At 72.9% G+C, this 56739-nt stretch carries 50 protein-coding genes and 3 tRNA genes (2 of these 53 running past the window's edge); 29 read left to right on the forward strand and 24 right to left on the reverse strand.

All coding sequences use genetic code 11. The features are described 5' to 3' along the window. From OOK31_RS29945 to OOK31_RS29955, 3 genes are all read right to left on the reverse strand, one after another. Positions 1-469: the 5' portion of an EI24 domain-containing protein gene (locus tag OOK31_RS29945; protein WP_267090512.1), read on the reverse strand. Its footprint begins 446 nt before the window's first position; the window shows 469 of its 915 coding nt (coding positions 1-469); the start codon lies at positions 467-469; its stop codon lies off the left edge, out of view. Between the two features lie 89 nt (positions 470-558). After that, positions 559-981: an organic hydroperoxide resistance protein gene (locus OOK31_RS29950; RefSeq protein ID WP_267090513.1), complete on the reverse strand. Its 423-nt coding sequence runs from the start codon at positions 979-981 to the stop codon at positions 559-561. A gap of 64 nt (positions 982-1045) precedes the next feature. Beyond that, positions 1046-2068, reverse strand: coding sequence for an NADP-dependent oxidoreductase (locus OOK31_RS29955; protein WP_267090514.1), 1023 nt, complete (start codon positions 2066-2068; stop codon positions 1046-1048). A gap of 109 nt (positions 2069-2177) precedes the next feature. On the opposite strand from OOK31_RS29955, the gene OOK31_RS29960 reads away from it, so the two are divergent. Beyond that, entirely contained in the window at positions 2178-2600 is a 423-nt protein-coding gene (locus OOK31_RS29960) for a MarR family winged helix-turn-helix transcriptional regulator (RefSeq protein WP_267090515.1), read from the forward strand. Positions 2601-2628: 28 nt separating this feature from the next. Here OOK31_RS29960 and OOK31_RS29965 read toward each other — a convergent pair whose 3' ends face one another. Continuing rightward, a complete protein-coding gene (locus OOK31_RS29965) occupies positions 2629-3345 on the reverse strand; it encodes a hypothetical protein (RefSeq protein WP_267090516.1) in 717 nt (238 codons plus the stop codon). 91 nt (positions 3346-3436) lie between these two features. Between OOK31_RS29965 and OOK31_RS29970 the strand changes: the two genes are divergently transcribed. Beyond that, a complete protein-coding gene (locus OOK31_RS29970) occupies positions 3437-4024 on the forward strand; it encodes a hypothetical protein (protein ID WP_267090517.1) in 588 nt (195 codons plus the stop codon). A gap of 157 nt (positions 4025-4181) precedes the next feature. On the opposite strand, the gene OOK31_RS29975 is transcribed toward OOK31_RS29970, so the two are convergent. Next, positions 4182-4874, reverse strand: a complete 693-nt coding sequence (locus tag OOK31_RS29975; RefSeq protein WP_267090518.1) for a triacylglycerol lipase — start codon at positions 4872-4874, stop codon at positions 4182-4184. A 220-nt stretch (positions 4875-5094) separates the two neighbouring features. On the opposite strand from OOK31_RS29975, the gene OOK31_RS29980 reads away from it, so the two are divergent. The 3 genes from OOK31_RS29980 (at position 5095) to OOK31_RS29990 (ending at position 9274) form a co-directional block, all read left to right on the forward strand. Continuing rightward, positions 5095-6132, forward strand: coding sequence for a rod shape-determining protein (locus OOK31_RS29980; protein ID WP_267090519.1), 1038 nt, complete (start codon positions 5095-5097; stop codon positions 6130-6132). Beyond that, positions 6129-7736 (forward strand): GAF domain-containing protein, encoded by a 1608-nt coding sequence (locus tag OOK31_RS29985; RefSeq protein WP_267090520.1) that lies wholly within the window; start codon positions 6129-6131, stop codon positions 7734-7736. Before OOK31_RS29980 ends, OOK31_RS29985 begins: the two co-directional genes overlap by 4 nt. A gap of 188 nt (positions 7737-7924) precedes the next feature. Next, positions 7925-9274, forward strand: a complete 1350-nt coding sequence (locus OOK31_RS29990) for a carboxyl transferase domain-containing protein (protein WP_267090521.1) — start codon at positions 7925-7927, stop codon at positions 9272-9274. Here OOK31_RS29990 and OOK31_RS29995 read toward each other — a convergent pair. Both OOK31_RS29995 and OOK31_RS30000 read right to left on the reverse strand, forming a co-directional pair. Next, a complete protein-coding gene (locus OOK31_RS29995) occupies positions 9271-10176 on the reverse strand; it encodes an esterase-like activity of phytase family protein (protein ID WP_323188276.1) in 906 nt (301 codons plus the stop codon). The genes OOK31_RS29990 and OOK31_RS29995 overlap by 4 nt on opposite strands. A gap of 15 nt (positions 10177-10191) precedes the next feature. After that, the gene (locus tag OOK31_RS30000; RefSeq protein WP_267090522.1) at positions 10192-11445 is read right to left on the reverse strand and encodes an MFS transporter; all 1254 of its coding nucleotides are present in this window, start codon (positions 11443-11445) and stop codon (positions 10192-10194) included. A 215-nt stretch (positions 11446-11660) separates the two neighbouring features. Between OOK31_RS30000 and OOK31_RS30005 the strand changes: the two genes are divergently transcribed. Next, complete coding sequence (locus tag OOK31_RS30005) at positions 11661-12857, forward strand: glutamate--cysteine ligase (RefSeq protein ID WP_267090523.1); 1197 nt, start codon at positions 11661-11663, stop codon at positions 12855-12857. Between the two features lie 115 nt (positions 12858-12972). Here the strand turns inward: OOK31_RS30005 and OOK31_RS30010 are convergent. From OOK31_RS30010 to OOK31_RS30020, 3 genes are all read right to left on the reverse strand, one after another. Then, positions 12973-13046 (reverse strand) — tRNA-Ile (locus OOK31_RS30010). Positions 13047-13230: 184 nt separating this feature from the next. Further along, positions 13231-13303 (reverse strand) — tRNA-Asn (locus OOK31_RS30015). A gap of 5 nt (positions 13304-13308) precedes the next feature. Continuing rightward, a tRNA-Asn gene (locus OOK31_RS30020) sits at positions 13309-13381 on the reverse strand. A gap of 145 nt (positions 13382-13526) precedes the next feature. Between OOK31_RS30020 and OOK31_RS30025 the strand changes: the two genes are divergently transcribed. The 4 genes from OOK31_RS30025 to OOK31_RS30040 all read left to right on the forward strand — a co-directional run bounded on the left by OOK31_RS30025 (position 13527) and on the right by OOK31_RS30040 (position 19129). After that, the gene (locus OOK31_RS30025; RefSeq protein ID WP_267090524.1) at positions 13527-13835 is read left to right on the forward strand and encodes a YtxH domain-containing protein; all 309 of its coding nucleotides are present in this window, start codon (positions 13527-13529) and stop codon (positions 13833-13835) included. 53 nt (positions 13836-13888) lie between these two features. Then, on the forward strand, positions 13889-15328 hold the full coding sequence (locus tag OOK31_RS30030; RefSeq protein ID WP_267090525.1) for an FGGY family carbohydrate kinase: 1440 nt from the start codon (positions 13889-13891) through the stop codon (positions 15326-15328). A 148-nt stretch (positions 15329-15476) separates the two neighbouring features. After that, on the forward strand, positions 15477-17210 hold the full coding sequence (locus tag OOK31_RS30035; RefSeq protein ID WP_267090526.1) for an ABC transporter ATP-binding protein: 1734 nt from the start codon (positions 15477-15479) through the stop codon (positions 17208-17210). Continuing rightward, the gene (locus OOK31_RS30040) at positions 17207-19129 is read left to right on the forward strand and encodes an ABC transporter ATP-binding protein (RefSeq protein ID WP_267090527.1); all 1923 of its coding nucleotides are present in this window, start codon (positions 17207-17209) and stop codon (positions 19127-19129) included. The genes OOK31_RS30035 and OOK31_RS30040 overlap by 4 nt, the downstream gene beginning before the upstream one ends. Before the next feature lie 76 nt (positions 19130-19205). Here OOK31_RS30040 and OOK31_RS30045 read toward each other — a convergent pair whose 3' ends face one another. Continuing rightward, positions 19206-20333, reverse strand: a complete 1128-nt coding sequence (locus OOK31_RS30045; RefSeq protein ID WP_267090528.1) for an RNA polymerase sigma factor — start codon at positions 20331-20333, stop codon at positions 19206-19208. A gap of 174 nt (positions 20334-20507) precedes the next feature. Between OOK31_RS30045 and OOK31_RS30050 the strand changes: the two genes are divergently transcribed. Further along, positions 20508-21131 (forward strand): hypothetical protein, encoded by a 624-nt coding sequence (locus tag OOK31_RS30050; RefSeq protein WP_267090529.1) that lies wholly within the window; start codon positions 20508-20510, stop codon positions 21129-21131. A gap of 43 nt (positions 21132-21174) precedes the next feature. Here OOK31_RS30050 and OOK31_RS30055 read toward each other — a convergent pair whose 3' ends face one another. The 3 genes from OOK31_RS30055 to OOK31_RS30065 form a co-directional block, all read right to left on the reverse strand. After that, complete coding sequence (locus OOK31_RS30055) at positions 21175-23256, reverse strand: molybdopterin oxidoreductase family protein (protein WP_267090530.1); 2082 nt, start codon at positions 23254-23256, stop codon at positions 21175-21177. A gap of 142 nt (positions 23257-23398) precedes the next feature. Next, positions 23399-24169, reverse strand: a complete 771-nt coding sequence (locus OOK31_RS30060; protein ID WP_267090531.1) for a glucose 1-dehydrogenase — start codon at positions 24167-24169, stop codon at positions 23399-23401. 64 nt (positions 24170-24233) lie between these two features. Then, entirely contained in the window at positions 24234-24848 is a 615-nt protein-coding gene (locus tag OOK31_RS30065; RefSeq protein ID WP_267090859.1) for a vancomycin high temperature exclusion protein, read from the reverse strand. Between the two features lie 437 nt (positions 24849-25285). Here OOK31_RS30065 and OOK31_RS30070 point away from each other — a divergent pair, with 437 nt between their 5' ends. The 4 genes from OOK31_RS30070 to dnaG all read left to right on the forward strand — a co-directional run bounded on the left by OOK31_RS30070 (position 25286) and on the right by dnaG (position 30694). After that, on the forward strand, positions 25286-26017 hold the full coding sequence (locus tag OOK31_RS30070) for a sirohydrochlorin chelatase (RefSeq protein WP_267090532.1): 732 nt from the start codon (positions 25286-25288) through the stop codon (positions 26015-26017). Between the two features lie 56 nt (positions 26018-26073). After that, entirely contained in the window at positions 26074-27390 is a 1317-nt protein-coding gene (locus tag OOK31_RS30075) for a deoxyguanosinetriphosphate triphosphohydrolase (protein WP_267090533.1), read from the forward strand. A 93-nt stretch (positions 27391-27483) separates the two neighbouring features. Then, complete coding sequence (locus OOK31_RS30080) at positions 27484-28758, forward strand: NAD(P)/FAD-dependent oxidoreductase (RefSeq protein WP_267090534.1); 1275 nt, start codon at positions 27484-27486, stop codon at positions 28756-28758. Positions 28759-28792: 34 nt separating this feature from the next. Next, on the forward strand, positions 28793-30694 hold the full coding sequence (gene dnaG, locus OOK31_RS30085; protein ID WP_267090535.1) for a DNA primase: 1902 nt from the start codon (positions 28793-28795) through the stop codon (positions 30692-30694). A gap of 10 nt (positions 30695-30704) precedes the next feature. On the opposite strand, the gene OOK31_RS30090 is transcribed toward dnaG, so the two are convergent. Beyond that, positions 30705-31142, reverse strand: a complete 438-nt coding sequence (locus tag OOK31_RS30090) for a gamma-glutamylcyclotransferase family protein (RefSeq protein ID WP_267090536.1) — start codon at positions 31140-31142, stop codon at positions 30705-30707. Positions 31143-31259: 117 nt separating this feature from the next. Between OOK31_RS30090 and OOK31_RS30095 the strand changes: the two genes are divergently transcribed. The 4 genes from OOK31_RS30095 to OOK31_RS30110 all read left to right on the forward strand — a co-directional run bounded on the left by OOK31_RS30095 (position 31260) and on the right by OOK31_RS30110 (position 35004). Continuing rightward, positions 31260-31958, forward strand: a complete 699-nt coding sequence (locus tag OOK31_RS30095; protein ID WP_267090537.1) for a hypothetical protein — start codon at positions 31260-31262, stop codon at positions 31956-31958. Positions 31959-31969: 11 nt separating this feature from the next. After that, a complete protein-coding gene (locus OOK31_RS30100) occupies positions 31970-33268 on the forward strand; it encodes a HAMP domain-containing sensor histidine kinase (protein ID WP_267090538.1) in 1299 nt (432 codons plus the stop codon). A 347-nt stretch (positions 33269-33615) separates the two neighbouring features. Further along, positions 33616-34197 (forward strand): hypothetical protein, encoded by a 582-nt coding sequence (locus tag OOK31_RS30105; RefSeq protein WP_267090539.1) that lies wholly within the window; start codon positions 33616-33618, stop codon positions 34195-34197. 129 nt (positions 34198-34326) lie between these two features. Then, a complete protein-coding gene (locus tag OOK31_RS30110; RefSeq protein ID WP_267090540.1) occupies positions 34327-35004 on the forward strand; it encodes a class F sortase in 678 nt (225 codons plus the stop codon). Positions 35005-35049: 45 nt separating this feature from the next. Here OOK31_RS30110 and OOK31_RS30115 read toward each other — a convergent pair whose 3' ends face one another. From OOK31_RS30115 to OOK31_RS30125, 3 genes are all read right to left on the reverse strand, one after another. Next, a complete protein-coding gene (locus tag OOK31_RS30115; protein WP_267090541.1) occupies positions 35050-35826 on the reverse strand; it encodes a TSUP family transporter in 777 nt (258 codons plus the stop codon). Between the two features lie 36 nt (positions 35827-35862). Next, on the reverse strand, positions 35863-36165 hold the full coding sequence (locus OOK31_RS30120; protein WP_267090542.1) for a hypothetical protein: 303 nt from the start codon (positions 36163-36165) through the stop codon (positions 35863-35865). 86 nt (positions 36166-36251) lie between these two features. Beyond that, the gene (locus tag OOK31_RS30125; RefSeq protein ID WP_267090543.1) at positions 36252-37547 is read right to left on the reverse strand and encodes a ferredoxin reductase family protein; all 1296 of its coding nucleotides are present in this window, start codon (positions 37545-37547) and stop codon (positions 36252-36254) included. 178 nt (positions 37548-37725) lie between these two features. Between OOK31_RS30125 and OOK31_RS30130 the strand changes: the two genes are divergently transcribed. Genes OOK31_RS30130 through nirD form a run of 3 tightly spaced genes read left to right on the forward strand, consistent with a single transcriptional unit; the run spans position 37726 to position 41832 of the window. Next, on the forward strand, positions 37726-38955 hold the full coding sequence (locus tag OOK31_RS30130; RefSeq protein WP_267090544.1) for an NAD(P)/FAD-dependent oxidoreductase: 1230 nt from the start codon (positions 37726-37728) through the stop codon (positions 38953-38955). 1 nt (position 38956) lies between these two features. Continuing rightward, positions 38957-41488 (forward strand): nitrite reductase large subunit NirB, encoded by a 2532-nt coding sequence (nirB, locus tag OOK31_RS30135; protein ID WP_267090545.1) that lies wholly within the window; start codon positions 38957-38959, stop codon positions 41486-41488. Continuing rightward, the gene (gene nirD, locus OOK31_RS30140) at positions 41485-41832 is read left to right on the forward strand and encodes a nitrite reductase small subunit NirD (RefSeq protein ID WP_267090546.1); all 348 of its coding nucleotides are present in this window, start codon (positions 41485-41487) and stop codon (positions 41830-41832) included. Before nirB ends, nirD begins: the two co-directional genes overlap by 4 nt. A gap of 46 nt (positions 41833-41878) precedes the next feature. On the opposite strand, the gene OOK31_RS30145 is transcribed toward nirD, so the two are convergent. Then, on the reverse strand, positions 41879-42286 hold the full coding sequence (locus OOK31_RS30145) for a VOC family protein (RefSeq protein ID WP_267090547.1): 408 nt from the start codon (positions 42284-42286) through the stop codon (positions 41879-41881). Positions 42287-42622: 336 nt separating this feature from the next. On the opposite strand from OOK31_RS30145, the gene OOK31_RS30150 reads away from it, so the two are divergent. Continuing rightward, positions 42623-43783 (forward strand): alkaline phosphatase PhoX, encoded by a 1161-nt coding sequence (locus OOK31_RS30150; protein ID WP_267090548.1) that lies wholly within the window; start codon positions 42623-42625, stop codon positions 43781-43783. Positions 43784-43810: 27 nt separating this feature from the next. Here the strand turns inward: OOK31_RS30150 and OOK31_RS30155 are convergent, their stop codons facing one another. The 3 genes from OOK31_RS30155 to dusB all read right to left on the reverse strand — a co-directional run bounded on the left by OOK31_RS30155 (position 43811) and on the right by dusB (position 49490). Continuing rightward, entirely contained in the window at positions 43811-44836 is a 1026-nt protein-coding gene (locus OOK31_RS30155; RefSeq protein WP_267090549.1) for a helix-turn-helix transcriptional regulator, read from the reverse strand. Between the two features lie 436 nt (positions 44837-45272). Further along, positions 45273-47981 carry a pyruvate, phosphate dikinase gene (gene ppdK / locus OOK31_RS30160; RefSeq protein ID WP_267090550.1) on the reverse strand — a complete coding sequence of 903 codons (2709 nt, stop codon included), beginning with the start codon at positions 47979-47981 and terminating at the stop codon, positions 45273-45275. Positions 47982-48347: 366 nt separating this feature from the next. Beyond that, entirely contained in the window at positions 48348-49490 is a 1143-nt protein-coding gene (dusB, locus tag OOK31_RS30165) for a tRNA dihydrouridine synthase DusB (protein WP_267090551.1), read from the reverse strand. Between the two features lie 52 nt (positions 49491-49542). On the opposite strand from dusB, the gene OOK31_RS30170 reads away from it, so the two are divergent. Further along, complete coding sequence (locus tag OOK31_RS30170; protein ID WP_267090552.1) at positions 49543-50991, forward strand: MFS transporter; 1449 nt, start codon at positions 49543-49545, stop codon at positions 50989-50991. A gap of 30 nt (positions 50992-51021) precedes the next feature. Here the strand turns inward: OOK31_RS30170 and OOK31_RS30175 are convergent, their stop codons facing one another. Then, positions 51022-51477, reverse strand: coding sequence for a MarR family winged helix-turn-helix transcriptional regulator (locus OOK31_RS30175; protein ID WP_267090553.1), 456 nt, complete (start codon positions 51475-51477; stop codon positions 51022-51024). 91 nt (positions 51478-51568) lie between these two features. Here OOK31_RS30175 and OOK31_RS30180 point away from each other — a divergent pair, with 91 nt between their 5' ends. The 4 genes from OOK31_RS30180 to OOK31_RS30195 all read left to right on the forward strand — a co-directional run bounded on the left by OOK31_RS30180 (position 51569) and on the right by OOK31_RS30195 (position 54528). Beyond that, the gene (locus OOK31_RS30180; protein WP_267090554.1) at positions 51569-51913 is read left to right on the forward strand and encodes a DoxX family protein; all 345 of its coding nucleotides are present in this window, start codon (positions 51569-51571) and stop codon (positions 51911-51913) included. 57 nt (positions 51914-51970) lie between these two features. Next, entirely contained in the window at positions 51971-53020 is a 1050-nt protein-coding gene (locus tag OOK31_RS30185) for an aldo/keto reductase (RefSeq protein ID WP_267090555.1), read from the forward strand. A gap of 21 nt (positions 53021-53041) precedes the next feature. Further along, positions 53042-53635, forward strand: coding sequence for a TetR family transcriptional regulator (locus OOK31_RS30190; protein WP_267090556.1), 594 nt, complete (start codon positions 53042-53044; stop codon positions 53633-53635). 164 nt (positions 53636-53799) lie between these two features. Continuing rightward, entirely contained in the window at positions 53800-54528 is a 729-nt protein-coding gene (locus tag OOK31_RS30195) for a VC0807 family protein (protein ID WP_267090557.1), read from the forward strand. Positions 54529-54625: 97 nt separating this feature from the next. On the opposite strand, the gene OOK31_RS30200 is transcribed toward OOK31_RS30195, so the two are convergent. Continuing rightward, positions 54626-56008: a glycine--tRNA ligase gene (locus OOK31_RS30200; RefSeq protein ID WP_267090558.1), complete on the reverse strand. Its 1383-nt coding sequence runs from the start codon at positions 56006-56008 to the stop codon at positions 54626-54628. A 155-nt stretch (positions 56009-56163) separates the two neighbouring features. Between OOK31_RS30200 and OOK31_RS30205 the strand changes: the two genes are divergently transcribed. Continuing rightward, on the forward strand, positions 56164-56739 hold the 5' portion of the coding sequence (locus OOK31_RS30205; RefSeq protein ID WP_267090559.1) for a metal ABC transporter substrate-binding protein. 420 nt of this gene lie beyond the right edge of the window; 576 of the gene's 996 nt are visible here — the first part of the coding sequence; it begins with the start codon at positions 56164-56166; its stop codon lies off the right edge, out of view.

Consider the following 56739-nt stretch of genomic DNA (forward strand, 5'->3'; position numbering starts at 1 on the left):
TGAACCCGAGGGCGAACAGCAGGATCCCGTAGAACACCACCCGCACCAGCAGCCTCAGGCTGTCCCGGGCGGAGATCCACAGGTCCTCCCACAGCGAGCGTCCCGACTCCGGGACCTCGCCGCCCTCGCTGCGGTCGACCTGCTCCGAGAGGGACTCGTAGAACGGCTGGCCCACCAGCAGGGTCACCGCGGTGAAGGTGATCACCGAGAGGAAGAGCCCGAGGGAGAAGACCAGCGCCGTCAGGAAGCCCCGGAACAGCCCGAGCCAGGGCGAGGACCAGTCCGAGGCGAACGGCGTCGCCCAGGTGGTGAAGTCGTCGGCGCCGTAGAACAGACCGGTCAGTGCCGCGACGTACAGCACCAGTGCGACCAGCCCCGGCAGCAGGCCGAAGCCCAGCCAGCGACCGTTCCCGAACACCCATCTCTGTCCGGCCAGCAAGTACCGGAAGCCCCCCGCAAGATCACGCATGGGGGCAGTTTACGGCGAAGGCCGCACCCCTCGGGAGGGGTGCGGCCTTCGCACGGGCGCGCCCGGGGGCGCGGCCTGGGTCAGTGCGCTCAGACAGCGAGCTCGACCGTGATGTTGCCGCGGGTCGCCTTGGAGTACGGGCAGACCTGGTGGGCCTTCTCGATCAGGTCCTTGGCGGTGGCGGCGTCCACGTTCGGGATCGAGGCGGAGATCTTGACGATCAGGCCGAAGCCCTCGTCGTTCTTGCCGATGCCGACCTCGGCGGTGACGGTGGAGCCGGAGATGTCGGCGTTCTCGTTCTTCGCGACGACACCCAGGGCGCCCTGGAAGCAGGCGCTGTAGCCGGCGGCGAACAGCTGCTCCGGGTTGGTGCCGGCGCCGCTGCCACCGAGCTCCTTCGGCGGGTTCACGACGACGTCGAGCTGACCGTCGTTGGTGGCGACTCGGCCGTCACGGCCGTTCTCGGCGGTGGCGACAGCGGTGTACGCGACGTCGGACTGCGTGATGGACATGAAGAAAATCCTCCAGATGAATCGCCGTGACTCGCGCCCACGATCACGACGGTGTGGAGTGAGCCTAACCGGTGAAAGAAACGATCATCTTTCCGGTGTTCTCGCCGCGCAGCATTCCGAGGAAGGCGTCGGTGGCGTTCTCGACGCCCTCGACGACCGTCTCGTCGTAGCGCAGCTCGCCCGAGGAGAGCCAGCCGGCGACGTCCTCGACGAACTGCTGCTGGAGTCCGGCGTGGTCGCCGACCAGGATGCCCTGGAGGCGCAGGCGCTTGCCGATGACCATCATCAGGTTGCGCGGACCGGGGGCGGCCTCGGTGTCGTTGTAGCCCGCGATGGCCCCGCACAGGGTGGCCCGGCCGTGCACCTTCAGGGAGGAGATGGCGGCTTCGAGGTGGTCCCCGCCGACGTTGTCGAAGTAGACGTCGATGCCCTCGGGGGCGGAGTCCCGCAGCTGCTCGGCGACGGGGCCGTTCTTGTAGTTGAAGGCGGCGTCGAAGCCGTACTTCTCCGTGAGGAGCGTCACCTTCTCGTCCGAACCGGCGGAGCCGATCACCCGGGACGCGCCCTTGATCTTCGCGAACTGCCCGACGAGGCTGCCGACCGCGCCCGCCGCGCCCGAGACGAAGACGGCGTCGCCCTCCTTGAAGGAGGCGACCTCGAAGAGTCCGGCGTAGGCGGTCAGGCCCGGCATGCCGAGGACGCCGAGGTAGGCGGAGAGCGGGGCGAGGGAGGCGTCGACCTTGGTGGCGAACTTCGCGTCGAGGTCCGCGTACTCGCGCCAGCCCAGGTGGTGCAGGACGTGGTCGCCGACCTCGAAGCCCTCGGCGGCGGAGGCGACGACCTCGCCGACCGCACCGCCCTGCATCGGCTCGTCGAGCTGGAAGGGCGGGATGTAGGACTTCGCGTCGTTCATCCGGCCGCGCATGTACGGGTCCACGGACATGTGCAGGTTGCGGACCAGGATCCGGCCGGGGGCGGGCTCGGCGGAGACGGGAACCTCGCGCAGGGCGAAGTCCTCGGCGACGGGCCAGCCCTGCGGGCGGCGGACGAGGTGCCACTCACGGCTGACGGCGGGGATCTGAGACATGCGGTGCTCCTGAGCGGGAAGACGGTGCGCGAGGCAAATTGCTTCACGACATGAAACAACCATGCTCCTGGATATTTCATGTTGTCAAGTAAATGGGTACTCTGGTTCCATGCCCAGTCGCCGCGCAGACCCAGTGACCGCCGAGGTCGTCGAGCTCATCGGCGACGTCGTGGCCCGCTACCACATGGAGTACGAGGACGCCGCCGCCCGGCACCAGCTCACCGGAGCCCAGGCCAGGGTGCTCACCCTGCTGGCGCTGGAGCCGCTGCCCATGCGCCGCATCGCGCGCAAGCTGCGCTGCGAGCCCTCGAACGTGACCGGCATCATCGACCGGCTGGAGGGCCGCGGCCTGGTCGCACGCCACCCGGACCCGGCGGACCGCCGGGTGAAACTGGCCGCGCCGACGGAGGAGGGCCTGCGGACGGCGGAGCGGCTGCGCGAGTCGCTGGACTTCGCGCGCGAACCCCTCGCCGGCCTCACGGGCGAGGAGCGCACGGCCCTGCGGGACCTGCTCAGGCGCATGCTGGCCTGAGCCTCCCGTCAGGAGGGGATCCCGCGCGTCAGCAGAAGATCCAGAACACGCACGTCTCGGTCGGGCTGGGCGTGGGCTTCGGCTTGCCCGGCTTGGCCTTCGTCGGGGTCGGCTGCGGGGTCTGCCCCGGCTTCGCCGTGCCGGTGGGGCCCGGCGCGGGCTGCCCCGACTTCGGGGGCTGTACGGCTCCCCCGCCCGCGGTAGCGCTCTGCGAGGGCCCCGCCTTCCCGGAGGCGGAGGCACTCGCCCCCGGCCCGGCCGTCGCGGTCCCGGTGGCCGCCCCGGGCCCGGCCTTCTTCGCCGCCCCGCCTCCCGCCTTCGCCGACGGCAGCGCGGAGGGCGCCGCGGGCCCGTCGCTGGGCAGCGGGTCCGGCTGCTTCGGGCCGGCGTCGTCGGTCAGCACCACCTCGGCCGCCCGGTCGACGCCCTCGCCGTCACTGACGATCCGGGCCACCGCGATCGAGCCCCCGGCCGCCAGCACCAGCCCGAGGCCGACGGACAGCACGGTCCGGCGGGTCCGGCGCTGCGCGTCGGCGCGTCTTCGGGTCCCGGCGCGGCCGCCCTCGGCGGGGCCGGACAGCACGACGAGGGAGTCGGCGAACACCTCGGCCAGCGGTGGCTGCGGCGCGGGTCCGGGGGACGCGGCGGTGGGAGCGAGCGGCACCAGGTACTCGGCCGCGGTCCCGCAGCCGGCGCACGCGAGCGCTCCGTTGAGGTGTCTCTGGCAGGCGGGGCAGTAGTTCATGGCGCCCGCAGGCTACGTGGTCCCCGGCAACATCCGTATTCCGGGAACGTAAGGATCCTGTGTGGAAACCCCGTGTGGAATCGTGGCCTCCATGACTGCGACCCCGCGTCCCGGTGCCCTCGGAGCCTTCGGGCCGGCCGCCTTCCAGCTGGTGCTGCTGCGCCGGATGGCGGACTTCCAGCCGGACCTCGCCGAGGAGGCCCGGCTGCGTCTGGGCGCCACCCTGGCCGAGCAGCGGGAGGCCAACCGGCGCTGGCAGGCGATGGTCCGCTCCCCCCGCTCCCGGGGCGCCCTGGCCCGCTACCGGTCGGTACTGGGCCCGCCCGCGTCCGCCGCGCGGCGCCGGATCGGGGACCTGGAGTGCGAGGCCCTGCTGTGGCCGGTGCCGCTCTGGCCGGAGCTGCGCTTCGAGGTGCTGGCCGCGCCGGACGGGGCGGTGTGGAACGAGTGGCTGGTGCGGGCCCCGGGCGCGCGGGGCCCCGTACTGGAGACGGCCGCGGACCTGCGGCCCTGGTCGGCGACGGTCGACGAGGTGGCCCGCGCCTTCGCGCCGGCCCGGCCGATGGAGGGCACGGCGCCGACGCGCTGGCGCCTCGCGTTCACGGCCTCGGGGAGCCCGCTGGTGGCGGAGTTCACGTACGGGCTGCTCCAGCGGGTGTCCCCGTACTCGGCTCTCTAGTGCTGTGGCCGGAAAGGTTTGCCGGGTCGCGGTGTCCGGTGCGGTGCCTCGCAAGGCGGAGGGCCGCCGCTCGTACTGGACGTACTCGGGTGGTCCGACAACGCGGCGAGGTGCCGTGCCGGGCGCCGCGACACGGTGAACCTTTCCGGCCACAGCACTAGGAGGCGAGGAAGGCCCGGACTCCGGCCGAGGTGGCCTCGTCGCCGAGCAGGTCGTTGTGGCCCAGGCAGCCGACCGGCGCGTTCGCGGCCCCGGAGAGCGGGACGCTGCTGTCCGGGTTGACCACCTCGTCGCACTCCGACCAGAAGGTCGCGTACTTCACCGCGCCGGGGGTCTCGTCCCCGGAGGCCAGGTTCTTCACCACGTACGAACCGGGGGTCATGTCCCGGCACGCCTGGTCCCACAGGGCGCACGCCCAGGCGGTGGAGGTGCCGTGGTTGGGGCCGGCCAGGGAGACCCAGTGGCCGACGGCCTCCGCCCCGCCGCCGTACTTCACGTACCAGCGGCTGACGAGGGAGCCGAAGGAGTGGCCCACCAGGTCGACGCGGGTGGCGCCGGTCTGCCGGCGGACCTCGTCGACGTAGGCCGCGAGCCGGGCGGAGAGCACCTCGTTGACGGACTGGTGGGTGTCGTAACCCCAGGAGAAGAGCTCCGAGTCGGTGTACCCGCCGGCCCGCAGGTCCTCGCGCAGGGAGCCCCAGACGCCGGGGTCGGCGTTGTAGCCGTGGACGAGGATCACGGGATTGCGGGGTGTCGCCCGCCCGGCGGCCTGGGCATGGGCCGGCAGAGGCGCGAGAAGGGTGAGGCAGAGGGTCAGGAGGGCCAGAAGATTCTGGCGGGGCGTCAGCATCAGGTCCCCTTTACCTTGTTACGCGCGAGTAGCGCGGACGGTGCGCGCATCGTGGTGCCTGTCGGTACAGAAATCCACCCCCGTGCAGCACCCGTGACCCGTGCGGCACACCCCGGCCGGAGCATTTCAACGGGCGATATGGCCCATTTACCCGAGAAGATATGAATTGCGACCGGCAGCCGCCGGTCTTCTTGCGTCAGCGCTCTCGGGAGGATCTGCCGTGACCGTCAGTCTTGAGCAGTTGCGCCGCTGCCACGTCGCCGTCGACCTGGGAGCCGCCAGGACCCGCGTGTACGTCAAGGGAGCCGGGCTCGTCGTCGACGAGCCCAGCGTCGCCGCGGTGAACACCCGCACCGGCGCGCTCATCGCCGTCGGCTCCTTCGCCGAACGGATGACCGGCCGCACGCCCGACTACATCCGGGTCGTACGCCCCGTCTCCGGCGGCACCGTCGTCGACATCGAGATGGCCCAGCGGATGCTGCGTCACCTCCTCGGCGAGAAGCTGCGGCGCGCCCTGCGCCGCAAGCCCCGGCTGCGCGCCGCCGCCTGCACCCCGCACGACGCCGACCCGCTGGCCCAGCGCGCGACGGTGGAGACCCTGGCCGGCCTCGGCGCCCGCCGCGTCGAGCTGGTCGACACCCTGATCGCGGCGGCCGTCGGCTGCGGCCTGCCCGTGGAGCAGCCGACCGCGACGATGATCATGGTGTGCGGGGCGGCGGCGACCCAGGTGGCGGTGCTCTCCCTCGGCTCGATCGTCACCGCCGAGCGGATCCCGATCGGCGGCGAGGCCATCGACCACGCGGTGGTCCAGCACCTGCGCCACGCGCACGAGCTGATGCTGCCCAGCCAGGCCGTCCGCCCCCTCCAGCTGGCCCTGCACGGCAACGGCATCACCGCCGAGGGCCCGGCCTCCACCCTGATCCACGGACGGGACGTGGCCACCGGCCTCGCCCGCTCCGTCCAGGTGAACACCGCCGCCGTACGGGACGCGATCCACACCCCGCTGACCGCCGTCATCGACGGCATCGGCAAGATCCTGCGCGAGTGCCCGCCCGACCTGGTCGCGGACCTCACCGACCGGGGGATCATGATGGTGGGAGGCAGCGCACTGCTGCCGGGGCTGGACCAGATGCTGCGGGACGCGACCGGAATGCCCGTGGCCATCGCGGAACGGCCGGACGTGTGCGCCGTGCTGGGTCTCGGCGCGATGCTCGAAGGGAAGATCGCCCCCATGGTCCTCAACCCGCTGGCCGAATGAGGCGGGACCCCGCGCGGTCCGCGCCGGCTCCGGCGGCCCCTTCGGCTCCTTCGGCTCCGGAGCCGGCCGAGCCGTCGAGCCTGCCCGTGCTGCTGGAGGCCGTCCTCAGCGTCGGCTCCGACCTGGAGCTGCGGACCACCCTCCAGCACATCGTGGAGTCCGCCGCCGAGCTGTGCGCGGCGCGGTACGGAGCGCTCGGGGTCGTCGACCCCGAGCGCGTCCGGCTGACGGAGCTCTTCACCGCCGGGCTGACCGACGCCGAACGGGCCGCGATCGGGCGGCTGCCGGACGGGCGCAGCGGGGTGCTCGGCGCGCTGATCGGCGACCCGCGCCCGCTGCTGCTCGACGACCTCACCCAGGACCCCCGCTCGGTGGGCTTCCCGCCCGGCCACCCGCCGATGCGCAGCTTCCTGGGCGTGCCGATCCGGGTGCACACCGAGGTGTTCGGGAACCTCTACCTCACCGAGAAGCGCGGCGGCGCCGACTTCACGGAGGAGGACCTCGCCCTGGTGCGCGTCCTCGCCTCGCAGGCGGGGATAGCGATCGGCAACGCCCGGCTCTACGAGACCGCGCGCCGCCGGGAGCGCTGGATCGAGGGCGCCGCCGCCGTGACGACCACCCTGCTGGCCGGGAGCCCGGCGGCCGACGCCCTGATGTGCGTGGCCGAACGGGCCCGGCTGCTGGCCGACGCGGCGGCCGGGGTCGTCCTCCAGCCGACCCCGGAGGGCGGCATGGAGATCGTGGCCGCCTCCACGCACGGGGACCCCGGGGACCTGGTCGGGACGGCCATCGCGCCGGGCTCCCCCGTCCTGGAGCAACTCCTCGGCGGCGAGCCGGTCTTCATAGAGGACTCCGCGACCGACCCCCGGATGACCACGCACGTACGGGAACGCTTCGGCCCGAGCATGATGCTCCCCCTCCAGAGCGGCGGGCAGCTCATCGGCACCCTGGCGCTGCCGCGCGCCCGGGGCGGTCCCGCGTACGACGCGGTGGACCGGCTGCTGGCCTCGCAGTTCGCCTCGCAGGCCGCGCTGGCCCTCGTCCTGGCGGACGCGCAGCACGACCGGGAGCAGCTGGCCGTCTACGAGGACCGCGACCGCATCGCCCGCGACCTGCACGACCTGGTGGTCCAGCGGCTGTTCGCGACGGAGATGATGCTGGAGTCCACCCGCCGCCGCTCCTCGAACGCGCCCTCCGGCGACACCGTGGGCGAGGAACTGAGCCGGGCCGTCGACGAGCTGGACTCCACGATCCAGGAGGTCCGCACGGCCATCTTCGCCCTCCAGCAGCCGCCGACGGACGCCCCGACGACGTTCCGCGGGCGGGTCCTGCGCGAGACGGGCGGCGCGGCGGTGCTGCTGGGCTTCCAGCCGTCGGTGCACTTCGCGGGCGCGGTGGACGCCCTGCTCCCGGACCAGGTCACCGCCGACCTGCTCGCGGCCCTGCGCGGCGCCCTGGCGGCGGCCCACCGCCGGAGCGAGGTCACCGCGATCGAGGTCGAGATCGACGCGACGGCCTCCCGGGTCCGCCTCACCGTCTCCGACGACGGCCGCACGGACTCCGGCACCCACGGCACGACCCTGACGTGGGAATCAGCCCTCTAGCCCAGGGGTATCCAGCCCCTCCGGCGTTTGAGGAGCGGGGGTCCGGGGGCTGGCCCCCGGCAACGCACCCGCACCCGAACAACCAGGCCCGCCCTCATCCAGCCCCGCCGGCGTTTGAGGCGCGGGAGCCCGGGGGCCGGCCCCCGGCAGGGGTTCGGCACCCCGGGGTAACACCCTAGGGTGAGGCCGTGACGACCCGCCTCTCGGCCCGCGCGGCCATCGCAACCCTCACCGACCCCGGCAGCTTCGCCGAACTCCCCGCCCCCCGCAGGGAGTCCCCGGACGACGGCCCCATCGGCTGGGCGGGCTACGACGCCTCCCGCGCCCGCGCCACCGCCCGCACCGGTGAGGCGGAGTCCGTCGTCACCGGCACCGCCCTCATCGGTGGCCGCCCGGCCACCGTGATCTCCTTCGAGTTCGGCTTCCTCGGCGGGTCCCTCGGCGAACGCACCGGAGACCGGCTCGAAGCCGCGTACAGCCATGCTCGCGAACACCGCCTGCCCCTGGTGTCCTTGATCGCCACCGGCGGTTCCCGGATGCAGGAGGGGATGCTCGCGCTGACGCAGCTCCAGCGCGTGGCCCGCCAGTGCGTGCTGACCCGGGCCGCCGGGCTCCCGCAGATCGCGGTGCTGCGCGATCCGACGACCGGCGGCGGCTGGGCCACCCTCGGCGCGGGCGCCGACGTGGTGCTGGCGCTGCCCGGGGCGCAGGTCGGCTTCGCGGGGTCCCGGGTGCGGCCCGCCGACGCCGATCCCGCGGCGTACACCGCCGAGGGCCAGTACGCGGCCGGGCACGTCGACGCCGTCGTCCCCGCCCCGGAGCTGCCGGGTGTGCTCGGGGACTGGCTGCGGGTGCTGGCCGCGCCCCGCGCCCGTACCGCCGTCGAGCCCCCGGCCGCACTGGCCGACGTAGCGGCTCCGCGGAGCGGCTGGGACGCGGTCCGGCAGGCCCGGCACCCGGACCGGCCGCGCGCGGAGGCGTACCTGGAGGCGTACTTCTCGCTGCGGCTCCCGCTGCGCGGGGACCGGGCCGGCGCCGCCGACCCGGGGATGCTGTGCGGGTTCGGGCTCCGCGAGGGCCGGGCGGTGGCGTACGCGGCCCAGTGCGGCACCGCCACCCGCCCGGCGGGCTACCGCACGGCCGCCCGCGTGATCCGTCTCGCCGACCGGCTCGGGATCCCGGTGCTCACCCTGGTGGACACCCCCGGCGCGGCCAACGACGCCGCCGCCGAGCACGCCGGCGCGGGCGCGTCCATCGCCGACACCTTCGCGGCGGTCGCGGCGGCCACGGTCCCGGTGACGACCCTGCTGATCGGCGAGGGCGGCTCGGGCGGGGCGCTCGCGCTGGCCGCGCCGGGGAACACCTGGGTGACCCCGGACAGCTACTTCTCCGTCATCGCCCCGGAACTGGCGGCGGCCATCCTCAAGCGCCCCGCCGAGGAGGCCCCCGCCACCGCCGACCAGCTGCGCATCCGCCCCCAGGACCTGGTGGCCCTGGGGGTGGCGCGGGGCGTGGTCGCCCCGGAGCCCAAGGGTTAGTGCTGCGACCGGCGCGGCAGCTTCACGTCGACCGAGTACAGGCGGGTGATCTGCTGCGGGAACTCGTTGTCGTCGCTGGCGAGCAGCAGCCGCACCCGCTCGAGCCCCTCGTGATCGACGGCAACCATCCCTTCCCCGTTGTCGACGAGCGGGTGGTTCTGCGGCAACTTCGAGGGTGCGCCGAGCGTCGGGCAGTCGTTGAGGTCCCCGATGGGCGTCTTGCGGGCGAGCCGCAGCCCCCGGCCCTCGGTCAGCGTCTCCACCTTCGAGGTGTCGTCGGCGCCGAGAGGGTCGGCGACGTAGAGCCGGACCGTGATGGCGAACTCGCGGGTGAAGCCGCGCTCCAGCACGATCAGCCGGCCGTCGCGGGTCGGGGCGAGCTCGACGAGGCCGTGGCCCGCGTCGACGGGGTAGGCGTACTGCTTGCCGAGGACGAACTCGCCGTTCGCGCGCCGCTCCCAGGTCTGAATCCGCTGGAGGGTGCGGCCCTGCGTGTCCTTGCCGTCGCCGGCCAGCACTCCTTCCACGCCCGCGACCAGGGTGTGGCCGCCGGGCAGCAGCGTGAGCGATTCGAAGGTCTGGTTGACGGTGGCCCGGCCTTCGGGGGCGAGCTTGAAGGCGGGCGGGACGGGGAGGGCGGCGAGGACCTGGCCGGTCCGGCTGTAACGGCGGATCGCGGGCGTGGTCTCGTCGGTGACGAGGTAGGTGCCGTCGCGGTCGACGACGACGCCCTCCGAGTCGACGGCCTTCCCCGCGCCGTCCGTCAGGGGCAGCCGCGCGGTGGCCGTGGCGGCCGGGGTGTCCCCGCGGGCCACCTTCAGCTCGTACAGGGCCGACTTGTCGGAGATCGCGGCGACCGTGCCGTCGCGGTCGAGCGCGAGCCCGGAGATGCCGCCGACCAGCGCCTGCGCCTGTGCCTACGCCTGCGGCGTGCGGGCGTCGTACCGGGCGAAGGCCCGCCAGCGCGCGGCCAGCAGCCCCACCACCAGGACGCAGGCGAGCCCCCCGCCCGTGATGGCGACGGCCGGTGACGTGAGGTCGGCGGCGGTCCCGGCGAGGAAGTCCCCGAGCCGGGGCCCGCCCGCGACGACCACGATGAAGACGCCCTGGAGCCGGCCGCGCATCCCGTCCGGGGTCGCGGCCTGGAGCATGGTGGTGCGGAACACCATCGAGACGGTGTCGCTCGCTCCGGCCAGGGCGAGGAAGAACAGGCCGACCCAGAGGTTGCGGGTCAGCCCGAAGACGGCGACGGCCAGCCCCCACGAGGCGACGGAGAGCAGGATCGCCAGCCCGTGCCGCCGGATCCGCCCCTGCCAGCCGGAGAACAGCCCGCCGAGCAGCGCCCCCACGGCGGGCGCGGCGACGAGCAGGCCGACCGTCCGCGCGTCTCCTCCGTACCAGAGCACGGCGACGGCCGGGAACAGCGCCCGCGGCTGGGCCAGCACCATGGCGGCCAGGTCGGAGAAGAAGGTCATCCGGATGTTGGGCCGGGTGCCGAGGAAGCGCAGCCCGTCCAGGACGGAGGCCCGCCCCTGGCGCCCCTCCGGCAGCATCGAGGGCAGCCGCCACATGGCGTAGAGGGCGGCGGCGAAGGTCACCGCGTCGATCAGGTATGCCGCCTGGTAGCCCCACCAGCCGACGATCAGCCCGCCGAGCACCGGGCCGGCCGTGATCCCGGAGGTCATGCTGACCGAGTTCAGCGCGTTGGCGGCGGGCAGCTGCTCGGGCGGCAGCAGGCGCGGGATCATGGCCGACCGGGCGGGCCCGTTCAGCGCCCCGCAGACCGCCTGGAGCGCGACGACCGCGTAGAGCAGCCAGACCCGGTGGTAGTCGAGCAGCGCGGCGGCGGCGAGGACGACGGAGAGGACGGCGAGCCCGACGGAGCTGTGGAGGCCGAGCTTGCGCCGGTCCACGGTGTCGGCGATGGCGCCGCCGTAAAGCCCGAAGGCGACGAGCGGGACCAGGGAGAAGAGTCCGACGAGTCCGACGGCGAAGTTGGAGCCGGTGATCTCGTAGACCTGGAGCGAGATGGCGAGGGCCGTCATCGCCTGACCCATCCAGGAGATGGTGCCGCCCGCCCACAGCCGCCGGTAGTCGGCGGAGGTGCGCAGGGGCGTCAGGTCGGCGAAGACGCGGCGCCGGGCGCTCGGAGGAGTGGTCGTACCAGTCACATCGGATGATAACCGCCGCCTGCCGGAGGGGCCCTGGACCGCGGAACTCTGTTCACGCACCCGCAACGCCGGCCCCACCCGGACCCACGGCCCCAGCGCGGCGGCCCGCTTGCCGGTAACTCGCCACTATCACCGGACATTTGACTGAATCGACGTACCCTCCTCGCCTCCCGTTCAGCTCATGATGAAAAGACTCGTATGTCCAGGGAGGCGTAGTGATCGAACCTGGCAACAGCACCACGAGCACCAGTGACACCGGCCACTCGAGCCACACCGGCCACACAGGCAGCGACCTGCGCACCATGAACGGCGTCACCGCCCCGCTCACGGTCGGGGTCGAGGAGGAGTTCCTGCTCGTCGACGCCGACACCCTGCGGGTGGTCCCGGCCGCGCCGCTCGTCCTCGCCACCGCCGCCGGGCTGCCCCAGCAGCTGCACGCCGAGGGCACCCGGTACCAGGTGGAGATCTCCACCCCGGTCGCCGACTCCTCCGTGACCCTGCGCGAGGAGCTCGCCGCCCTGCGGCGCACCCTGGCCGCGGCGGCGCGCGAGCACGGCTGCCGGCTGCTGGCCGCGCCCTCACCCGTCGTGGCCGTGGAGGGGCCGCTGCACCTGACCGACGACGAGCCGCGCCAGCGCGAGCAGCACCGCCGGTTCGGCGCCCTGACCGACACCCTGGTCAGCTGCGGGCGCCACATCCACATCGGCACCCTCGACGTGGACACGGCGGTGGCCGTCTCCAACCGGGTCCGGCCCTGGCTGCCCACGCTGATCGCACTGGCGGCCAACTCGCCGTTCTGGGGCGGCCGGGACACCGGCCACGCCAGCTGGCGGGCGATGGCCTGGTCGGGCTGGCCCTCCGCGGGGCCGCCCCCGCACTTCACGTCCACGGCCCACTTCCGGCGCTCGGTGCAGACCCTGCTCGGCTCCGGGGCGGCCCTGGACACCAAGATGGTCTACTGGGACCTCCGCCCGTCGGGGAACTGGCCCACGCTCGAGATACGGGCTCCCGACATGTCCCCGGACATCGACACGGCCGTCCTCCAGGCGGAGCTGGCCCGCGCCCTGGTGGCCACGGCCCTGCGCGAGATCGCGGAGCAGCGGCCCGACCCGCCCGTACGGGACGACGTACTGCGCCTCGCGCGCTGGCGGGCGGCCCACGACGGCCTGGAGGGCTTCGGTCTCGACCCGTACACGGGCGCCGAACTCCCGGCGGCCGACCTGGCGGAGGCCCTCCTGGACCTCGTCGCCCCGGCCCTGGCCGCCGCCGGCGACCTCGACCACGCGGCGAAGACCCTGGGCGGCCTCCTGCGCGACGGCTCGGGCGCGGCCGTCCAACGCGCGGCCTTCGCACGCCGCCAGAACCTGACGGACGTACTGCGCCACCTGGTGGAGGAGACGGAGAACTTCTGACCGCCCGCGCCGCCCGCCCTCCGGGGCGGGCGGCGCGGTGCGGCGGGCTCCCCGGGAGCGCCCCAGAAAACGCTGAAGCCGCAGGTGAAAACGATTCTTCACCTGCGGCCCGCGGTGGGGCGGGTGGGACTCGAACCCACGGCCGACGGATTATGAGTCCGCTGCTCTAACCGGCTGAGCTACCGCCCCTTTACGGCGTGGCGCGTACATGTGTGCGCGCCGTCTGCCGCAGCATAGCCGCTCATACGATCTCCTGCCTCGGATGCCTCGCATGATCGGCTTCGCCCTGTTCAGAGAGACCGCGCTGAAGGCTGCCCGGTTCCCGGATCAGGACAAAAAGAAAGAGGACCCGCCCGGGCCCTCTTCTTTCCTGCTCCCCCGACTGGACTCGAACCAGTAACCTGCCGATTAACAGTCGGCTGCTCTGCCAATTGAGCTACAGGGGACCGCGCTCCCCCGACTGGACTCGAACCAGTAACCTGCCGATTAACAGTCGGCTGCTCTGCCAATTGAGCTACAGGGGATTGCTGCGGTGCACCGAACAGCCCACCTCCGGCCTTGCCGGGGGGCGACTGCCCGTTGCGAGTCATAGATTAGCGCAAGCAGGGGGGTGCTCCGCCAATCGGTATCGCCAGCAGGCCGGGCACCACACGACGAAGGGTGGCAGGCATGCGGTACAAGGTGGCTTTCGTGGCCGGACTGGCCCTCGGCTACGTCATCGGGACGCGGGCAGGACGCGAGCGCTACGAGGAGATGAAGAAGTCCGCGCGGCGGATCGCGCAGAACCCCGCCGTGCGCAACGCCGCCGAGACCGCCGGCCAGACCGGACGGCAGTTCGCGGGCAAGGCCTTCGCCGCTGTGAGCAACAAGGTGGGCGACGCGGTGCCCGCCTCCCTGTCCGGCCGGGTACGCGGACTGCGGGCGCGGGCGGGCGGCGGCAGCGGCGCCGAGGACGAGTGGGGCACGAGCAACACCTGAGACCGGCTTCCGGACGGGTCGAGTCCGGCCCGGCGTGCGGCAGAATTCTCCGCATGGGGATAGTCGCCGGGCTGGACAGCTCTTCCACCTTCACTCGCATCGTCGTCTGTGACGCGGACACGGGCGCCGTGCTGCGCCAGGGCTACGCGCCCCATCCGCAGCCGGCCGGTGAACCCGTCCCCCACGAGACCGATCCACAGGGCTGGCTGCTCTCCCTCGGCGAAGCCGCCGGCGGCGGGCTGCTGGAGGGCGTCCAGGCCATCGGCGTCTCCGGGCAGCAGCACGGCCTGCTGCCGCTGGACACGCAGGGCGCCCTGGTCCGGCCCGCCCTGGTCGGCAACGACAAGCGCGGCCAGGTCGCCGCGGCCGACCTGATCGAGGCCCTCGGCGGCCGGGAGGCCTGGGTCGCGGCCGTGGGCTCCGTCCCGCACGCCGCCCAGCCGGTCGCGAAGCTCGCCTGGCTGGCCCGTACCGAGCCCGAGGCCGCGCGCCGGGTCGCGGTGGTGATGTCCCCGCACGACTGGCTCGTCTGGCAGTTGCTCGGCCGCCCCGCCCGCCGCACCACCGACCGGGCCGGTGCCTCCGGGACCGGGTTCTGGTCGGCGGCCACCGGTTCCTGGCGCCCCGACCTGGTCGAGCTGGCGCTCGGGCACCAGGCGCTGCTGCCCGAGGTGCTCGGCCCCTGCGACGCCGCCGGGATGACCCCCGAGGGGCTGCTGATCTCCGCCGGGACCGGCGAGACCATGGCCGCCGCGCTCGGGCTGGGCCTGGGTCCGGGGGACGCGGTGGTCTCGCTGGGCGCCTCCGGCTCGGTGATGGCCGTGCACCACGAGGCCGTACAGGAGCCGGGCGGCCTGGTCACCTCGCTCGCCGACGCCGGCGGCATGCACCTGCCGGTGGTGAACACCTCCAACGCCGTACGGGCCCTGCGCGGCACCGCCGAGCTGCTGGGCACCGACTTGGAGGGGCTGAGCGCGCTCGCGCTGAAGTCGACGCCGGGCGCGCACGGCCTCGTACTCCTGCCGTACCTGGAGGGTGAGCGGACCCCGAACCTGCCGCACACCGCCGGGACCCTGTCCGGGCTGCGCCGGGACTCGATGAAGCCCGAGCACCTGGCGCGGGCCGCGTTCGAGGGCATGCTGTGCGGGCTCGTCGACGCCCTGGACGTGCTGCGGCACCGGGGGGTGCCGATCCGCCGGGTGTTCCTGCTGGGCGCGGCGGCCGAGCTGCCCGCCGTACAGGCCGCCGCCCCCGGGCTGTTCGGCACGCAGGTCGTCGTACCGGCGCCGGCGGACTACGCGGCGCTGGGCGCGGCCCGTCAGGCGGCGTGGGCGCTCGGGGTGCAGCAGGGCACGCTGGCCCCGCACACCCCGCCGGTGTGGTCCGCCCCAGCGGCGCAGGTGTTCGAGCCGGGCGAGGAGTTCGCGGCGTGGCAGGCGGTGCGCCAGCAGTACGTCACGACCCGGGAGCAGCTGCACCCCGGCGCGTTCTAGCCCGCGCGCTCCGGCGAGGCGGGGTCCAGGGCTTCCGTCCGGCGGTCTACTCCTTTTGACCGGCCTTTGCGAAAAGCGGTGGGAGCGGGCCCCCCGATTGGCACAAGATGGACTGAACCCCCTCGATCATGCCGACCGGAGCCTGCGCGTGCTCATACGACTTCTGCGGACGTACCTGCGTCCGTACCGGAAACCGATCGCCGTGCTGGTGCTGCTGCAACTGCTGCAGACCAGTGCGAGCCTCTACCTGCCCACCCTCAACGCGGACATCATCGACAAGGGTGTCGTCAACGGCGACACCGGCTACATCCTGCGCTTCGGCGCCCTGATGCTCGGCGTCTCGCTCGTCCAGCTCGTCTGCAACGTCGGCGCCGTCTACTACGGCGCCCACACCGCCGCGGCGCTCGGCCGGGACGTCCGCGCCGCCGTCTTCGACCGGGTGCAGAGCTTCTCCGCCAGGGAGCTCGGCCAGTTCGGCGCCCCCTCCCTGATCACCCGGACGACCAACGACGTCCAGCAGGTCCAGATGCTGACGCTGATGACCTTCACGATGATGGTCTCGGCGCCGATCATGTGCGTCGGCGGCATCGCCATGGCGCTCTCCCTCGACGTGAAGCTGTCGGGCGTGCTGCTCGCGGTGGTGCCGGTGCTGGGCCTCGCGGTCGGCGCGATCGTGTTCAGGACGCGGCCGCTGTTCCGGCTGATGCAGGAGCGCCTGGACATCGTCAACCGGGTGCTGCGCGAGCAGATCACCGGCAACCGGGTGATCCGCGCCTTCGTCCGCGACGGCTACGAGAAGGAACGCTTCCGCGGGGCGAACTCCGAACTGACCGCCGTCTCACTGGCCTCGGGCAAGCTGCTGGCGCTGATGTTCCCCGTCGTCATCGTGGTCGTGAACATCTCCAGCGTGGCCGTCATCTGGTTCGGCGCGATGCGCGTCGACAGCGGCGACATGGAGATCGGCCAGCTGACGGCCTTCCTCGCCTACCTGATGCAGATCGTCATGTCCGTGATGATGGCCACCTTCATGTTCATGATGGTGCCGCGCGCCGAGGTCTGCGCGGAGCGCATCCAGGAGGTCCTGGACACCGAGTCCAGCGTGGTCCCGCCCGCCGACCCGGTCCGCGAGCTCGTGCGCACCGGACAGCTGGAGCTGCGCGGCGCCGACTTCCGCTACCCGGGCGCCGAGGCGCCGGTGCTGCGCGGGGTGGACCTGGTGGCCCGCCCCGGCGAGACCACCGCGGTGATCGGCTCCACCGGCAGCGGCAAGTCCACGCTGCTCGGCCTCGTACCCCGGCTGTTCGACGCGACGGGCGGCCATGTGCTGGTCGACGGGGAGGACGTGCGCCGGCTCGACCCGGAGCTGCTGGCCAGGACGGTCGGCATGGTCCCGCAGAAGCCGTACCTGTTCTCCGGGACCGTCGCCTCCAACCTCCGCTACGGGCGCCCCGACGCCAGTGACGAGGAGCTGTGGCACGCCCTGGAGGTGGCGCAGGCCAAGGAGTTCGTCTCGGCGCTGGAGGGCGGACTCGACGCGCCCGTCACCCAGGGCGGTACGAACGTCTCCGGCGGCCAGCGCCAGCGCCTCGCGATCGCCCGCACCCTCGTGCAGCGGCCGGAGATCTACCTCTTCGACGACTCCTTCTCCGCCCTGGACTACGCGACGGACGCGGCGCTGCGCGCGGCGCTCGCCCGCGAGACCGAGGACGCGACGGTGGTGATCGTGGCCCAGCGGGTGTCCACGATCCGTGACGCCGACCGGATCATCGTGCTCGACGAGGGTCAGGTCGTGGGCGAGGGACGCCACCACGAGCTGATGGCCGGCAACGAGACCTATCGGGAGATCGTGCTCTCCCAGCTGACGGAGGCGGAGGCCGCATGAGCGGGCCCGGAGGACGGATGATGACGGGGCCGGCCCAGCGGTCCATGGACTTCAAGGGATCGGGCAAGCGGCTGCTGGGACAGCTGGCCCAGGACCGCGCCAAGCTGTGGGGCATGATCGCGGCCGTGGTCGGCAGCGTGGGCTGCGCGGTCGTCGGCCCGAAGATCCTGGGCGAGGCCACCGACCTGGTGTTCGCGGGGATCGTCGGACGGCAGATGCCGGCGGGCCTGACCAAGCAGCAGGCGCTGGACGGGCTGCGGGCCAGGGGCGAGGGCGGGATGGCGGACATGCTGTCCGGCACCGACTTCACCCCGGGCGAGGGCATCGACTTCGGCGCCGTCGGCGTCGTGGCGCTCTGGGCGCTGGTGGTGTTCACGCTGGCGGGCCTGCTGATGCTGGTCGCGACGAGGCTGTCGAACCACGTCATGAACGGCACCGTGTACCGGATGCGCGAGGAGCTCCAGGCGAAGCTGTCGCGGCTGCCGCTGTCGTACTTCGACCAGCAGAAGCGCGGCGAGGTGCTGAGCCGGGCGACGAACGACATCGACAACATCGGCCAGACGATCCAGCAGACGATGGGGCAGCTGATCAACTCGCTGCTGACGATCGTCGGCGTGCTGGTGATGATGTTCTGGATCTCGCCGCTGCTGGCGCTGGTCGCGCTGGTGACCGTACCGGTCTCGATCGTCGTCGCGGCGAAGATCGGCAAGAAGTCCCAGCCGCAGTTCGTGGAGCAGTGGAAGACCACGGGCGCGCTCAACGCCCACATCGAGGAGATGTACTCCGGCCACACGCTGGTGAAGGTCTTCGGGCGGCAGAAGGAGTCGGCGGCGCTGTTCGCCGAGCAGAACGAGGCGCTCTTCCGGGCCTCCTTCAAGGCGCAGCTGGTCAGCGGGATCATGCAGCCGGTGATGTTCTTCATCTCGAACATCAACTACGTGCTGATCGCGGTGGTCGGCGGTCTGCGGGTGGCCTCGGGCACCCTGTCGATCGGTGACGTGCAGGCCTTCATCCAGTACTCGCGCCAGTTCTCGATGCCGCTGACCCAGGTGGCGTCGATGGCGAACCTGGTGCAGTCCGGTGTCGCCTCGGCGGAGCGGGTGTACGAGCTGCTGGACGCCGAGGAGCAGGAGCCGGACGTGGCGGTGGCGGAGCGTCCCGAGGAGCTGCGCGGCCAGGTCACGCTCGACAAGGTGGCCTTCCGGTACGAGCCGGACAAGCCGCTGATCGAGAACCTCTCGCTGGACGTGCAGCCGGGGCAGACGGTCGCGATCGTCGGCCCGACGGGCGCCGGCAAGACCACGCTGGTCAATCTGCTGATGCGGTTCTACGAGGTCACGGGCGGGGAGATCGCCCTCGACGGCGTGGACATCGCGAAGATGACCCGCGAGGAGCTGCGCGGCGGGATCGGCATGGTCCTCCAGGACACCTGGCTGTTCGGCGGCACCATCGCGGAGAACATCGCCTACGGCGCCTCGCGCGAGGTGACGCGCGCCGAGATCGAGGAGGCCGCGCGGGCGGCGCACGCGGACCGTTTCGTCCGCACCCTGCCGGACGGCTACGACACGGTGCTGGACGACGAGGGCGCGGGTGTCAGCGCGGGCGAGAAGCAGCTGATCACCATCGCGCGGGCGTTCCTCTCGGATCCGGTGATCCTGGTCCTCGACGAGGCGACCAGCTCGGTCGACACCCGTACCGAGGTGCTGATCCAGAAGGCGATGGCGCGCCTGGCGCACGGCCGTACGTCCTTCGTGATCGCGCACCGGCTCTCCACGATCCGGGACGCGGACGTGATCCTGGTGATGGAGAGCGGCTCGATCGTGGAGCAGGGCACGCACGAGGAGCTGCTGTCCTCGGGCGGCGCGTACGCGCGGCTGTACGCGGCGCAGTTCGCGCAGGCGGTGGCCGAGGTCGACTGACGCCGGCCGGGGCCGGACGGGGTGGGGGCGTCCTTCGGGGCGCCCCCTGCCCGTTCCCGGCCTCGCCGCCGCGGTCTCAGTCCAGGTAGCCGCGCAGCTGGTCGGCGAAGGCGTGGTCGCGCAGCTTGTTGAGGGTCTTGGACTCGATCTGGCGGATCCGCTCGCGGGTCACGCCGAAGATCCGGCCGATCTCCTCCAGGGTGCGGGGCCGCCCGTCGGCGAGGCCGTAGCGCAGCTGGACGACCTTGCGCTCGCGCTCCCCGAGGGTGGAGAGGACGGCTTCGAGGTGCTCGCGGAGCAGGAAGAACGCGGCGGACTCGACGGGTGAGGCGGCGTCGCCGTCCTCGATGAGGTCGCCGAGGGCCACGTCGTCCTCCTCGCCGACCGGTGCGTGCAGGGAGACCGGCTCCTGCGCGAGGCGGAGCACCTCCAGCACCCGCTCGGGGGTCAGTTCCAGGTGGACGGCGACCTCTTCGGCGGTGGGCTCGTAGCCGCGTTCCTGGAGCATGCGGCGCTGGACGCGCACGACGCGGTTGATCAGTTCGACGACGTGGACGGGGACGCGGATGGTGCGGGCCTGGTCGGCCAGCGCCCGTGACATCGCCTGGCGGATCCACCAGGTGGCGTACGTGGAGAACTTGTAGCCGCGGGCGTAGTCGAACTTCTCGACGGCCCGGATGAGTCCGAGGTTCCCCTCCTGGACCAGGTCGAGCATGGTGAGGCCGCGGCCCACGTAGCGCTTCGCGACGGAGACGACGAGCCGCAGGTTCGACTCGATGAGCCGCCGCTTGGCCATCCGGCCCATGACGACGAGCTTGTCGAGGTCGAGGGCGAGGCGGGAGTCGAGGTCGGTGGCGCCGGCGAGCTTCTCCTCGGCGAAGAGTCCCGCTTCCACGCGGCGCGCGAGGTCGACCTCCTCGGCGGCGGTGAGCAGCGGGATCCTGCCTATCTCGCGCAGGTACTGGCGGAACAGATCGGCGGAGGGGCCTGCTCCGCCGGTCGTGTCCCGGGCGCGGGCGCGGGGCGCGGGGACCTTCTCGATCAGTTCGAGGACCTCGGGCTCTTCGGGCCCGGCCTCGACCGCCGGCTCGTCTGCGGCTTCGTCCACGGCCTCGACCACCGCTTCGACCTCGGGGATTGCGACGGCGGCGGGCCCGTCGTCGGCGGGGCGGCTCACGTTCACGGTCAGGGTCTGGGTCTGCACGGGGGCGACCTCCAGGGCTCCGAGGACGGGGGCACCGCACCTCAGTGTGGGGTACGACACATCGCCGCCACGAGGGGTGTGCGAGCACTTTCTGAGTCCGGTGCGTGACCGGATGGTTACCCCCCGGCGGGAACCCCGATGCGGATCGGACGCATGTCCGAGATGATCGACGTCATGTCTTCGCACGGAACCTACGAAACCCATGTGACGGTCCGCTGCCCGGACGCGGAGGAGCTGGCACGGCTGGAATCCTGGGCCGGAGCAAGGGAGTTGAAGGTCACCCACATCCTGCTGGCGCGGGGCCGGACGGTCTCGCAGACGATGCTGACCCTGCCGGACCGCACGGGGCACGAGCGGCTGGTGCCGCAGCTGCGGGCGGCGGGGTTCGACCCGGTCCGGGTCAGGGTCGAGACGGTCCCGTGGACCACGGAGGCGCCGGGTCCGGGCGGCGGCTACTACCAGCACCACCTGAAGCTGTCGCTGCCGCCCGCGTACGACCAGGGCGCCCTGGAGGCCCTGGTGGTCCCGCACCGGGCGCACCTGTCGTGGAACGCCCGGCGCGTCCAGCCGGGTTCGGGGGGCCGCCACGAACGCTTCGTCACGCAGCGCTGCCGGGGGACGGCCTCGCGGGCGACGGCCGCCTGCGACACGCTGATCGCGGAGCTGGTGGAGTCGGGGTACGAGATCGTCTCGGAGGAGCGGGAGTTCGTGCTGTACGACAGCGACGTCTCGGTGGACGACGGATGGATCGAGGGCTGGACCGAGGGCTGGACCGAGGAGGGGCCGTCCGCCGGTTAGGCCGTCCCGTCCAGGAGAGGGTCCCGGGGGTTTGGGGGACCCGTTACGCGGGCTCCACGCGGACCGCGCACACCTTGAACTCCGGCATCCGGGAGACGGGGTCCAGGGCGGGGTTGGTGAGGGTGTTGGCGCGGCCCTCCCCCGCCCAGTGGAACGGCATGAAGACGGTGTCCACGCGGATGGTGTCGGTGATCCGGGCCGGTGCCACCGCGCGGCCCCGGCGGGAGGTGACGGCCAGCGGGGCCCCGTCGGCCACCCCGAGGCGGGCGGCGAGGCGCGGGTGGAGCTCCACGAAGGGGCCGGGGGCGGCGGCGTTGAGCTCGGCGACCCGGCGGGTCTGGGCGCCGGACTGGTACTGGGCGACGACCCGGCCGGTGGTGAGCAGCAGCGGGTACTCGGCGTCGGGGCTCTCGGCGGCCTCGCGGTGGGAGACGGGGACGAAGCGGGCCCGGCCGTCGTCGGTGGCGAAGCGGTCCAGGAAGAGCCGGGGCGTGCCCGGGGAGTCCGGGGGGCAGGGCCAGAAGACGCCCTGTTCGGCTTCGATGCGGGCGTAGGAGATGCCGGAGTAGTCGGCGGGGCCGCCCTCGGAGGCGCGGCGGAGCTCCTCGAAGACCTCCTCGGGGTCGGTGGGGAAGCCCTTCTCCACGCCGAGGCGGGCGGCGAGGCCGTGCAGCACCTCCAGGTCGCTGCGGACGCCGGACGGCGGGGTGAGGGCGCGCCGGCGAAGCAGGACGCGGCCCTCCAGGTTGGTGGTGGTGCCGGTCTCCTCCGCCCACTGGGTGACGGGCAGGACCACGTCGGCGAGGGCGGCGGTCTCGGAGAGGACGACGTCGGCGACGGCCAGGAAGTCCAGGGAGCGGATGCGTTCCTCGACGTGGGCGGCGCGGGGCGCGGAGACGACGGGGTTGGAGCCCATCAGGAGCAGGGCCCGGACGTCGGTGCCGAGGGCGTCGAGGAGTTCGTAGGCGCTGCGGCCGGGGCCGGGCAGGCTCTGCGGGTCGATGCCCCAGACCCCGGCCACGTGGGCGCGGGCGGCCGGGTCGGTGAGCTTGCGGTAGCCGGGGAGCTGGTCGGCCTTCTGGCCGTGTTCGCGGCCGCCCTGGCCGTTGCCCTGGCCGGTGAGGCAGCCGTAGCCGGACAGCGGGCGGCCGGCCCGGCCGGTGGCGAGGCAGAGGTTGATCCAGGCGCCGACGGTGTCGGTGCCCTTCGACTGCTGTTCGGGGCCGCGTGCGGTGAGGACCATGGCGGACTCGGGCGCGCAGAACATCCGCGCCGCCTCGCGGAGCCTGGGCACGGGGACGCCCGTGATCCGCTCCACCAGCTCGGGCCAGTGGGCCATCGCGGCGGCGCGGGCCTGCGCCCAGCCGGTGGTGCGGGCGGCGATGAACTCCTCGTCGGTGCGGCCCTCGGCGACCACCAGGTGCAGCAGGCCGAGGGCCAGGGCGAGGTCGGTGCCGGGGCGGGGGGCGAGGTGGAGGTCGGCCTGCTCGGCGGTGCGGGTGCGGCGGGGGTCGACGACGATCAGGGTGCCGCCGTTCGCCTTGAGCTCGGTGAGGTAGCGCAGGAAGGGCGGCATGGTCTCGGCCGGGTTGGAACCGACGAGGATCACGCAGCCGGTGCGCGGGATGTCCTCCAGCGGGAAGGGCAGGCCGCGGTCGAGGCCGAAGGCCCGCTGGTGGGCGGCTGCGGCCGAGGACATGCAGAAGCGGCCGTTGTAGTCGATCTGGGAGGTCCGCAGGGCGACGCGGGCGAACTTGCCGAGCGCGTACGCCTTCTCGTTGGTCAGCCCGCCGCCGCCGAACACTCCGACGGCGTCCGGCCCGTGGGCGCGGCCCGTGCGGGCGAGGCCCTCGGCGACGGCGTCGAGGGCCTCCTCCCAGGTGGCCGGTACGAGGGGCCCGCCGGCGTGGGTGCGGACGAGCGGCCCGGTCAGGCGCACCCGGGAGGAGAGCACGGCGGGGGCGGTGCGGCCCTTTCCGCAGAGCGCGCCCAGGTTGACGGGGAAGTCGGCCCGCTCCTCGACGGTGACGCCGGCGCCGTCCGGGGTGCGGCGCAGGTTCATTCCGCACTGCAGCGCGCAGTACGGGCAGTGCGTGGCGGTGGCGGCGTCGTCCCGGTTGCTCATACGGGCCAGCCTGCTCCCGGGGTGTTACACGGGCCGCCCGACCGCGTTACGTCCGCGCATGCTCCCCCTCAGCGCCCCCGCCCCCGGCCGGTGAGGCCCCGTCCGCCCGGCCACCATCCGCGTCAGCGCCCGGCGGGCTCCGTCAACGGCCGGTCAGGTACTTCACCGTCAGGCCCGCCGTCCAGCCCCCGTCCACGGCCAGTTCGGCGCCCGTCATGTAGCTCGCGGCGTCCGAGAGGAGGAAGGCGACAGCGGCGGCTATCTCCTCGGGGACTCCGACGCGGCCCAGCGGGGCTCCGGGGTAGTTGCCCTCGCCCGCCTGGATGCCGATCGGGGCGGTCATCGGGGTCAGCGTCATGCCCGGGTGGACGGAGTTGACCCGGATCCCCGCCTCGGCGAGCTCGACCGCGCCGATCTTCGACAGGCCGCGCACGCCCCACTTGGAGGCGCCGTACCCGGCGGTGAGGGCGAGGCCGGTCAGGCCGGCGGCGGAGGAGATGTTGACGACGGAGCCGCCGCCGTTCGCCCGCATCAGCGGGATCGCGGCCTTGATGCCGATGAACACGCCGACCAGGTTGATCTCCACGACCCGGCGGAAGTGCTCGACGCTCTCGTGCTCCAGGAACTGGCCCGTGGAGATCCCGGCGTTGTTGACGAGGCCGTCGATCCGGCCGAACTCGGCCACCGCGCAGGCGAGGGCGGCCTCCCAGTCGGCCTCGCTGGTGACGTCGTGCCGCACGAACCGGGCGGCGTCGCCGAGCTTGGCGGCGGTCTCGGCGCCCTCCGCCTCCAGCACGTCGGTGACGACGACCTTGCCTCCGCCGTCGACGACCGCCTGCGCGGCCGCCGCGCCCAGGCCGCGGGCTCCACCGGTGATGACGACGACCTTGCCGCTCAGATCCACAACAGCCACGGCTCCACACCCCTGACGCAGACTCTTCGGTATATGACTAATCGGCATACGCCGACGCCGCGCGTCAGTCTGCCAGAGCACCCAGCGCCCGCGACACCCCCTCCTCCTTCGGCCCGAGGAAGCGCGGCTCCGGCTCGAAGACCGCGTCCAGAGCGGCCTTGCCCGCCGCTAAGACCTCGCGGGCTCCGCCGTAGTACCAGGTGGCGTCGTGCGCGTCGTCGACCCCGACCCCGTACGCGTCGACGCCCGCGGACCGGCACAGGGCCACGGCCCGGTGGATGTGGAACCCCTGGCTGATCAGTACCGCGCGGCGCACCCCGAAGATCTCCCGGACCCGCACGCAGGAGTCCCAGGTGTCGAAGCCGGCGTAGTCGCTGACGATCCGGTCCTCGGGTATGCCGTGCCCCCTCAGGTACGTCCGCATCGCGCCCGGCTCGTCGTACTCGCTGCGGCTGTTGTCCCCGGTGACCAGCACCACCTTCACCTTGCCCGCGCGGTACAGCTCCACGGCCGCGTCGAGCCGGTTCGCCAGGTACGGGGTCGGCCGACCGTTCCACAGCCCCGCGCCGAAGACCACCGCCACCCCGGCGTCGGGCGCCGCGGCCGTGGTCCGCAGCCGGTCGGCGGCCGCCGCGTGCGTCCACGTCGAGGGCAGCAACGCCAGGACGCACAGCCCCATCACCACCTGCACGGCCCGCCGGCGCGCCCGCACCGTAGCCAACAGCCCCGCCCCCTGCCGCCCCGCCCGCAGCCGCCCTGCCCGGGCCTGCGCCGGCACCCCCGCCCGCTCGGTCCTGTCCATGACCTGATCCCCCTCGTCGCACATGCCTTTCGCACGGATTGACGAACCACCGCGGCCCCCCAGTTCCGCCCGCCCCGCCTTTCACTCGTACGAATGACCGAGTGAGCAGGAGGAAAAGACCCGTCACCCGGCCGCAACGCCCACGCAACCTGGGCCAAGCAGGATCGGTTCATGACGGAGCCGGTGCACCCTCCCGACAGCTTGTCCCTTCCCTTCGGCAGCGCGGCCGAGCTGCTGACCCGGATCACCGACCAGCTCGGCACCCAGCTCAGCGGCCTGCGCCCGCCACGCGCCCGGCATCACGGAGCCCACCCATGCAGCCCACCCTCGTCGCCGTGGCCCACGGCAGCCGCGACCCGCGCGCCCTCCACACCGTCCTCGCCCTGCTCGAACGGGTCCGCGAGCTCCGCCCGCGCCTCGACGTCCGCCTCGGACACGTCGAGCTGAACGCGCCCCTGCTCGGCGACACCCTGCACGAACTGTCCACGCGGGCACGGGACCCGGAGGCGGTGCTCGTGCCCCTGCTGCTCGGGCGGGGCACCCACGTCAAACGGGACCTGCCCGCCGCCGCTGCCCGGGCCGCCGGCCTGCGCACCCGGATCGCCGCCCCGCTCGGCCCGCACCCGCTGCTCGTCGAGGCCCTGTTCGAACGGCTCCTGGAGGCCGGCTGGACCCCGGGCACCGCGGTGGTCCTGGCCGCCGCCGGTTCCCGCGACCCCGACTCCGCCGCCGACACCCACCACACCGCCGCCCTGCTCTCCGAACGCCTCGGCGGGGTGGCGGTGGTCCCGGGGTACGCCTCGGCGGCCGCGCCCACCACGGCGGACGCCGTCCGGGCGCTCTCGGCCCGCGGCCACCACCGGATCGCGGTGGCCTCGTACTTCGCCGCGCCGGGCCGCTTCGCCTCCGCGAGCGCCGCCGCCTCGCCGGGCCCGGCCGCCGCCCCCCTCGGCGCCCACCCGGCGCTGGCCCGCCTCGTCCTCCACCGCTACGACGAGGCCCTGCGGACCGGACGGGCCCAGCCGCTCGAACTCGCCACCGCGTAAGGACGGCGTAGGTGCGGATTGCTGGGATTGTCGGTACCTGCGGTTAACGTCTGAGCATGGAAGGCACCGCGCACGCCCCCGCCTACGACTCCTACGACCCCTCCGCCACCGAGCGGTGGGCCGCCGAGCCCGACAAACGGCCGGGCCGCACCGCCTTCCAGCGCGACCGCGCCCGCGTGCTGCACTCCGGCGCGCTGCGCCGCCTCGCGGGCAAGACGCAGGTGGTCACCCCGGGCACCCGCTCCTACGACTGGGACGCGAGCCCCCGCACCCGGCTGACCCACTCCCTGGAGTGCGCGCAGGTCGGCCGGGAACTCGGCGCGGCCCTCGGCTGCGACCCGGACCTCGTCGAGGCGGCCTGCCTCTCCCACGACATGGGCCATCCGCCCTTCGGCCACAACGGCGAGGAGGCGCTCAACGAGTTCGCCAAGGACTGCGGCGGCTTCGAGGGCAACGCCCAGTCGCTGCGCCTGCTGACCCGCCTGGAGCCCAAGCGCTTCGTCACCGATCCGGCGAGCGGCGCCCTCGTCAGCGTCGGCCTCAACCTCACCCGCGCCAGCCTGGACGCCGCCACCAAGTACCCGTGGGCGCGCGGGAACCACCCCACCGACCCCGGCTCGGTGAAGTTCGGCGCCTACGACGACGACCTGCCGGTCTTCGAGTGGCTGCGGCGCGGCGCCCCCGCCGACCGCAAGTGCTTCGAGGCCCAGGTCATGGACTGGGCGGACGACGTCGCGTACTCGGTGCACGACTTCGAGGACGGCCTGCACGCCGGGCACCTCGACCCCAACCTGCTCTTCGCCGAGCCCGAGCGCGCCACCATCTGGCGGGTCGCGATCGGCCGGTACGTGCCCGCCGACACCGATCCCGAGGAACTGCGCGAGGCGCTGGACCGGCTGATGGAAGAGGACTGGTGGCCGCACGGCTACGACGGCTCGGCGGTGGCCCAGGCCCGCCTGAAGGACGCCACCAGCCAGCTGATCGGCCGTTTCTGCCTGGCCGCCGAGGGCGCCACCCGGGAGGCGTACGGCTCCGGCCGCCTCACCCGGTACGGCGCCGAGCTGGTGGTCCCCCGCGCCGCGCGCAACGAGTGCGCCGTCCTGAAGGCCGTCGCCGACCTGTACGTGATGCAGCGCGACGAGCAGGAGCGGCTGCGCGCCGACCAGCGCATCGTCCTGGCCGAACTGGCCGAGGCGCTCAGCGCCCGCGCGCCGGAGGGCCTGGACCCGCAGTACCGGGCGATCTTCGACGCGGCGCCCGACGACAGGGCCAGGAAACGTGCGGTCATCGACCAGATCGCGGCCCTCACCGACGCGGCCGCGCGCTCCCTTCACGCCCGCCTCACCAGACGCGGGCGACGCGCCGAAGGGTGAGCCGATCGGGCCATTCCCCCTTCACGCGGCAGGCTGGGTGCGGGACGCTCGCATGTGGTCGCATGTGACGCAGAGGTTATGAGGAGGCATCAGGTGGTCGACGCACACCAGACGTTCATCATCGTCGGCGCGGGACTGGCCGGGGCCAAGGCGGCGGAGACGCTGCGGTCCGAGGGGTTCACGGGCCGGGTGATCCTGATCGGCGACGAGCGCGACCATCCGTACGAACGCCCCCCGCTGTCCAAGGGCTTCCTCGTGGGCAAGGACGAGCGGGACAGCGTCTTCGTGCACGAACCCTCCTGGTACGCGAGCGCCGACATCGAGCTGCACCTGGGCCAGCCGGCGGTCCACCTGGACCGGGCGGCCAAGACGGTGCGCCTGGGCGACGGCGCCCTGCTCCACTACGACCGGCTGCTGCTGGCCACCGGGTCCGAGCCGCGGCGCCTGGACATCCCCGGCACCGGCCTGGCCGGGGTGCACCACCTGCGCCGGCTCGCGCACGCCGAGCTGCTGCGCAAGGCACTGGTCTCCCTCGGCCGGGACAACGGCCACCTGCTGATCGCGGGCGCGGGCTGGATCGGCCTGGAGGTCGCGGCGGCGGCGCGCGGCTACGGCGCCGAGGTCACCGTCGTCGAGCCGTTGGCCACCCCGCTGCACGCGGTGCTCGGCCCGGAGATCGGCCGGCTCTTCGCCGACCTGCACACCGAGCACGGGGTGCGCTTCCACTTCGGGGCGCGGCTGACCGAGATCGTCGGCCACGACGGCATGGTGCTGGCGGCCCGTACGGACGACGGGGAGGAGCACCCGGCGCACGCGGTGCTCGCGGCGGTCGGCGCCGCGCCGCGGACCGCGCTGGCCGAGGCCTCCGGGCTGGCACTGGTCGACCGGGAGCACGGCGGCGGGATCGCCGTCGACGCCTCGCTGCGCACCTCGGACCCGGACGTCTTCGCCGCCGGTGACGTGGCGGCCGCGCACCACCCGCTGCTCGGGACCCGGCTCCGGGTGGAGCACTGGGCCAACGCCCTCAACGGCGGCCCGGCCGCCGCGCGGGCGATGCTGGGGCAGGAGGTCAGCTACGACCGGGTGCCGTACTTCTTCTCCGACCAGTACGACGTGGGTCTGGAGTACTCGGGGTACGCCCCCGCCGGCGGCTACGACCAGGTGCTGATCCGCGGGGACGTGGGCAAGCGCGAGTTCATCGCCTTCTGGCTGTCGGACGGCCGCGTGCTGGCCGGGATGAACGTGAACGTGTGGGACGTCACCGAGCACATCCAGGCCCTGATCAGGTCGAAGACGCCGGTGGACCGCGAAAAACTGGCGGACCCGTCTGTTCCGCTCTCGGTGCTGGTACCGGCGGAGGGGGCCTGACGGGTTTGTCGGCGCCCGGCCGTAGACTTCACGCGTGGCAGGACGGATCAACGACGACGACGTGAAGGCGGTACGGGACGCGGTCCCGATCGACGCCGTGGTCTCGGAGTACCTCCAGCTGCGCAACGCCGGCGGCGGCAACCTCAAGGGCCTCTGCCCCTTCCACGACGAGAAGTCCCCGTCCTTCCAGGTCAGTCCCAGCAAGGGCTTCTACCACTGCTTCGGCTGCCAGGCGGGCGGGGACACCCTCGACTTCATCATGAAGATCGACCACCTCTCCTTCTCGGAGGCGGTCGAGCGGCTGGCCGGCCAGGCCGGCATCACCCTGCGGTACGAGGAGGGCGGCTACACCGCCGGCACCAGCGGCCGCGGCGAGCGGATCCGCCTGGTCGAGGCGCACAAGGCCGCCGCCCAGTTCTACGTCGACCAGCTCGGCAGCCCCGAGGCGGAGATCGGCCGCAAGTTCCTGGCGGAACGCGGCTTCGACCAGGCCGCGGCCACGCACTTCAGCGTGGGCTACAGCCCGGCCGGCTGGGACCACCTGACCCGCTTCCTGCGCGGCAAGGGCTTCAGCGACAAGGAACTGATCACCTCCGGTCTCTCCCAGGACAGCCGCAGCGGCAAGCCCATCGACCGCTTCCGCGGCCGGCTGATGTGGCCGATCCGCGACATCAGCGGCGAGGTCGTCGGCTTCGGCGCGCGCAAGCTGCGCGACGACGACAACGGCCCCAAGTACCTGAACACCCCCGAGACCGCGATCTACAAGAAGTCCCAGGTCCTGTACGGCATCGACCTGGCCAAGAAGGAGATCGCGAAGACCTCCCGGGCGGTCGTCGTCGAGGGCTACACGGACGTCATGGCCTGCCACATGGCCGGGGTCACCACCGCCATCGCCACCTGTGGCACGGCCTTCGGCGGGGACCACATCAAGATCCTGCGCCGGCTGCTCATGGACAACGCCACCGCCGAGGTGATCTTCACCTTCGACGGGGACGCCGCAGGGCAGAAGGCGGCGCTGCGGGCCTTCGAGGACGACCAGAAGTTCGCCGCGGAGACCTCCATCACCATCGCCCCGGGCGGGATGGACCCCTGTGACCTGCGGCTCGCCCAGGGCGACGCGGCCGTCTCGGGGCTGGTGGAGTCCCGCACCCCGCTGTTCGAGTTCGCGCTGCGGCACATCGTCTCCCGGCACAACCTGGAGAACCCGGCGGGCCGCGCCGCCGCACTGGCCGAGGCCGCGCCGGTCGTCGCGAGCATCAAGGACCTCTCGATCCAGCACGAGTCGGCGGTCCAGCTGGCGGGGATGCTGGGCATCCTCGACGAGCCGTTCGTCGTCAAGCGGGTCGCGCAACTGGCGCGGTGGGCCCGGGAGCGCGGCAGCCAGCCGCAGCAGCAGGGCCGGGGCCGCCCCCAGGAGGCACCCCCCGCCGCCACGCCGTCGCCCGTCGGCGGCGGACCCGCCCTGAACCTGCGCAGCCCCGCCCACCGCACCGAGCGGGAGCTGCTCAAGCTGGCGCTCCAGCGGCCCGCGCTGGTCTCCCCCGCCTTCGACGCGTACGGGATGGACGAGTTCACCGCCCCGCCCTACGCCGCGGTCCGCCAGGCCATCCTGGACGCGGGCGGCGCCTCGCAGGCCGGCGACGACTACGTGGCCCGGGTCCGCGACGCCGCCCCGAACGACACCGTCCGCGCGATGGTCACGGAGCTGGCGGTGGAGGCCATCCACGCCAAGACGGTCGACGAGATCTACGCCGGGGTCCAGCTGGTCCAGGTCCGCCTGCGTGCCGTCGACCGCCGGGTCCTCGAGATCCAGGGCACCATGACCCGCCTGAGCCCGCAGGCCCCGCCGGAGCAGCACGCGGCGGTCCAGGAAGAGCTGTGGGTCCTCCAGCAGTACGGCCGGCGCCTGCGCAACCGCGGCGCCGAAGGGCTCTGACGCACACCGCCTAGCGGCGCAGCCAGTCGCCGCCCGGGATCTCGGTGCCCGAGCGGGCGAGGCGGTGGGCCAGCGGTGCGGCCGCCAGGTAGACCCACGCGCGGACGCGGCTGCCGTCGAGGCGGACGGTCTCGCGCGCGACCCGGTCGTAGACGTTGCCCGGCCGGCCCGGGCCCCGGTACTCCTCCAGCAGGTCCAGCGCGACGAGCAGTTCCCCGTACGCGTCCGGTGCGGGGGTGATCAGCTCCCCGGCTATGACGGAGCCGGGGCGGTCGACGGCGTACGGGTAGCCGGGCCCGTCGTACAGGGCGGCGTCCGGCAGCCGGGCGGGTTCCTCGGCCGCGGTACGGCCCCGCAGGAACAGGTCGTGGTTGACCTCGCCGGGCCGCAGCGTCCCGTACACGAAGAACGGCAGCGCGGCGGATCCTGGCCGATCGGCCGATGTCACGGGGCCCTCCCTCGACTTCTACTGGAACGTCGCAGGGCGGGCCCGCGCGGCCCTTCCTCCCTGCGCACCACCACGGTACGCACCGCCGTTCCCGACCCCCACGGTGCCGCCCACCCCATGACGCGATCACCCCGCCGCTCCACGGCCGCACTGCTGCTCTGCGCCACCGCTCTGGCCCTGGGCGGCTGCGCCGCACCCGGCGGGCTCGCCCCGGGCGATGCCGCGCCGCCGGTGTCCGCGCAGCCGCGGCCCCAGGCGCTCTGGCCCGCCTGGTCCGAGGAGTCCCCGAAGGCGCCCGGCGCGGCGACCGGCACCCGGCAGCCGTCCCCGGCGCCGCTGCGGGACGGGCCCGCGGTGGGCCCCGGCGGGCTGACGGCGGTGGACGCGCTGGACGTCGTACGGGCCGACCGGCGGATGAGGCAGTTCCTCGGCAAGGGCCGGATCCACGCGCCGGGCGGGGCCGGGGTCCGGCCGGCCGCCTACCTGGACGTCACCGGTGACGGGAAGAAGGAACTGGTCGTCGCCGCCGACACCGAGACGGGCCGGACCGCGCTCAGCGTGTACCGGGCCGACGGCGAGCGGATCGTCCCGGTGCTGTTCACCCTCGGGCGGCGGATGGCCGTCGAGTCGCTCGGCGCGGACCTGCTGGTGCGCACCGCCGCCGACGACGGCTCGGAGCAGGCCGTCCGGTTCCGCTGGGACGGCGAGCGGATGACGGTGGTCAGCGACGAGCGGCGCTGGAACAAGGCCCTCCCGAGCCCCGCCCCCGAGCCGTCCGGGCAGGCCTCCGCGGCGGACGTGCGGACGGGGCGGTGAGGGCGTCGAGGATGCTGCCGGCCCGCTGCCGCCACCTGCTGCGGGCCCTCGGGCTGCGCTGGAAGATCGCCGTCCTGCTGGCCGTCGGCTGCTCGCTGGTCGCGGTCACCATCGGGGTCCTGATCCACGAGGCGCGGGTGCGCCAGGTCTCCGACGCGGCCCGCAAGAGCGCCACCGAGCAGCTGGTCCGCGTACGGCAGGTCTACGAGCTCACCGGCCAGCTCGACTTCGACAAGGTCGGGGAGGCCGATGCCCGGATCGACTGCCCGGCCGTGCCGGCGGCCCTGCGCGCGGCGGCCCTGGCCGGGCGGCGCACCACCTACCTCGACCTGTCGGGGCCGCATCCGGCGGTGTGGGCGGCGCGGCCGGTGGGCGGCGACCACGTGCTGACCGTGCGGCATTCGCTGGCCGCCGAGCAGGCGGAACTGGCGGAGCTGGACGGCCAGCTGATCGCGTTCGGCGCGGGGGTGGTGGCGCTGGCGGCGGTCGGCGGGGCGCTGCTGGCCAGCCGGCTGAGCAAGGACCTGCGGACGGCCGCCGAGACCGCGCGGCGGATCAGCGCGGGCGACCTCGACGCGCGGATCGGGCCGTCGGGGGTGCCCGGAACCCGCGACGAGGTGGCCGCACTGTCCTCGGCGGTCGACACGATGGCGGCCAGTCTCCAGCGGAGGCTGGAGGCGGAGCAGCGGTTCACGGCGGACGTGGCGCACGAGCTGCGGACCCCGCTGACGGGGCTGCACACGGCGGCCGAGCTGCTGCCGGACGGGCGGCCGACGGAGCTGGTGCGGGACAGGGTCGCGGCGCTGCGGACGCTGACGGAGGACCTCCTCGAGGTGGCCAGGCTGGACGCGAACCGGGAGGAGGCGCGGCTGGAGGCGCACCGGCTGGGCCCGCTGGTCGAGTCGATCACGCGACGCTCGGGGGTGGCGGCGGAGCTGACGGGCGCGGCGGGGCCCGAGAGCGGGGCGTGGGTGCGTACGGATGTCCGGCGCCTGGAGCGGATCCTGACGAACCTGCTGGTCAACGCCCGACGGCACGGGGGTGGGCGGGTGTCGGTGACGGTGTCCGGGGCCTCGGTGACGGTACGGGACCACGGTCCGGGTTTCCCCCGGACCCTGCTGCGGGAAGGGCCGCAGCGGTTCATGACGGGGGCGGCGGAGCGGGGCCAGGGCACGGGGCTGGGCCTGACCATCGCCTTCGGGCAGGCGCAGGTGATCGGCGCCGAGGTGGTGCTGGCGAACCCCGCGCCCTCGGGGGCGGCGGCCACGGTGACGCTCCCGCAGGCGGCGCCGCCGGGATGCGGGACCTGAGCGGGGTCCGGCCACGGTCCGGGCCGGGTCGGGGCGGGACAGGGCCGAGCCGGTCCGGGGCCTGGTCCGAGCGGGGTCACGAGCACGGTTCGGCCAGGGCCCGAGCACGGTCCAGCCGGCGTCCCGAGCACGGTCCGGCCACGGTCACGGGCACGGTCCGGCCAGGTCCGCGCTGGGCCGGCGTCACCCGGACGGGGTGGGGGTACCCGGATGGCCACGCACCACCCTGACGTGCGGAAACGATACTTCTACGGGCGGCGCGGGCTCGATCTGACGTAGGGTCAGCAGGCGGGCGCCCGACGCGGCGGTTTACCTCAAGACACGACCCCGTGTCCCCAGGAGTTCCCATGCGCCGCAGCACCGCCCACGTGCTCACCGCCACCGCGCTGACCGCCGCCGCCTTCGCCGGCCCGGTCGCCGGGGCGGTCGCCGCCGCGGACCTCGGCATGGCGGCCGGTTTCGCGGCCGGGGACTTCGCCCCGCTGGAGATCCGGCCGAAGTCCGTCGCCCCGGGCGCCACCGTCACCGTGGACACCACGGCCTGCGGGCCGGGCAGCCGCGCCGAGGGCGATGCCACCACGGTGGGCGGCGGCCGCTTCGAGTTGGTCCCGGGCAGCCGCAAGGAGGCGGTCGCGGGGCAGTTCCAGGTGTCCCGGCACCTGCGCCCCGGTACCTACGACATCGGCGCGACCTGCGCGAACGGCAAGTTCGCCACCGGCGACCTGGTCGTCATCGGTGAGGCGGCCGCCGTCGGCGGCCACGTCGTCACCGAACGCGCCCCGCAGGGGCCCGTTCGGACCGGGGTGGGTGGTGGGACGACCACCACCACCGACCCCGCCAAGATCGCGGCGGGTGTGGCCCTCCTGGCCGCGGCCGCCGCCGGCGGTACCTGGCTCGTGCGTCGCCGGGCGAGCGGCACGCCGAGCTGACGGGCGCCCACCGCGGCTCCGGCCGCGGTCCGACCGGTACCGTCCCCCGTCGCCCGCCCCGCGAGGTCCCCCCCGTTCGCGGGGCCGGGCGACGGCCACTTCCGCGAACGGCACGACGAGGGGGCTGACATGGCCAGGTCGTCCCTTCCGGGTCCCGCCTGGCCCGCGCCGCCCGGCAGGATCCGCAGGAGACGGCCCGGCTCCGGGCGCGGCGGGCTGGTGGCCCTCGCCGCCTGCGTCGGGGTGTGGCTCGTCAGCAGCGGCTCCGGCGAGATCGTCCGGCCCCCGCTGCCCTCACCGTCCGAGGCGCTGAGCGGGCAGGCCCTGTACCCGGGCAGCATCGGCCCGCTCCCCGGTTCCCCGCCCACCCGGATCCGGATCCCGTCGATCCGGGTGGACGCCCCGCTGACGGGGCTCGGTCTCAACCGCGACGGCAGTCTCGAAGTGCCCCCGCCCGCCCGGCGCGACCTCGCGGGCTGGTACCGCGGCGGGACCGCCCCGGGGGCGACGGGCACCGCCGTCGTCGCGGGCCACGTCGACGACGCCAGCGGCCCGGCGGTCTTCTACCACCTGGGCGCGCTGCGGCGCGGGGCGGCGATCGAGGTGGCGCGTACGGACGGACGCACGGCCGTCTTCACGGTCCACGCCGTCGAGGTCCACGACGCGGGGGCCTTCCCGGACGCGCGCGTGTACGGGCCTTCGCCCCGCGCCGAGCTCCGGGTGATCACCTGCGGCGGCGGCTTCTCCCCGCGCACGGGCTACCAGGGCAACGTGGTGGTCTTCGCCCACCTCACGGGGACGTTCTAGTGCCGGTCCAGTGCCGGTCACAGCACTAACCGGCCCCGGAAGGCCTCAGCCCCACTGTTCGAAGCCCAGCTTCACCACGAGCGCGCCGACCACCGTCAGCAGCACCCCGCGGACGAAGCCACTGCCCTTCTTGAGCGCCATGCGGGCGCCGATCATGCCGCCGGCCAGGTTGAACACGGCCATGAGCGCGGCCAGCTGCCACAGCACCATCCCCTGGTAGGCGAACATCGCGAGCGCCCCGGCATTCGTGCACACGTTCACGATCTTGGCGGTGGCGGAGGCGGTGACCAGGTCGAGGTGGAGCAGGGCGGTGAGCGCCAGCACCAGGAACGTGCCGGTGCCGGGGCCGATGAGACCGTCGTAGAAGCCGATGCCCAGGCCGGCGAGGGCGATGGTGAGCAGCACCCGCTGCCGGGAGACGGGCGAGGTGGAGGGGGCGGTGCCGAATCCCGGCTTGAAGATCACCACGGCGGCGACCACGACCAGGACGCCCATGATGAGGGGTCGCAGCGCGTCCTTGCTGATGCCGCCGGCGAGCGCGGCGCCGCCCATCGAGCCGGCGAGTGCGGCCAGGCCGATCCGGACGGCGAGCTTCACGTCCACCGGGGCCTTGCGCACGTAGGTGATCGCCGCCCCGGTGGTACCGACGATCGCCACCGCCTTGTTCGTCCCGAGCACGGCGGCGGGGTGGGCGTTGGGCAGGCCGAGCAGCAGGGCGGGCAGCAGCAGGAGGCCGCCGCCGCCCACCACCGCGTCGATCCAGCCGGCCGCCGCGGCGGCCACGCACAGCACGATGATCATGGTCGTTGATATGTCAGGCACGGCCCGACCTTATGGACCGGATGCATGCAGGACCCATCAATACCCGGAAACTTGCGCAAAGGTTGAGCTTTGCCGGGCCGGAGCCCGGTCCGGGGCCACCGGAGCGGCCGGTTCCACCAGCGCCGTCAGCGCGGTCGCGGCCAGCACGCCGGCCAGCCCCAGCCCCGCCGCCAGCCGCCGCCCGGGCGGTACGCGCGACAGCGCGGCCGCCCCGGCCCGCCGGACGGGCTCCCGGCGCGGCCTGCGGTGCCGGGCGGCACCGCCCGCCGCAGCGGGGACGGGGGCCGGAACAGGACCGGGCACGGGCACGGGCACGACGATGTGCAGGGGGTGACGCACGGGCTGGAGCACCTCTCGGAGAACACGGCGGACGGGGACGAAGGGGATGAAGGGGACGACAGGGACGACGCCCCGGCGGGCCCCCCTCAGAAGCTGAAGCACTCGGAGTGCACCCGCCCGGCCGGCACCCCGGCCCGCAGCAGCGCGCCCCGGGTCGCCTCCGCCATCCCGGGCGGCCCGCACAGGTACACGTCGTGCTCCACGAGGTCCGGCACCAGCGCGGCCAGCGCCCGCGGGGCCAGCGGGTCGTAGGCGGCGTCGGAAGGCCCGAGCAGGTAGTGCAGCCCGGCCTGCCGCCCGGCAGCGATGGCCTCCAGCTCGGCGCGCAGTACGAGGTGCTCCTCGGCCCCGGCCCGGTACAGCAGGGTGATGTCCCCGGGCCCGCCGGGCAGGGTCTCGAACAGGGCCCGCATCGGGGTGATCCCGACCCCGCCCGCGATCAGCAGCACCTTGGGCCGGGTCCGCCGGGCGGCGGTGAGCGCCCCGAACGGCCCGGTGGCCAGCACCCGCGTGCCCGGCCGCAGCCGGCGGATCCGGCGGGAGTGCCCGCCGAGCGCCTTGACGGTGATCCGCAGCCGCCCGTCCTGCGCCGGCGCGGACAGCGAGAACGGCAGGGCGGTGTACCAGAGCCGCCGCTGGAGGAACCGCCAGCGCAGGAACTGCCCCGGTTCCGCGCGCAGCTCCGCGAGGTGCTGCCCGTGGATGACGACGGACACCACCCCGGGCCCCTCCGCCCGCACCTCGGCGACCCGCAGCCCGTGCCGCAGGGCCTGCCGTACGGGGACCACTGCCCGGTACCAGACCAGCAGGACGGCGACGAGGGCGTGGGCGAGGGCCCAGAACCAGGCGGCCACCGCCAGATCGGGCCCGGCGAGCTGGTGCGCGAAGGCCAGGGCGGCGGCCAGGTAGACGAACAGGTGCACCCCGCGCCAGGTTTCGTGCGGGACGCGGCGGCGTACGGCCCGGGCGGAGGTCACGCCGACCGCGGCCAGGAGGACGGTCCCGGCCGCGGCGGCGCCGAGCGCGGGGTAGCCGAGCAGCCCCCGGACGGCGGAGACCACGTCGACGCCCTCGTGCACGGCGTATCCGAGCAGGGCGAGGAGCCCGTGCCCGAAGCAGAGGAGGAGCACGTGCCGGCCCCCCAGCGCGTGCCAGCGGGCGAGCCGGTCGGCGCCGATGCCGTGCTCCACGGCGGGCACCCGGGCCATCAGGAAGAGCAGGACGAGCACCCCGTACCCGGCGAGCAGCCCGGTCAGGTGGGCGGCCGTGGCGAAGAGCGCGTCGAGGCGGGCGGAGGGGCGCACCTGGGCCGCCCACAGCAGGGTGACCAGCCCCGCCCCGACCAGCATCCCGCCCTTGACCCGTCCCGCCGCATCTCGCATGGCGCTCACGCTAAGCGGCCCGGGAGGGCCTGGAAGGGCCCCGAAGGGCCTGCCGGTGATCCTTAAGGCGGCCTTGAGCAAGGCCTCACGGACCCTTAATCCGGGCGCTGAGGTCGGCGTTCCGTCCGGGTAACAGCGGCGATCCCGAGGGGAAACAGCGGGCGCGCACGCTCGTGCCATGACCTCGGAACAGCGTGTGGTGGTGATCGGCGGCGGCCTGGCCGGCCTGCGGTTCGCCGCGCGGCTGGGCGCCCGCGGCACGGACCGGACGGTGACCGTGCTCGGGGAGGAGACGCACGCCCCCTACAACCGGGTCCTGCTCGCGGAGGTCCTGGCGGGCCGGTACGCCCCCGAGGTGACCGCGCTGCCGGACCCCGGTCCGGTGCTGCGGCGGGGGGTGCGGGCGGTCCGCGTGGACCGCGCCGAGCGCGAGGTGCACTGCGACGACGGGAGCGTGGAGCGCTACGGGACCCTGGTGCTGGCCACCGGCTCGAACCCGGTCCTGCCCCCGCTGCGGGGCCTGTTCACGCCCGAGGGGCGGGAACTCCCCGACGGGGTCCACGCGTTCCGCACGATGGACGACTGCCTCGCCCTGGCCGCCGCGTCCCGCCCCGGCGTGCGCGCGGTGGTGATCGGCGGCGGGCTGCTCGGGGTCTCCGCCGCCCGCGCGCTGGCCGCACGGGGTGCGCAGGTGGTCCTCGCCCAGCAGGCCGAGCGCCTGATGGAACGCCAGCTGGACGCGGACGCCTCGGCGCTGCTGCACGCCCACCTCACCACCCTCGGCGTGGAGATCCACACCCGCTGCCGGGTCCGCGGCCTGACCACCGCCGGCGCCGCTCCCCGCCGGGTCACCGGGGTCGAACTCGCCGACGGCTACCGCCTCGACGCCGACCTCGTCGTCCTCGCCTGCGGGGTCCGCCCCCGCACCGGGCTCGCCCAGGCCGCCGGGCTGGAGGTCCGCAAGGGCGTGGTGGTCGACGACCGGCTGCGCACCAGCGACCCCCGGATCCACGCCGTCGGCGACTGCGCCGAGCACGCCGGCCGGGTGTACGGCCTGGCGGGCCCCGCCCTGGAGCAGGCCGACGCCCTCGCCGACGCCCTCACCGGCTCCCCGGCGGGCTACACCGGCACCCGCGCCCTCACCCGCCTCACCCTCGCCGCCGCCGGCGACCGCCCCTTCGACCTCGCCTCCTTCGGCGAGCCGGTCCCCCTCCCCGGCGACGACGTGGTCCGCCTCGCCGACGCCACCCGCCGCACCTACCGGCAGGTCGTCCTGCGCGGCGACCGCCTCGTCGGCGGGGTGCTGCTCGGCGAGCTGTCCACCGTGGGCGCCCTCGCCCGCACCTGGGAGGGCGACGAACCCCTGCACGACCCGTTCCACCTGCTCACCGACGACGGAGGCCACTGACATGACCGAGCCCCTGCCCGCGATCGTGCTGATCGGCCACGGCATGGTCGGCCAGCGCTACCTGGAGGCGCTCGCCGAGCGCGGGGCCACCGCCACGCACCGCGTCACCGTGCTCTGCGAGGAGCCCCGGCCGGCCTACGACCGCGTACACCTGACCTCGTACTTCTCCGGGAGCACCGCCGAGGACCTCTCCCTGGTCCCGGACGGGTTCATGGCGGAGCACGGCATCGAGCTGCACCTCGGCGACCCCGCCGAGAGCGTCGACCGCACCGCCCGCACCGTGACCTCCCGCTCCGGGCGGGTGTTCCCGTACGACGTGCTGGTCCTGGCGACCGGAAGCTACCCCTTCGTACCGCCCGTCCCCGGCAAGGACGCGCCCGGCTGCTTCGTGTACCGCACGATCGAGGACCTCCTCGCGATCGAGGAGTACGCGAAGACCCGCGGCAGCGGCGCCGTCGTCGGCGGCGGCCTCCTCGGCCTGGAGGCGGCCGGCGCGCTGAAGGGCCTCGGGCTGGCCACCCGCGTCGTGGAGTTCGCGCCGCGCCTGATGCCCGTCCAGGTCGACGAGGGCGGCGGCGCGGCCCTGCTGCGCACCATCGAGTCGATGGGCCTGACCGTGCACACGGGCGTCGGCACGCAGGAGGTGCTGACCGGCGAGGACGGCTCCGTCAGCGGGATGCGGCTGTCCGACGGCACCGACGTCGCCACCGACCTGGTCGTCTTCTCCGCCGGGGTGCGCCCCCGCGACCAGCTCGCCCGCGACAGCGGCCTGGAGGTCGGCGAGCGCGGCGGGATCGCCGTCGACTCCCGCTGCCGCACCTCCGACCCGCGCGTCTACGCGATCGGCGAGTGCGCGATGGCCTGCGACGGCCGGGTCTACGGCCTGGTCGCGCCCGGCTACGAGATGGCCGAGACGGCCGCCGAGGACCTCCTGGGCCGCGACAAGGAGTTCACCGGCGCCGACCTGTCCACGAAGCTGAAGCTGCTCGGCGTGGACGTGGCCTCCTTCGGCGACGCCCACGGGACGGCCGAGGGCTGCCTCGACGTCGTCTGGTCGGACTCCCGCTCCGGGGTCTACAAGAAGCTCGTCGTCTCCCCCGACGGGGTCCTCCTCGGCGGGGTCCTGGTCGGCGACGCGGACGCGTACGGGCTGCTGCGCCCCCTCACCGGCAGTGTCCCGCCCGTCGCCCCCGAACAGTTGGTGCTGCCCGCGGGCCTCGGCCCGGCCACACAGCTCGGCCCCTCCGCCCTGCCGGACAGCGCGGTGATCTGCTCCTGCCACAACGTCACCAAGAAGGCCATCACGGCCTGCGCGACCCTGCCCGAGGTCAAGAAGTGCACCAAGGCCGGCACCGGCTGCGGGAGCTGCCTGAAGGTGATCGGCCAGCTGCTGCCCGCCGCCACCGACAAGGGGCTGTGCGGCTGCTTCCCGTACACCCGCGCCGAGCTCTACGAGATCGTCCGCACCCGCCGCCTGACCTCCTACCGGGAGATCCTCGACGGCCACGGCCGCCCCGCGGCCCGCGGCGGCGACGGCTGCGAGGTGTGCAAGCCGGCCGTCGGCTCGGTCATCGCCTCCCTCGCCGCCACCCTGGGCGCGAGCGGCTACGTCCTCGACGGTGAGCAGGCCGCCCTCCAGGACACCAACGACCACTTCCTCGCGAACCTCCAGCGCAACGGCTCGTACTCGGTCGTCCCCCGCATCCCCGGCGGGGAGATCACCCCGGAGAAGCTGATCGTGATCGGCGAGGTGGCCCGCGAGTTCGGCCTCTACACGAAGATCACCGGCGGGCAGCGCATCGACCTCTTCGGCGCCGGCGTCGACCAGCTCCCCCGGATCTGGGCCCGCCTCGTCGACGCCGGCTTCGAGTCGGGGCACGCCTACGGGAAGGCCCTGCGGACGGTGAAGTCCTGCGTCGGGCAGACCTGGTGCCGCTACGGGGTGCAGGACAGCGTCCGCATGGCCATCGACCTGGAGCTGCGCTACCGGGGTCTGCGCGCCCCGCACAAGCTGAAGTCGGCGGTGTCCGGGTGCGCGCGCGAGTGCGCGGAGGCGCAGAGCAAGGACTTCGGGGTCATCGCCACCGCGAGCGGCTGGAACCTGTACGTCGGCGGCAACGGCGGGGCCACCCCGCGCCACGCGGACCTCCTCGCCCAGGACCTGTCGGACGCCGAGCTGGTGCGTCTGATCGACCGGTTCCTGATGTTCTACATCCGCACCGCCGACCGGCTGGAGCGGACCTCCACCTGGCTGGACCGGCTGGAGGGCGGCCTGGAGCACCTGCGGGACGTGGTCGTGCACGACTCGCTGGGGCTGTGCGCCGAGCTGGAGGCGCTGATGGCCGACCACGTCGCCCACTACCGGGACGAGTGGGCCGAGACGCTGCGGGACCCGGAGCGGCTGCGCCGGTTCGTGTCCTTCGTCAACGCGCCCGGGGCGCCGGACCCGACGGTGCGGTTCGTCCCCGAACGCGGCCAGGTCAAGCCCGACCTGACCGTCCTGACCCTGGAGCCCGTGGGAGGCGACCGATGACCGTGGAACTGCGGGTGTGCGAGGAGTGGCTGACGGTGTGCGAGCTGTCCTCGCTCGTCCCCGGGCGGGGGGTGGCGGCCCTGCTGCCCGACGGGAGCCAGGCGGCCGTCTTCGTCGACCGCGCGGGGCGCCCGTACGCCATCGCCAACCAGGACCCCTTCACCGGCGCGCACGTCCTGTCGCGCGGGCTGCTGGGCTGCGCGGAGGGCCGTCCCTTCGTGGCCTCGCCGCTGCTGAAGCAGCGCTTCGACCTGGAGTCGGGGCGCTGCCTGGACGACGAGGCGGTGGCGGTCCGGACGTACCCGGTGCGGACTTCCGCGATGCGGACCGCCGTGGCCCCGTAGCGGCCCCGCGGGGCCCTGTGAGGCCCTTGCAGGGCCCTGTGGCGGGTCAGCCCTGGACCATGGCCGGGTCCATCCACATGATCTCCCAGGTGTGGCCGTCGAGGTCGTCGAAGGCCCGGCCGTACATGACGCCGTGGTCCTGGGCGGGGCGGGGCTCGGTGGCCCCGGCCGCCAGGGCGCCGTCGACCAGCTCGTCGACCTTGGCGCGGCTCTCGGCGCTCAGACAGAGCAGCACCTCGGAGGTGGTGGTGGCGTCGGCGATCTGCTTGTGGGTGAAGTCCTTGTAGCGGGCCTCGGTGAGGAGCATGGCGACGATGGTGTCGCTGATGACCATGGAGGCGCAGTTCTCGTCGGTGAACTGGGCGTTGAAGGAGTAGCCGAGCTTGCCCCAGAACGCCTTGGACGCGTCCAGGTCCTTGACGGGCAGGTTGACGAAGATCATGGTGGAGGACATCCCGGTCTCTCTTCTCTCGTGCGGCGCCGCGCGGTGCCGGGCGCTTTCAAGAGGTAGACCGGGGGGTCCGGGGAAACTCATCGCTCCCCGCGAAGTTTTTTCGACTTTTCTTCCCCGAGCACGAAACCGCAGGTCAGACACGTGATGCGGCAGCTTCCCGGGCCGGACGGCCAGGGCGGGCCGAGGTGACGGGGTGCGCGGCGGCCATTGACCCCGCGCCGGTCGCTCCCGCGTCATGAGGAATTGATGCCACGTCAATCCGGCGTCCCTAGGTTCCTCGACGCGTGCGACCCCGCGCCCGACCGGACGCGGGGCCCTCCTCCCACAGGAGTGACCGTGGAACGTCGTACCTTCCTGCGCGGTGCTGTGATCGGCTCCTCGGCCGCCGCCTTCGCCGGCACCCTCACCCACGGGGCCGCCTTCGCGGCCCCCGCCCAGCCCGGCGCCGGACCCTACGGGGCCCTCGGCGCGGCGGACGCGAACGGCATCATGCTGCCCGCCGGCTTCAGCAGCCGGGTGATCGCCCGCTCCTCGCAGACGGTCGGCGGCACCTCGTACACCTGGCACAGCGCCCCCGACGGCGGCGCGTGCTTCGCCGACGGCACGGGCTGGATCTACGTGTCCAACTCGGAGATCAACCCCTCCGGCGGCGCGAGCGCGGTGAAGTTCAACTCCTCCGGCACGATCACCGGCGCCTACCGGATCCTCTCGAACACCCGGCAGAACTGTGCGGGCGGCAAGACCCCCTGGAACACCTGGCTGTCCTGCGAGGAGGTCAGCCTCGGCTTCGTCTACGAGACCGACCCGTACGGCGTGAACCCGGCCGTACAGCGCCCCGCGATGGGCAAGTTCAAGCACGAGGCGGCCGCCGCCGACCCGGTGCGCCAGGTGATCTACCTGACCGAGGACGAGACGAACGGCTGCTTCTACCGCTTCATCCCCACCACCTGGGGCAACCTCTCCTCCGGCACCCTCCAGGTGATGGTCGCCGGAACCGCCACCTCCGGCTCCTTCACCTGGCAGAACGTCCCGGACCCGGACGGCTCGCCGACCACCACCCGCACCCAGGTCTCCGGCTCCAAGAAGTTCAACGGCGGCGAGGGCTGCCACTACGCCAACGACACGGTCTGGTTCACCACCAAGGGCGACAACCGCGTCTGGCAGCTCAACCTGGCGAACAGCACCTACGAGCTGGCCTACGACGACTCCCTGGTCCCCGGCGGCGCGGCCCCGCTGACGGGCGTGGACAACGTCACCGGGTCCTCGTACGGGGACCTGTACGTCGCCGAGGACGGCGGCAACATGGAGATCTGCCTGATCACCCCGGACGACGTGGTGGCGCCCTTCCTGCGGATCACCGGCCAGTCCTCCTCGGAGATCACCGGCCCGGCCTTCTCCCCGGCGGGCAACCGGCTCTACTTCAGCAGCCAGCGCGGCACCACGGGCAGTTCCTCCGGCGGCATCACCTACGAGGTCACGGGCCCCTTCCGGGTCTAGTTCCGGTCCGGGGCCCGTTCTCCGGTCCTAGGACACCACCGCGCCGCCCTTGAGGAGGGCCGCGCCCAGCGGGGTCACCGTGTGCAGGACCGCGCCGCCGTGGCGCAGGGTGGTGACGAGGCCGGCCTCGCGCATCACGCAGGCGTGCTGGCTCGCCGAGGCCAGGGAGACCCCGGCCCGGCGGGCCAGTTCGCTGGTGGTGGCCCCGTCCCCGATGGCCCGCAGCACCACCGAGCGGGTGTGCCCGACGAGCTTGCCCAGGGTGCGCTGGCGCTGTTCCTCCGGGCGCGCGGCCTCGCCGCCGGCCGAGGCCGAGGCGAGCTGGGCGGCGGCCGGGTAGACCAGCACCGGCGGCAGCTCCGGGTCGTGCAGGGTCACCGCGGTACGCCGGCAGAAGAAGGACGGCTGGAGCAGCAGCCCGCGCCCCCGTAGCCGTACGTCCCGGTCCACGGGGTACTCGCACTCCAGGACGGGCGCCCGCCAGCGCAGCATCGGCGGCAGCGAGGCGAGCAGCTCGTCCGCGCCGCCGTCGAGCAGGGCGCGGCCGCGTGCCGCCCGCTCGGCCTCTATCTGGGCCTGGATATGCGTCCAGTAGGGCTCCACGGCGGCCCGGTGGTATCCGCGCAGCTCGCTCAGGAGCCTGGGGAGGTGTTTGGTGCCCCCGTCCATGAACTCCCGCAGCCGGATGGGCGCGGGCGTCCCGAAGGCCGCCCCGAATCCGCTCCCGGCGCCGGAACCGACGAGGGAGAGCTCCCGCCGCAGCCGCTCGTGCCGCAGCCCGCGCAGGGCGTCGAGGCCCATGTCCCAGCCGTACTGCCCCTCGGCGGGGGTCAGAAAATCCGGGAAATAGCCGCGAGCCGGTATCAACGCACCGAGCAGCCTTGTTTCACTATTCAACCTGCTCCGTGTTTCCGTACGCCATTCACCGAACAGCCGGGCGTCACGCCGGTCTCTTAAACGGTGAAAACTAAGAATCGTTTCCCACAACGCATCGGGACGCCCTGCCATCCGTACGCGTGCCAGGTCCACTCCAGTGAAATGGATACGAAGCACCGAACCCCCAGCTGTGCAACCGCAATCCCCCCGCCCCATGAGTATGCATGCCGTCACACGTGGTCACCACGCCCTTTCGGCCACAGTTGAAACCCCTTTCGGCAGGGGCGTGACAAGCGAAATCCTGTACTCCGCCGGGCACACTCCGGTGCGACCGAAACGCTCCGTGAAGGCCGTGGGGGGCTTTGCGGGGCCTGGCGGTCGGTCGCATCGGGAAGCGCCGACGTGCCCGGTGGATAGGCGTCAGGCGGTGGACGGGTGGGGATCCGTCCACCGCCTGGTGCCGTAATGACTTTGTTGAATACCTCGCCCAAAGGTGCTTCGAATAGATAGATGCGCCCGCCCCCGGAGGTCAGGGACCGGGGGCGGGCGCGGCCGTCGCGGGCTTCGTGGGACCGCGGCGGGGGCATGCGGGGCCGGTGAGGGCCCGGGCGGGTCAGCGGCTGTCGGAGCCCTTCGCCTCGGCCGCGGCGCGGCCGGCCTCCAGGCGCGCCACCGGGATCCGGAACGGCGAGCAGGAGACGTAGTCGAGGCCGACCTCGTGGAAGAAGTGCACCGACTCCGGGTCGCCGCCGTGCTCGCCGCAGACGCCGAGCTTCAGGTCGGGGCGGGTGGCCCGGCCGGCCTGGACGGCGCTGCGGACCAGCGAGCCGACGCCGTCCCGGTCGATGGTCTCGAAGGGCGAGACCCCGAAGATGCCCTTCTCCAGGTACGCGGTGAAGAAGCTGGCCTCGACGTCGTCGCGGGAGAAGCCCCACACCGTCTGGGTCAGGTCGTTCGTGCCGAAGGAGAAGAACTGCGCGGCCTCGGCGATCTGGCCGGCGGTCAGCGCGGCGCGGGGCAGCTCGATCATCGTGCCGATGGTCAGCTTGAGGCTGGTGCCGGTGGCGGCCTCGACCTCGGCGATGACCGCGTCGGCCTCCTCGCGGACGATCTCCAGCTCCTGGACGGTGCCCACGAGCGGGACCATGATCTCGGCGCGGGGGTCGCCCTTGGCGTTCTTGCGCTCGGCGGCGGCCTCGGCGATCGCCCGGACCTGCATCTTGAACAGGCCGGGGATGACCAGGCCCAGGCGGACACCGCGCAGACCCAGCATCGGGTTCTGCTCGTGCAGCTTGTGGACGGCCTGGAGCAGGCGCAGGTCGTTCTCGTTGGCGTCCTTGCGGGACTCGGCGAGGGCGACGCGCACCGACAGCTCGGTGATGTCGGGCAGGAACTCGTGCAGCGGCGGGTCCAGGAGGCGGACGGTGACGGGCAGTCCGTCCATCGCCTCGAACAGCTCGACGAAGTCCTTCTTCTGGAGCGGCAGGAGGGCACTGAGTGCCTCCTCGCGCTCTCCGTCGGTGTCCGCGAGGATCAGGCGCTCGACCATCTCGCGGCGCTCGCCGAGGAACATGTGCTCGGTGCGGCACAGGCCGATGCCCTGGGCGCCGAAACGGCGGGCGCGCAGCGCGTCCTCGGCGTTGTCGGCGTTGGCGCGCACCCGCAGGCGGCGGACGCGGTCGGCGTAGGCCATGATCCGGTGCACGGCGGCGACGAGCTCGTCGGCGTCGTCGGCGCCGGCGTGCATGCGGCCCTCGAAGTACTCGACGACCGGGGACGGTACGACGGGTACCTCACCGAGGTACACCTTGCCGGTGGAGCCGTCGATGGAGACGACGTCGCCCTCTTCGATGACCGTCTCGCCGACCGTCATGCGGCGGCGCTTGGTGTCGACGTCGAGCTCCTCGGCGCCGCAGACGCAGGTCTTGCCCATGCCGCGGGCGACGACGGCGGCGTGCGAGGTCTTGCCGCCGCGCGAGGTCAGGATGCCCTCGGAGGCGATCATGCCGTCGAGGTCGTCCGGGTTGGTCTCGCGGCGGATCAGGATGACCTTCTCGCCGGAGCGCGACCACTTGACGGCCGTGTACGAGTCGAAGACGGCCTTGCCGACCGCCGCGCCCGGGGAGGCGGCGATGCCGCGGCCGAGCAGGGTGCTCTTCGCCTCGCCGTCGAAGCGGGGGAACATCAGCTGGGCCAGCTGGTGGCCGGTGACGCGCTGGAGCGCCTCGGCCTCGCTGATCAGGCCCTGGTCCACGAGCTGGGTGGCGATGCGGAAGGCGGCGCCGGCGGTGCGCTTGCCGACGCGGGTCTGGAGCATCCACAGCTGGCCGCGCTCGATGGTGAACTCGATGTCGCAGAGATCCTTGTAGTGGGTCTCCAGCGTCGTCATGATCTCGATGAGCTGGTCGTACGAGGCCTTGTCGATGGCCTCCAGGTCCGCGAGGGGGACGGTGTTGCGGATGCCCGCGACGACGTCCTCGCCCTGGGCGTTCTGGAGGTAGTCGCCGTAGACGCCCGCGTGGCCGCTGGCGGGGTCGCGGGTGAAGGCGACGCCGGTGCCCGAGTCGGGGCCGAGGTTGCCGAAGACCATGGAGCAGATGTTGACGGCGGTGCCCAGGTCGCTCGGGATGCGCTCCTGGCGGCGGTAGAGCTTGGCGCGGTCGGTGTTCCACGAGTTGAAGACGGCCTCGACGGCGAGGTCCATCTGCTCGCGGGCGTCCTGCGGGAACTCGCGGCCGGCGTCCTTCGCCACGATCTTCTTGAAGTGCTTGACCAGCTTCTTCAGGTCGGCGGCGTCGAGGTCGGTGTCGACGGTGACCTTCTTGGCGGCCTTGGCCTCGTCGAGGGCGTCCTCGAAGAGCTCGCCCTCGACCCCGAGGACGGTCTTGCCGAACATCTGGATCAGGCGGCGGTACGAGTCCCACGCGAAGCGCTCGTCGCCGGACTGGGCCGCGAGGCCGGTCACGGACTCGTCGGAGAGGCCGATGTTGAGGACGGTGTCCATCATCCCCGGCATCGAGAACTTCGCGCCGGAGCGCACGGAGACCAGCAGCGGGTCGTCCGACTGGCCGAGCTTCTTGCCCATCTTCGCCTCGAGGGCGGCGAGGTGCGCGCTGACCTCGTCGCGCAGCTCGGCCGGGGCCGTGCCGCTCTCCAGGTAGACCTTGCAGGCCTCGGTGGTGATGGTGAAGCCGGGGGGCACGGGGAGACCAAGGTTGGTCATCTCGGCGAGGTTGGCTCCCTTGCCGCCGAGAAGGTCCTTGAGGTCCCGGTTGCCCTCGGTGAAGTCGTAGACGAACTTCTGATCTTTGTTTTCCGACACGGGTCTCGACTCCTCGAGGACTCGGGTGGCTGCCCTGACGGCCAGGAACATACCCAGATCGAAGGCTTCTGGGTACGTCCACTTGGCCGTCATGCGGCTGTAACCACCCGTGCGCCACCGGATCGAAAGTAACTCATGGGTAATCAGAACGTACGAAGAGCGTTCAGAACCCGAAGGGGGAAGGGCCTCTTGAGGCTTGATCACGCTCGGATGAGCGATCATCGATACATTTGCGTTCAAGTCTTGAACGCACAAAGGGTGGCACCCAGTGCCACCCTTTGAAAGTCTTACCCGTGACCTTCACGCTCATCTGAGCGAAACCTTCATCATGCGTGGCGTATATCACGCGACCCCGAGGGCGATTTGTCAGCCTCCGGAGGTGTCCAGCTCGGCTTCCTCGCTCACGCCCGCGCAGTCGTAAGGATCCTTCAACCAGCCCTCGGGCAGGACAACCCGGTTGTTTCCGGACGTCCGGCCGCGCGGTCCGTCGGCACTCTCGGGCCACGCTTGATCCAGATCGAGCTCGCTCAGATGAGCGTCCAGTTCGGCCAGGGAGGAGGTCACCGCCAGCTTCCCCCGCATCTCCGACCCCACGGCGAAGCCCTTGAGGTACCAGGCCACGTGCTTACGGAAGTCGATCACCCCGCGCGCCTCGTCGCCGATCCACTCCCCCAGCAGCTGCGCGTGCCGGTGCATGGTGTGCGCGACCTCGCGCAGCGTCGGCTTGTGGAAGTCCTCGGGGCGGCCCTCGAAGGCCGCGACCAGGTCGTTGAACAGCCAGGGCCGCCCCAGGCAGCCGCGCCCGACGACCACGCCGTCGCAGCCGGTCTCGCGGACCATGCGCAGCGCGTCCTCGGCGCACCAGATGTCGCCGTTGCCGAGCACCGGGATCTCCGGGACGTGCTCCTTGAGGCGCGCGATGGCCTCCCAGTCCGCGGTGCCGCCGTAGTGCTGGGCGGTGGTGCGCCCGTGCAGGGCGATGGCGGTGACGCCCTCCTCGACGGCGATCCGGCCGGCGTCGAGGTAGGTGAGGTGGTCGTCGTCGATGCCCTTGCGCATCTTCATGGTCACCGGCAGGTCCCCGGCGCCCGCGACGGCCTCGCGCAGGATCGCGCGCAGCAGGTGGCGCTTGTACGGGAGGGCCGAGCCGCCGCCCTTGCGGGTGACCTTGGGGACGGGGCAGCCGAAGTTGAGGTCGATGTGGTCGGCGCGGTCCTCTTCGACGATCATCCGGACGGCCTTGCCGACCGTCACCGGGTCCACGCCGTACAGCTGGATCGAGCGCGGCTTCTCGGTCGCGTCGAAGTGGATCAGCTGCATGGTCTTCTCGTTGCGCTCGACCAGGGCGCGGGTCGTGATCATCTCGCTCACGAACAGCCCCTTGCCGCCCGAGAACTCGCGGCAGAGGGTACGGAACGGGGCATTGGTGATGCCGGCCATGGGCGCGAGCACCACCGGCGGCTGCACGGTGTGCGGGCCGATCGCGAGAGGCGGAGGGAGCGTGGTCATCCCCCCATTGTCGCGCATGCCGTGGTCGTTAGTTAGACGTACTATCGGCGTCATGGGTCACATGAGCCACCGGCGGCGCATCCTCGTACTGGCGATCTGCTGCATGAGCCTGCTCATCGTCAGCCTCGACAACACCGTCCTGAACGTCGCCCTGCCGGCGATGCGCCGCGACCTCGGCGCCTCGGTCTCCGGGATGCAGTGGACCATCGACGCCTACGCGCTGGTCCTGGCCTCGCTGCTGATCGTGGCCGGGTCCACGGCGGACCGGATCGGGCGCCGCAAGGTGTTCACGGCCGGCCTGGTCCTCTTCACGGCGGGCTCGGTGCTGTGCTCGCTGGCGCCCGGCCTGGAGTTCCTGATCGCCTTCCGGATGATCCAGGCCGTCGGCGGCTCGATGCTGAACCCGGTGGCCATGTCGATCATCACCAACACCTTCACCGAACCGAAGGAACGCGCCCGCGCCATCGGCGTCTGGGGTGGGGTCGTCGGCATCTCCATGGCCGCGGGCCCCCTGATCGGCGGACTGCTGGTGGACTCCGTCGGCTGGCGGTCCATCTTCTGGGTCAACCTCCCCGTCGGACTCCTCGCCCTCGCCCTGACCCTGCGCTACATCCCCGAGTCCCGCAGCGAGCGCCCCCGTCGGCCCGACCCGGTGGGCCAGCTGCTGGTCATGGTCCTGCTCGGCACGCTGACCTACGGGATCATCGAGGGCCCGGCGGCCGGCTGGACCTCGGGGGCGATCCTCGGGTGCGGGGCGGCCGCCGTGGCGGCCCTGACCGGGCTGGTGGTCTACGAGTCCCGGCGGGCCGATCCCCTGATCGACCCCCGGTTCTTCCGCAGCGCACCCTTCAGCGGGGCCACGGTGCTCGCGCTGGGGGCCTTCGCCGCGCTGTCCGGGTTCCTCTTCCTGAACACCCTCTACCTCCAGGACGTCCGGGGGCTCGACGCCCTGCACGCCGGGCTCTGGATGCTGCCGATGGCCACCCTGGCCTTCCTGTGCGCGCCGGTGTCGGGACGGCTGCTCGCCTCCGGGGGGCCGCGGCTGCCGCTGCTGGCCGCCGGGGTGACGATGACGGCGAGCGGGCTGCTGTTCGCGGCGTTCTCGGCGGAGCGCTCCGCGCCGCTGATGTTCGCCGGGTACGCCCTCTTCGGCATCGGCTTCGGCCTGGTCAACGCCCCGATCACCAATGCCGCGGTGTCGGGGATGCCGCGCTCCCAGGCGGGGGTCGCGGCCGCCCTGGCCTCCACCAGCCGGCAGGCCGGCGGGGCGCTGGGGGTCGCGGTGATCGGCGCGGTGCTGGCGGCCGGGACGGCGGGCGGCGGGGACTTCGCGGCGGCGACCCGGCCCGCCTGGTGGATCATCACGGGCCTGGGGCTGCTCGTCCTCGTCGTGGGCGCGGCGACGACCGGGCCGTGGGCGCTGGCGACGGCCGCCCGTACAGCCGGCGAGCTGGAACCGGAGCGCGCGCCCGCGCCGGTCGGCGCGCCCCCGCGGGGCTGACGGCAGGCCCGGTCCGGCCGCCCGATCGGGCTACTCCGAGCAGTCGAAGTCCTCGGCCCGGGAGTCGATGCGCTCCAGCAGGGCGCGCAGGGCGTCCTGCTCCTGCTCCGAGAGCCCCGAGAACAGGCCCGTCTCGACGGCGTCCAGGGCGGCGTTGGTCCGGCCGAGGGCGCTCCCCCCGGCCTCGGTGATGACCACGTTGTGGCGGCGCCGGTCGGCCGGGTCGCGGCGGCGCTCGGCGAGGCCGTCGCGCTCCAGGTCGTTGAGGATCCCGACGAGCACGCTCGGGTCCACCTCCAGCCGCTCGGCGAGCGCCCGCTGGCTGATGGGGCCGCCCTCCAGGTGCATCAGCGTCATCGCGTGGCGCGGGGTGAGCCCCGCGGCGCCGAGCGCCTTCTTCATCCGGGTCTGGGTGACCGCTCCGTGCCAGGCCAGCAGCAGGCCCAGCCGCTGCGGTGGGTGCGGGGCTTCCTGTGCTGCCGTCATGTTCCACACCGTAGCAGCCGAGGAATGATTGCGATCTATCGATCGTTGATGCTATTCAATGGTTTGAAACCCTCGACCGTTGGAGTACCTCATGTTCATTGCCTATGCCGTCGTCGCCTGCCTGCTGGCCCTCGTCCTGACGGCTTCCGCCACCTTCACCCTCCAGCGCAACGAGGCGATCGTCGCGAGCATGCGCAAGGTGGAGGTGCCGGACGCGTGGCTGCCCCGGCTGGCCGCACTCAAGGCCGCGGGCGCCGTGGGCCTGGTCGCCGGGCTGTGGATCGCGCCGCTCGGCGTGGCCGCCGCCGTCGGCGTGACCCTCTACTTCGCCGGCGCGGTCGTCAGCCACCTGCGCGTCAAGGACTTCGAACTCGCCCCGGCGGCCGTCCTGACCCTGGTCGCGGCGGCCGTGCTGGCCCTGCGGGTGGCGGCCTGACCGCACGGACGGGTGACAGATATTGAAATCTGTCACCCGTCATGCCATTCTCGTTCCATGACGACCTACGAGCACACCTCCGCCACCCGCACCCTCGGCTCGACCGGGCCCACCGTCTTCCCCCTGGGCCTGGGCTGCATGGGCATGTCCGCGCTCTACGGGGAGGCCGACCGGGCCGAGTCCCTCGCGACCCTGCACGCCTTCCTGGAAGCCGTCCCGGACGGCACGGGCGCCCTGCTCGACACCGGCGACTTCTACGGCATGGGGCACAACGAACTGCTCATCGCCGAAGCCCTGCGCACCGCCCCCGCCGCCGCCCGCGAGAAGGCGCTGACCAGCGTCAAGTTCGGCGCGCTGCGGACTGTCGAGGGCGGCTTCACCGGCTATGACGGCCGGCCGGAAGCCGTCAAGAACTTCCTCGCCTACTCGCTCCAGCGGCTCGGCCGCGACCACATCGACATCTACCGGATCGCCCGCGTGGACCCGGACGTCCCGATCGAGGAGACGGTCGGCGCCATCGCCGAGGCCGTCCAGGCCGGGCACGTCCGCCACATCGGCCTCTCCGAGGTCGGCGCCGACACCCTGCGCCGGGCCGCGGCGGTGGCTCCCGTCTCGGACCTCCAGATCGAGTACTCCCTGATCTCCCGCGGCATCGAGGAGGAGATCCTGCCGACCGCGCGCGAGCTCGGCATCGGCGTCACGGCGTACGGGGTGCTCTCCCGGGGCCTGATCAGCGGGCACTTCAGCCGAGACCGGGCACTGGCCCCGGGCGACTTCCGCGGCATGAGCCCGCGCTTCCAGGGCGGCAACCTCGACCGGAACCTCGACCTGGTCGAGGCCCTGCGCAAGGTCGCCGAGGAGAAGGGGGTGAGCGTGGCCCAGACCGCCATCGCGTGGGTGCTCGCCCAGGGCCCGCTGCGCCGGGCCGACATCGTCCCGCTGGTGGGCGCCCGGCGCCGGGACCGGCTGGAGGAGGCACTGGGTGCCATGCGGGTGGAGCTGACCGCGGCCGACCTGGCCGCCATCGAGGAGGCCGTACCTGCCGGCGCGGCCGCGGGCGAGCGGTACCCGGCGGCGCAGATGGCCCACCTCGACAGTGAGCACTGAGCTGGCGGTACGGTCGTACCCATGCCACCCGCTGCCGCCGAGCCCCTGACCCCCGAGCGCATCCTCGAGACCACCGAGGAGGTGCTGCGCCGCTTCGGCCCCACCAAGGCGACCGTGGTGGACGTGGCGCGCGCCCTGGGCGTCAGCCACGGCAGCGTGTACCGCCACTTCCCGTCGAAGGCCGCGCTGCGCGAGGCCGTGACGGACCGCTGGCTCGCCAAGAGCGTCGTCATGCTGGAGGGGATCGCCTCGGCCCCGGCCGAGACCGCCCCCTCGAAGCTGGAGTCGTGGCTGGAGGCCCTCTTCGCGGCCAAGCGCCACAAGGCGGGCGACGATCCCGAGCTGTTCGCGACGTACACGGTGCTGCTCGCCGAGAACAGCGGCGTGGTCGACAGTCACCTGACGGAGCTGATCGACCAGCTGGCGCGGATCATCGCGGAGGGGGTCGAGGCCGGCACGCTGGCCGCGTCCGATGCCCCGGCGGCCGCCCGCGCCGTCTTCGACGCCACCAGCCGCTTCCATGACCCGCAGTACGCGGCCGACTGGCGCTCGCCCACGATCATCACCGAGTTCGAGGCGGTCACGGCCCTGCTGATCAGGGGTCTGCGCGCCTGAGCGCCCGCGCGGCCGGACACCCGGGCACCCCGAGCCCCCGACTGTCTGGAATCAGCCAGTCCGGACAGCTTGGGGATCATTTTGAGAAGCTCGGCTTGTACATGTCATAGAACTGTCCTTACGGTCCCCCTACCGCACTCATCAGGCAGTTCTCAGGGGGAAGCATGTCCACCGCATCAGCCACACCCGGCCGGCCGGCACCACCGGCCCGTTCCGGCGCCGCCACCGCCCTCGGCTGGATCCTGACGATCGGCCTCAACGTGGTCGCTCCGATCGTCACCTACAACACGCTCACCGGGGACCACGGCTGGAGCGAGTTCTCGGCGCTGCTGGTCAGCGGTGCCTGGCCGGTGCTCGACAGCGCCATCCATGTGGCGTGGCGCCGCAAGCTCGACGAGTTCGCCGTGGTCACCCTGGTGTTCCTGGTGATCACGGCCGTCGTGTCGCTCGTCGGCGCCCACTCGGCCCGCGCCCTGCTCATCAAGGACTCCGGCGTGACCGGGCTCTTCGGGCTGCTCTGCCTGGCGACGCTGTTCGCGCGGCGGCCACTGATGTTCTACTTCGGCCGCAAGTTCGCCACCGACGGCACTCCCGAGAGCACCGCCTGGTGGAACGGCCTGTGGCAGTACGAGGGCTTCCGCACCACGATGACCCGCATGACCCTGGTCTGGGGCGTGGCCTACGTGATCGAGGCGCTGGTGCGGATCGCCCTGGCCTTCGTCCTGGACACCTCCACCATGGTCACGCTCAGCCCGTTCATGATCTACGGGACGATGGGCGGCCTGGGCCTGTGGACGGCCCGGTACGGCAAGCGTTCCCAGGCCGAGGGTGAGCGCCGGGCGGCCGAGGCGGCCGCCGCCGAGGCCGCGGCGGGCGGGGCCTCCCCCGCCTGACCCGCCCGCCCCGCCCGACCCGTACGGCAAAAGACCGGTGGCCCGGTGCGCGATCCGCGCACCGGGCCACCGGTCTTCGTACGTCCGGACCTGAGTCCTAGCAGCCGATCAGACGGCTGGCCAGGTAGCTCTGGATCTGGTCCAGGGAGACGCGCTCCTGCTTCATGGTGTCGCGCTCGCGCACGGTCACCGCGTTGTCGTCCAGGGTGTCGAAGTCGACGGTGACGCAGAACGGCGTACCGATCTCGTCCTGGCGACGGTAGCGGCGGCCGATGGCGCCCGCGTCGTCGAACTCGATGTTCCAGAACTTGCGCAGGTCGGCGGCGAGGCCCTTGGCCTTCGGCGACAGCTGCGGGTTGCGCGACAGCGGCAGGACGGCGACCTTGATCGGAGCCAGGCGCGGGTCGAGGCGCATCACGGTGCGCTTCTCCATGACGCCCTTGGCGTTGGGGGCCTCGTCCTCGTTGTACGCGTCGAGCATGAAGGCGAGCATGGCGCGGTTCACGCCGGCCGCCGGCTCGATGACGTACGGGGTGTACTTCTCCTTGGTCTCCTGGTCGAAGTACACGAGGTCCTGGCCGGAGGCCGCGGAGTGCGCCTTGAGGTCGAAGTCCGTGCGGTTGGCGACGCCTTCGAGCTCGGAGAACTCGTTACCGCCGAAGTTGAAGCGGTACTCGATGTCGGCGGTGCGCTTCGAGTAGTGCGACAGCTTCTCCGCGGGGTGCTCGTACCAGCGGATGTTCTCCTCGCGGATGCCGAGGTCGCGGTACCAGTTCCACCGCTCGGCCATCCAGTACTCCTGCCACTGCTCGTCCTCGCCCGGCTTGACGAAGAACTCCATCTCCATCTGCTCGAACTCGCGCGTGCGGAAGATGAAGTTGCCCGGCGTGATCTCGTTGCGGAAGGACTTGCCCATCTGCGCGATGCCGAACGGGGGCTTCTTGCGCGAAGTCGTCTGCACGTGGGCGAAGTTGGTGAAGATGCCCTGGGCGGTCTCGGGGCGCAGGAACGCCTTCGAGCCGGTGTCCTGGGTCGGGCCGAGGTGGGTCTCCAGCATGCCGGAGAACTGCTTCGGCTCGGTGAACTGGCCCTTCACGCCGCAGTTGGGGCAGTTGATGTCGGCGAGGCCGTTGGCGGGCACACGGCCGTGCTTGGCCTCGTACGCCTCTTCCAGGTGGTCGGCGCGCTGGCGCTTGTGACAGGAGGTGCATTCGGTCAGCGGGTCGGAGAAGGTCGCGACGTGACCGGAGGCCACCCAGACCTCGGGGGCCAGGATCACGGAGGAGTCCAGGCCGACGACGTCCTCGCGCCCGGTCACCATGGCCTTCCACCACTGACGCTTGATGTTCTCCTTGAGCTCGACACCGAGCGGACCGTAATCCCAGGCAGCCCTGGAACCGCCGTAGATGTCACTGCACGGGAAAACGAAGCCACGGCGCTTGCTCAGGCTGACGATGGTTTCGATCTTGTCGGCGGCCACGGTGCTCTCTTCATTACGAGGACGAACGGCGAAGGCTTTAGGTTACCGGCGCCCGCACCCTGCTCTTCAAATCGGGACCCCCCTTCCAGCATGCTCCCCGAGCCCCTCACCTGGGTTTTTGACAATCGTTTCCATCTTTGATGAAAATGGATGTCATGAACGTACGACGCCTCATACCCACCGCCGCCCTCGCCGGTGCCGTCGCCCTCGGCGCCACGGCCCTGACCGCCTGCTCCGGAGGCGCCGGAGGCGCCGCGGACGCCGACGGCAAGGACGGCAAGCTCGGCGTGACGGCGTCGTTCTACCCCCTGCAGTTCCTCGCCGAGCAGATCGGCCAGGACCACGTGAAGGTCTCCACCCTGACCAAGCCGGGCGTCGAACCGCACGACCTGGAGATCACGCCGCGGCAGACGGCGCAGCTGTCCGAGACCGACCTGGTCCTCTACCTCAAGTCCCTCCAGCCCGCCGTGGACAAGGCCGTAGCCCAGTCCGGCGTGAAGACCGTCGTCGACGCCGCCACCCTCACCAAGCTGGAGGTGCACACGGCCCCCGGCCACGGCGAGGAGGGGCACGAGCACACCGACGGCGACGAGCAGGCCGGTCACGACGGCCACGACCACGGCGGCTCCGGCACCGACCCGCACGTCTGGCTCGACCCCACCAAGTACGCGGACATCGCCAAGGGCGTCGGCGCCGCGCTGGAGAAGGCCGACCCCGAGCACGCCAAGGAC

The sequence above is a fragment of the Streptomyces sp. NBC_00249 genome, from assembly GCF_026342355.1.
Classification (GTDB): domain Bacteria; phylum Actinomycetota; class Actinomycetes; order Streptomycetales; family Streptomycetaceae; genus Streptomyces.

Bases quoted from the DNA above. Each gene is read 5' to 3' on its own strand.
- OOK31_RS30190 (WP_267090556.1), top strand. From the start codon at position 53,042: ATGCCACCCGCTGCCGCCGAGCCCCTGACCCCCGAGCGCATCCTCGAG.
- OOK31_RS30040 (WP_267090527.1), top strand. From the start codon at position 17,207: ATGAGCGGGCCCGGAGGACGGATGATGACGGGGCCGGCCCAGCGGTCC.
- OOK31_RS30195 (WP_267090557.1), top strand. From the start codon at position 53,800: ATGTCCACCGCATCAGCCACACCCGGCCGGCCGGCACCACCGGCCCGT.
- OOK31_RS30050 (WP_267090529.1), top strand. From the start codon at position 20,508: ATGTCTTCGCACGGAACCTACGAAACCCATGTGACGGTCCGCTGCCCG.
- OOK31_RS30030 (WP_267090525.1), top strand. From the start codon at position 13,889: ATGGGGATAGTCGCCGGGCTGGACAGCTCTTCCACCTTCACTCGCATC.
- OOK31_RS29975 (WP_267090518.1), bottom strand. From the start codon at position 4,874: ATGCTGACGCCCCGCCAGAATCTTCTGGCCCTCCTGACCCTCTGCCTC.
- nirD (WP_267090546.1), top strand. From the start codon at position 41,485: ATGACCGTGGAACTGCGGGTGTGCGAGGAGTGGCTGACGGTGTGCGAG.
- OOK31_RS30110 (WP_267090540.1), top strand. From the start codon at position 34,327: ATGGCCAGGTCGTCCCTTCCGGGTCCCGCCTGGCCCGCGCCGCCCGGC.
- dusB (WP_267090551.1), bottom strand. From the start codon at position 49,490: ATGACCACGCTCCCTCCGCCTCTCGCGATCGGCCCGCACACCGTGCAG.
- OOK31_RS30170 (WP_267090552.1), top strand. From the start codon at position 49,543: ATGGGTCACATGAGCCACCGGCGGCGCATCCTCGTACTGGCGATCTGC.
- OOK31_RS29965 (WP_267090516.1), bottom strand. From the start codon at position 3,345: ATGAACTACTGCCCCGCCTGCCAGAGACACCTCAACGGAGCGCTCGCG.
- OOK31_RS30130 (WP_267090544.1), top strand. From the start codon at position 37,726: ATGACCTCGGAACAGCGTGTGGTGGTGATCGGCGGCGGCCTGGCCGGC.
- OOK31_RS29970 (WP_267090517.1), top strand. From the start codon at position 3,437: ATGACTGCGACCCCGCGTCCCGGTGCCCTCGGAGCCTTCGGGCCGGCC.
- OOK31_RS29960 (WP_267090515.1), top strand. From the start codon at position 2,178: ATGCCCAGTCGCCGCGCAGACCCAGTGACCGCCGAGGTCGTCGAGCTC.
- OOK31_RS30065 (WP_267090859.1), bottom strand. From the start codon at position 24,848: ATGGGGCTGTGCGTCCTGGCGTTGCTGCCCTCGACGTGGACGCACGCG.
- OOK31_RS30185 (WP_267090555.1), top strand. From the start codon at position 51,971: ATGACGACCTACGAGCACACCTCCGCCACCCGCACCCTCGGCTCGACC.
- OOK31_RS29955 (WP_267090514.1), bottom strand. From the start codon at position 2,068: ATGTCTCAGATCCCCGCCGTCAGCCGTGAGTGGCACCTCGTCCGCCGC.
- OOK31_RS30175 (WP_267090553.1), bottom strand. From the start codon at position 51,477: ATGACGGCAGCACAGGAAGCCCCGCACCCACCGCAGCGGCTGGGCCTG.
- OOK31_RS30095 (WP_267090537.1), top strand. From the start codon at position 31,260: ATGACGCGATCACCCCGCCGCTCCACGGCCGCACTGCTGCTCTGCGCC.
- OOK31_RS29950 (WP_267090513.1), bottom strand. From the start codon at position 981: ATGTCCATCACGCAGTCCGACGTCGCGTACACCGCTGTCGCCACCGCC.
- nirB (WP_267090545.1), top strand. From the start codon at position 38,957: ATGACCGAGCCCCTGCCCGCGATCGTGCTGATCGGCCACGGCATGGTC.
- OOK31_RS29985 (WP_267090520.1), top strand. From the start codon at position 6,129: ATGAGGCGGGACCCCGCGCGGTCCGCGCCGGCTCCGGCGGCCCCTTCG.
- OOK31_RS30180 (WP_267090554.1), top strand. From the start codon at position 51,569: ATGTTCATTGCCTATGCCGTCGTCGCCTGCCTGCTGGCCCTCGTCCTG.
- OOK31_RS30105 (WP_267090539.1), top strand. From the start codon at position 33,616: ATGCGCCGCAGCACCGCCCACGTGCTCACCGCCACCGCGCTGACCGCC.
- OOK31_RS30100 (WP_267090538.1), top strand. From the start codon at position 31,970: ATGCTGCCGGCCCGCTGCCGCCACCTGCTGCGGGCCCTCGGGCTGCGC.
- OOK31_RS30055 (WP_267090530.1), bottom strand. From the start codon at position 23,256: ATGAGCAACCGGGACGACGCCGCCACCGCCACGCACTGCCCGTACTGC.
- OOK31_RS30125 (WP_267090543.1), bottom strand. From the start codon at position 37,547: ATGCGAGATGCGGCGGGACGGGTCAAGGGCGGGATGCTGGTCGGGGCG.
- OOK31_RS30145 (WP_267090547.1), bottom strand. From the start codon at position 42,286: ATGTCCTCCACCATGATCTTCGTCAACCTGCCCGTCAAGGACCTGGAC.
- OOK31_RS30025 (WP_267090524.1), top strand. From the start codon at position 13,527: ATGCGGTACAAGGTGGCTTTCGTGGCCGGACTGGCCCTCGGCTACGTC.
- OOK31_RS30070 (WP_267090532.1), top strand. From the start codon at position 25,286: ATGCAGCCCACCCTCGTCGCCGTGGCCCACGGCAGCCGCGACCCGCGC.
- OOK31_RS30075 (WP_267090533.1), top strand. From the start codon at position 26,074: ATGGAAGGCACCGCGCACGCCCCCGCCTACGACTCCTACGACCCCTCC.